48 protein-coding genes and 4 tRNA genes (1 of these 52 running past the window's edge) are annotated in these 57,551 nt (G+C 66.6%); 24 read left to right on the forward strand and 28 right to left on the reverse strand.

Features of this window, described 5'->3' with window-relative positions; genetic code table 11:
• Positions 1–57 precede the first annotated feature (57 nt).
• Positions 58–1,638, forward strand: a complete 1,581-nt coding sequence (guaA, locus tag UU7_RS12625; RefSeq protein WP_007808878.1) for a glutamine-hydrolyzing GMP synthase — start codon at positions 58–60, stop codon at positions 1,636–1,638.
• Positions 1,639–1,716: 78 nt separating this feature from the next.
• On the forward strand, positions 1,717–2,205 hold the full coding sequence (gene tadA / locus UU7_RS12630) for a tRNA adenosine(34) deaminase TadA (RefSeq protein ID WP_040673423.1): 489 nt from the start codon (positions 1,717–1,719) through the stop codon (positions 2,203–2,205).
• Between the two features lie 2 nt (positions 2,206–2,207).
• Here tadA and UU7_RS12635 read toward each other — a convergent pair whose 3' ends face one another.
• Positions 2,208–2,738 carry a VOC family protein gene (locus UU7_RS12635; RefSeq protein ID WP_007808881.1) on the reverse strand — a complete coding sequence of 177 codons (531 nt, stop codon included), beginning with the start codon at positions 2,736–2,738 and terminating at the stop codon, positions 2,208–2,210.
• A gap of 136 nt (positions 2,739–2,874) precedes the next feature.
• On the opposite strand from UU7_RS12635, the gene UU7_RS18455 reads away from it, so the two are divergent.
• On the forward strand, positions 2,875–3,168 hold the full coding sequence (locus UU7_RS18455) for a hypothetical protein (RefSeq protein ID WP_157582242.1): 294 nt from the start codon (positions 2,875–2,877) through the stop codon (positions 3,166–3,168).
• A 420-nt stretch (positions 3,169–3,588) separates the two neighbouring features.
• On the opposite strand, the gene UU7_RS12645 is transcribed toward UU7_RS18455, so the two are convergent.
• Entirely contained in the window at positions 3,589–4,887 is a 1,299-nt protein-coding gene (locus UU7_RS12645; protein ID WP_007808885.1) for an MFS transporter, read from the reverse strand.
• Between the two features lie 58 nt (positions 4,888–4,945).
• A complete protein-coding gene (locus UU7_RS12650; RefSeq protein WP_007808886.1) occupies positions 4,946–5,959 on the reverse strand; it encodes a LacI family DNA-binding transcriptional regulator in 1,014 nt (337 codons plus the stop codon).
• A 365-nt stretch (positions 5,960–6,324) separates the two neighbouring features.
• Between UU7_RS12650 and UU7_RS12655 the strand changes: the two genes are divergently transcribed.
• The 5 genes from UU7_RS12655 to msrA all read left to right on the forward strand — a co-directional run bounded on the left by UU7_RS12655 (position 6,325) and on the right by msrA (position 13,735).
• Positions 6,325–9,585 carry a TonB-dependent receptor gene (locus UU7_RS12655; RefSeq protein WP_007808888.1) on the forward strand — a complete coding sequence of 1,087 codons (3,261 nt, stop codon included), beginning with the start codon at positions 6,325–6,327 and terminating at the stop codon, positions 9,583–9,585.
• A gap of 192 nt (positions 9,586–9,777) precedes the next feature.
• Entirely contained in the window at positions 9,778–10,197 is a 420-nt protein-coding gene (locus UU7_RS12660; protein ID WP_007808890.1) for a hypothetical protein, read from the forward strand.
• A 40-nt stretch (positions 10,198–10,237) separates the two neighbouring features.
• Positions 10,238–12,502, forward strand: coding sequence for a beta-glucosidase (locus UU7_RS12665; protein ID WP_007808892.1), 2,265 nt, complete (start codon positions 10,238–10,240; stop codon positions 12,500–12,502).
• A 277-nt stretch (positions 12,503–12,779) separates the two neighbouring features.
• Entirely contained in the window at positions 12,780–13,229 is a 450-nt protein-coding gene (gene msrB, locus UU7_RS12670; protein WP_007808894.1) for a peptide-methionine (R)-S-oxide reductase MsrB, read from the forward strand.
• Complete coding sequence (gene msrA, locus UU7_RS12675; RefSeq protein WP_007808896.1) at positions 13,226–13,735, forward strand: peptide-methionine (S)-S-oxide reductase MsrA; 510 nt, start codon at positions 13,226–13,228, stop codon at positions 13,733–13,735. Before msrB ends, msrA begins: the two co-directional genes overlap by 4 nt.
• Before the next feature lie 6 nt (positions 13,736–13,741).
• On the opposite strand, the gene zipA is transcribed toward msrA, so the two are convergent.
• The 4 genes from zipA to UU7_RS12695 form a co-directional block, all read right to left on the reverse strand.
• On the reverse strand, positions 13,742–14,731 hold the full coding sequence (zipA, locus tag UU7_RS12680; protein ID WP_007808898.1) for a cell division protein ZipA: 990 nt from the start codon (positions 14,729–14,731) through the stop codon (positions 13,742–13,744).
• 159 nt (positions 14,732–14,890) lie between these two features.
• Entirely contained in the window at positions 14,891–18,400 is a 3,510-nt protein-coding gene (smc, locus tag UU7_RS12685; RefSeq protein WP_007808899.1) for a chromosome segregation protein SMC, read from the reverse strand.
• Positions 18,401–18,535: 135 nt separating this feature from the next.
• Positions 18,536–18,781 carry a BolA family protein gene (locus UU7_RS12690; RefSeq protein ID WP_193385076.1) on the reverse strand — a complete coding sequence of 82 codons (246 nt, stop codon included), beginning with the start codon at positions 18,779–18,781 and terminating at the stop codon, positions 18,536–18,538.
• 8 nt (positions 18,782–18,789) lie between these two features.
• On the reverse strand, positions 18,790–19,092 hold the full coding sequence (locus UU7_RS12695; RefSeq protein ID WP_007808903.1) for a YciI family protein: 303 nt from the start codon (positions 19,090–19,092) through the stop codon (positions 18,790–18,792).
• Between the two features lie 221 nt (positions 19,093–19,313).
• On the opposite strand from UU7_RS12695, the gene UU7_RS12700 reads away from it, so the two are divergent.
• Positions 19,314–20,447 carry an acyltransferase family protein gene (locus tag UU7_RS12700; protein WP_007808905.1) on the forward strand — a complete coding sequence of 378 codons (1,134 nt, stop codon included), beginning with the start codon at positions 19,314–19,316 and terminating at the stop codon, positions 20,445–20,447.
• A 62-nt stretch (positions 20,448–20,509) separates the two neighbouring features.
• Here the strand turns inward: UU7_RS12700 and lysS are convergent, their stop codons facing one another.
• The 3 genes from lysS to prfB form a co-directional block, all read right to left on the reverse strand.
• Positions 20,510–22,036 carry a lysine--tRNA ligase gene (lysS, locus tag UU7_RS12705; protein WP_007808906.1) on the reverse strand — a complete coding sequence of 509 codons (1,527 nt, stop codon included), beginning with the start codon at positions 22,034–22,036 and terminating at the stop codon, positions 20,510–20,512.
• A 105-nt stretch (positions 22,037–22,141) separates the two neighbouring features.
• Positions 22,142–22,468, reverse strand: a complete 327-nt coding sequence (locus UU7_RS12710) for a hypothetical protein (RefSeq protein WP_007808908.1) — start codon at positions 22,466–22,468, stop codon at positions 22,142–22,144.
• Positions 22,469–22,504: 36 nt separating this feature from the next.
• Positions 22,505–23,630 (reverse strand): peptide chain release factor 2 gene (prfB, locus tag UU7_RS12715; RefSeq protein ID WP_157582245.1). Its coding sequence is split into 2 segments (ribosomal slippage): positions 22,505–23,554 and positions 23,556–23,630, totalling 1,125 coding nucleotides; the frame shifts between segments, so codons are not numbered across the junction.
• A gap of 106 nt (positions 23,631–23,736) precedes the next feature.
• On the opposite strand from prfB, the gene UU7_RS12720 reads away from it, so the two are divergent.
• Positions 23,737–25,029 (forward strand): aspartyl protease family protein, encoded by a 1,293-nt coding sequence (locus tag UU7_RS12720; RefSeq protein ID WP_007808912.1) that lies wholly within the window; start codon positions 23,737–23,739, stop codon positions 25,027–25,029.
• A gap of 4 nt (positions 25,030–25,033) precedes the next feature.
• Here the strand turns inward: UU7_RS12720 and asnB are convergent, their stop codons facing one another.
• Positions 25,034–26,704, reverse strand: coding sequence for an asparagine synthase B (asnB, locus tag UU7_RS12725; RefSeq protein WP_007808915.1), 1,671 nt, complete (start codon positions 26,702–26,704; stop codon positions 25,034–25,036).
• A gap of 451 nt (positions 26,705–27,155) precedes the next feature.
• Here asnB and UU7_RS12730 point away from each other — a divergent pair, with 451 nt between their 5' ends.
• From UU7_RS12730 to UU7_RS12740, 3 genes are read left to right on the forward strand one after another with little or no spacing between them, the layout of a single operon-like run.
• Entirely contained in the window at positions 27,156–28,241 is a 1,086-nt protein-coding gene (locus UU7_RS12730; RefSeq protein ID WP_007808916.1) for a 1-acyl-sn-glycerol-3-phosphate acyltransferase, read from the forward strand.
• Between the two features lie 2 nt (positions 28,242–28,243).
• A complete protein-coding gene (locus UU7_RS12735; protein ID WP_007808919.1) occupies positions 28,244–29,101 on the forward strand; it encodes a phosphatase PAP2 family protein in 858 nt (285 codons plus the stop codon).
• Positions 29,098–31,602 (forward strand): PEP/pyruvate-binding domain-containing protein, encoded by a 2,505-nt coding sequence (locus tag UU7_RS12740; protein ID WP_007808921.1) that lies wholly within the window; start codon positions 29,098–29,100, stop codon positions 31,600–31,602. The genes UU7_RS12735 and UU7_RS12740 overlap by 4 nt, the downstream gene beginning before the upstream one ends.
• Here UU7_RS12740 and UU7_RS12745 read toward each other — a convergent pair.
• The 4 genes from UU7_RS12745 to UU7_RS12760 form a co-directional block, all read right to left on the reverse strand.
• Positions 31,589–31,954, reverse strand: a complete 366-nt coding sequence (locus UU7_RS12745; RefSeq protein ID WP_007808923.1) for a SpoIIAA family protein — start codon at positions 31,952–31,954, stop codon at positions 31,589–31,591. The genes UU7_RS12740 and UU7_RS12745 overlap by 14 nt on opposite strands.
• A 68-nt stretch (positions 31,955–32,022) precedes the next feature.
• A complete protein-coding gene (recJ, locus tag UU7_RS12750) occupies positions 32,023–33,771 on the reverse strand; it encodes a single-stranded-DNA-specific exonuclease RecJ (protein ID WP_007808925.1) in 1,749 nt (582 codons plus the stop codon).
• Positions 33,732–34,652 (reverse strand): hypothetical protein, encoded by a 921-nt coding sequence (locus tag UU7_RS12755; protein WP_007808927.1) that lies wholly within the window; start codon positions 34,650–34,652, stop codon positions 33,732–33,734. The genes recJ and UU7_RS12755 overlap by 40 nt, the downstream gene beginning before the upstream one ends.
• A gap of 3 nt (positions 34,653–34,655) precedes the next feature.
• On the reverse strand, positions 34,656–36,590 hold the full coding sequence (locus tag UU7_RS12760; protein WP_007808929.1) for an ABC-F family ATP-binding cassette domain-containing protein: 1,935 nt from the start codon (positions 36,588–36,590) through the stop codon (positions 34,656–34,658).
• Positions 36,591–36,784: 194 nt separating this feature from the next.
• Between UU7_RS12760 and UU7_RS12765 the strand changes: the two genes are divergently transcribed.
• The 5 genes from UU7_RS12765 to UU7_RS12785 all read left to right on the forward strand — a co-directional run bounded on the left by UU7_RS12765 (position 36,785) and on the right by UU7_RS12785 (position 40,858).
• Positions 36,785–37,144 (forward strand): hypothetical protein, encoded by a 360-nt coding sequence (locus UU7_RS12765; RefSeq protein ID WP_007808930.1) that lies wholly within the window; start codon positions 36,785–36,787, stop codon positions 37,142–37,144.
• Positions 37,145–37,271: 127 nt separating this feature from the next.
• On the forward strand, positions 37,272–38,306 hold the full coding sequence (locus UU7_RS12770) for an agmatine deiminase family protein (RefSeq protein ID WP_007808932.1): 1,035 nt from the start codon (positions 37,272–37,274) through the stop codon (positions 38,304–38,306).
• 59 nt (positions 38,307–38,365) lie between these two features.
• Complete coding sequence (locus UU7_RS12775; RefSeq protein WP_007808934.1) at positions 38,366–39,256, forward strand: carbon-nitrogen hydrolase; 891 nt, start codon at positions 38,366–38,368, stop codon at positions 39,254–39,256.
• Between the two features lie 85 nt (positions 39,257–39,341).
• Complete coding sequence (locus UU7_RS12780) at positions 39,342–40,577, forward strand: TraB/GumN family protein (RefSeq protein ID WP_007808936.1); 1,236 nt, start codon at positions 39,342–39,344, stop codon at positions 40,575–40,577.
• 194 nt (positions 40,578–40,771) lie between these two features.
• A tRNA-Leu gene (locus UU7_RS12785) sits at positions 40,772–40,858 on the forward strand.
• A gap of 108 nt (positions 40,859–40,966) precedes the next feature.
• Here the strand turns inward: UU7_RS12785 and UU7_RS12790 are convergent.
• Positions 40,967–41,353, reverse strand: a complete 387-nt coding sequence (locus UU7_RS12790) for an HU family DNA-binding protein (RefSeq protein ID WP_007808937.1) — start codon at positions 41,351–41,353, stop codon at positions 40,967–40,969.
• A 180-nt stretch (positions 41,354–41,533) separates the two neighbouring features.
• Here UU7_RS12790 and UU7_RS12795 point away from each other — a divergent pair, with 180 nt between their 5' ends.
• Positions 41,534–43,708: a putative bifunctional diguanylate cyclase/phosphodiesterase gene (locus UU7_RS12795; RefSeq protein WP_238530950.1), complete on the forward strand. Its 2,175-nt coding sequence runs from the start codon at positions 41,534–41,536 to the stop codon at positions 43,706–43,708.
• A gap of 96 nt (positions 43,709–43,804) precedes the next feature.
• On the opposite strand, the gene UU7_RS12800 is transcribed toward UU7_RS12795, so the two are convergent.
• From UU7_RS12800 to UU7_RS12845, 10 genes are all read right to left on the reverse strand, one after another.
• A tRNA-Cys gene (locus UU7_RS12800) sits at positions 43,805–43,878 on the reverse strand.
• An 83-nt stretch (positions 43,879–43,961) separates the two neighbouring features.
• Positions 43,962–44,037: transfer RNA gene (locus UU7_RS12805), tRNA-Gly, on the reverse strand.
• Positions 44,038–44,163: 126 nt separating this feature from the next.
• Positions 44,164–44,239, reverse strand: a tRNA-Gly gene (locus UU7_RS12810).
• Positions 44,240–44,311: 72 nt separating this feature from the next.
• Positions 44,312–44,923 carry a CDP-diacylglycerol--glycerol-3-phosphate 3-phosphatidyltransferase gene (pgsA, locus tag UU7_RS12815; RefSeq protein ID WP_007808940.1) on the reverse strand — a complete coding sequence of 204 codons (612 nt, stop codon included), beginning with the start codon at positions 44,921–44,923 and terminating at the stop codon, positions 44,312–44,314.
• A gap of 72 nt (positions 44,924–44,995) precedes the next feature.
• The gene (uvrC, locus tag UU7_RS12820; protein WP_007808942.1) at positions 44,996–46,837 is read right to left on the reverse strand and encodes an excinuclease ABC subunit UvrC; all 1,842 of its coding nucleotides are present in this window, start codon (positions 46,835–46,837) and stop codon (positions 44,996–44,998) included.
• A 37-nt stretch (positions 46,838–46,874) separates the two neighbouring features.
• Positions 46,875–47,654 carry a 3-deoxy-manno-octulosonate cytidylyltransferase gene (kdsB, locus tag UU7_RS12825; RefSeq protein WP_007808943.1) on the reverse strand — a complete coding sequence of 260 codons (780 nt, stop codon included), beginning with the start codon at positions 47,652–47,654 and terminating at the stop codon, positions 46,875–46,877.
• 57 nt (positions 47,655–47,711) lie between these two features.
• The gene (gene aroA, locus UU7_RS12830) at positions 47,712–49,022 is read right to left on the reverse strand and encodes a 3-phosphoshikimate 1-carboxyvinyltransferase (protein ID WP_040673426.1); all 1,311 of its coding nucleotides are present in this window, start codon (positions 49,020–49,022) and stop codon (positions 47,712–47,714) included.
• Complete coding sequence (pheA, locus tag UU7_RS12835; RefSeq protein ID WP_007808947.1) at positions 49,019–50,107, reverse strand: prephenate dehydratase; 1,089 nt, start codon at positions 50,105–50,107, stop codon at positions 49,019–49,021. Before pheA ends, aroA begins: the two co-directional genes overlap by 4 nt.
• 93 nt (positions 50,108–50,200) lie before the next feature.
• The gene (gene serC / locus UU7_RS12840) at positions 50,201–51,289 is read right to left on the reverse strand and encodes a 3-phosphoserine/phosphohydroxythreonine transaminase (RefSeq protein WP_007808950.1); all 1,089 of its coding nucleotides are present in this window, start codon (positions 51,287–51,289) and stop codon (positions 50,201–50,203) included.
• 84 nt (positions 51,290–51,373) lie between these two features.
• Positions 51,374–52,141, reverse strand: a complete 768-nt coding sequence (locus UU7_RS12845) for an FHA domain-containing protein (RefSeq protein WP_007808952.1) — start codon at positions 52,139–52,141, stop codon at positions 51,374–51,376.
• A 90-nt stretch (positions 52,142–52,231) separates the two neighbouring features.
• Here UU7_RS12845 and UU7_RS12850 point away from each other — a divergent pair, with 90 nt between their 5' ends.
• Positions 52,232–52,507, forward strand: a complete 276-nt coding sequence (locus UU7_RS12850) for a polyhydroxyalkanoic acid system family protein (RefSeq protein WP_007808954.1) — start codon at positions 52,232–52,234, stop codon at positions 52,505–52,507.
• A gap of 108 nt (positions 52,508–52,615) precedes the next feature.
• Positions 52,616–52,834, forward strand: a complete 219-nt coding sequence (infA, locus tag UU7_RS12855; protein WP_007508585.1) for a translation initiation factor IF-1 — start codon at positions 52,616–52,618, stop codon at positions 52,832–52,834.
• Between the two features lie 113 nt (positions 52,835–52,947).
• Here the strand turns inward: infA and clpA are convergent, their stop codons facing one another.
• On the reverse strand, positions 52,948–55,218 hold the full coding sequence (gene clpA, locus UU7_RS12860) for an ATP-dependent Clp protease ATP-binding subunit ClpA (RefSeq protein ID WP_007808957.1): 2,271 nt from the start codon (positions 55,216–55,218) through the stop codon (positions 52,948–52,950).
• A gap of 66 nt (positions 55,219–55,284) precedes the next feature.
• Positions 55,285–55,611: an ATP-dependent Clp protease adapter ClpS gene (gene clpS / locus UU7_RS12865; protein ID WP_007808959.1), complete on the reverse strand. Its 327-nt coding sequence runs from the start codon at positions 55,609–55,611 to the stop codon at positions 55,285–55,287.
• 122 nt (positions 55,612–55,733) lie between these two features.
• Here clpS and UU7_RS12870 point away from each other — a divergent pair, with 122 nt between their 5' ends.
• The 3 genes in view from UU7_RS12870 to hflD are tightly spaced (at most 10 nt apart) and all read left to right on the forward strand, a layout consistent with a single transcriptional unit that may run on beyond the window.
• Positions 55,734–56,219, forward strand: coding sequence for an NUDIX hydrolase (locus UU7_RS12870; protein WP_007808960.1), 486 nt, complete (start codon positions 55,734–55,736; stop codon positions 56,217–56,219).
• Positions 56,216–57,358, forward strand: coding sequence for a tRNA 2-thiouridine(34) synthase MnmA (gene mnmA / locus UU7_RS12875; protein WP_007808963.1), 1,143 nt, complete (start codon positions 56,216–56,218; stop codon positions 57,356–57,358). Before UU7_RS12870 ends, mnmA begins: the two co-directional genes overlap by 4 nt.
• 10 nt (positions 57,359–57,368) lie before the next feature.
• On the forward strand, positions 57,369–57,551 hold the beginning of the coding sequence (gene hflD, locus UU7_RS12880) for a high frequency lysogenization protein HflD (RefSeq protein ID WP_007808964.1). 441 nt of this gene lie beyond the right edge of the window; 183 of the gene's 624 nt are visible here — the first part of the coding sequence; the start codon lies at positions 57,369–57,371; the stop codon falls past the right edge of the window.

The following is a 57,551-nucleotide window of genomic DNA, read 5'->3' on the forward strand; positions in this document are numbered from 1 at the left end:
TCCCGCATTCGCGGGAATGACGCCGGCTAATTACGGACGTTTTCAAGGCCCGGGCCGATGCACAACATCCACTCCGACAAGATCCTCATCCTCGACTTCGGCGCGCAATACACGCAGCTGATCGCGCGGCGTGTGCGCGAGCTTGGCGTGTACTGCGAGATCTGGGCCTGGGATCATGATCCGGCCGAAATCGCCGGCTTCGGGGCCAGAGGCATCATCCTTTCCGGCGGGCCGGAATCCACCACGCTCGAAGGCGCGCCCAAGGCGCCGCAACAGGTGTTCGATTCGGGCCTGCCGATCCTCGGCATCTGCTACGGCATGCAGACCCTGGCCGCCCAGCTTGGCGGTGCGACCGAGGCGGCCGATGCCCGCGAATTCGGCCATGCCACGGTGGACGTCACCGACGCCAGCCGTCTGTTCAATGGCCTCAGCGATCATGCGGACAGTCACAAGCTCGACGTATGGATGAGCCACGGCGACCACGTGTCGAAGGCACCGCCGGGTTTCGTCATCACCGGCAGCACCGAGCGCATCCCGGTCGCCGTGATGGAAAACGAGGACAAGCGCTGGTACGGCGTGCAGTTCCACCCCGAGGTGACCCACACGAAGCAGGGCGGGGCGCTGCTGAAGCGCTTCATCACCGAGATCTGCGGCTGCGCCACCTTGTGGACCGCCGCCAACATCATCGACGACCAGATCGCCCGCGTGCGCGAACAGGTCGGCAACGACCACGTGCTGCTGGGCCTGTCCGGCGGCGTCGATTCCTCCGTGGTGGCCGCGCTGTTGCACAAGGCGATCGGTGAACAGCTGACCTGCGTGTTCGTCGACACCGGGCTGTTGCGCTGGCAGGAAGGCGACCAGGTGATGGCCACCATGGCCGAGAACATGGGCGTCAAGGTCATTCGGGTCAACGCCGCCGATCGCTATTTCAAGGCGCTCGAAGGCGTGGCCGATCCGGAAGCCAAGCGCAAGATCATCGGCGGCCTGTTCGTGGAAATCTTCGACGAGGAGTCCACCAGGCTCACCGCCGGCGGCAGCGGCGAGGTGAAGTGGCTGGCCCAGGGCACCATCTATCCCGACGTGATCGAGTCGGCCGGCAGCAAGACCGGCAAGGCCCACGTCATCAAGAGCCACCACAACGTCGGCGGCCTGCCGGCACACATGAAGCTGAAGCTGGTCGAGCCGCTGCGCGAGCTGTTCAAGGACGAGGTGCGCCGGATCGGCGTGGAACTCGGCTTGCCCCGCGCGATGGTCTATCGCCATCCGTTCCCGGGACCGGGCCTGGGCGTGCGCATCCTCGGTGAAGTGAAACGCGAATACGCCGAGCTGCTGGCCCAGGCCGACGCGATCTTCATCGACGAACTGCGCAAGGCCGATCTCTACGACAAAACGAGTCAGGCGTTCGCGGTCTTCCTGCCGGTCAAGTCGGTGGGCGTGGTCGGCGACGCACGCGCCTACGAGTGGGTGATCGCGCTGCGCGCGGTGGAAACCATCGACTTCATGACCGCCCATTGGGCGCACCTGCCGTACGAATTTCTTGGCAAGGTATCAAACAGAATTATCAATGAGTTGCGAGGAGTTTCTCGCGTAGTCTATGACATAAGTGGCAAACCGCCCGCTACGATCGAGTGGGAATAGTAAAATCAGCCACTTGGATGCGAGGAGAACAGCCGGCAACTTGCCGGCTTTCTCATGTAAATCATGCAATAACTTGAAATGACTGACGAAATTTCTCCAAGCTCCAGTGAATTCTCAGCTGCCGACGTGCAGCACATGCGGCGAGCACTGCAGCTGGCAGCGCACGCCCGTGATGCCGAGAATGAGGTGCCCGTCGGAGCCGTGCTGGTGCAGGGAGGGGAGATCGCCGGCCTGGGCTGGAATCGCAACATCACCCTGCACGATCCGACTGCCCATGCCGAAATCATGGCCATGCGGGCGGCAGGCGAGAAACTGGCCAATCACCGTCTTTCCGGTGCCACGCTCTACGTTACGCTGGAACCGTGCTCGATGTGCGCCATGGCCATGATCCACGCGAGGCTGGGAAGGGTGGTCTACGCCGCCGCCGATCCCAAGACCGGCGCGGCGGGCAGTGTGTTCGACACCCTGGTCGACGCGCGGCACAACCATCGGATCGAGGTGGCCGGCGGCCTGCTGGCTGAGGAATCGGCCGGGATGCTGCGGGAGTTCTTCCGCGCCCGCCGCTGAAGTCAGCCGCCGTCGTACTGGATATTGGCCGCAGCCAGGCCGGTGCTGCCGGGATCGGGGACATCCCTGCCTACCAGTTGCATGTGCAACCCCCACGGCGCCGCGAAATCCAGCACCATGTGCCCGGCCAGAGGCCCCGAGACCACGCGATGCGGCGCGCTGCTGATGGCCACGCCCCGGTTCCGCAGCCATTCGTTGGCGCGCGCCACGTCGTCCGTGGCCAGTTGCAGGGTCGCCGACGGCTTGTCCAGTGCCGGGGAAGGGGAGTTGCCCCGATCGACGAAGAGCTCGACCACCGAGCCTTCGTCGCAGGAAAGCAGGAGGGAATCCGCTGCGGGTTCACCGGACGCCGCTTCGGCCCCGATCAGCTGGCAATCGAGCACGTCGCGGAAGAACGTCGCCGCCTGCGCTACATCAGGCACGTCGACCCTGACGTACCCCACGTCATACGACGTGGCGGCACGAGCTCCCGACGGCGCGACCGCGCCGAGCATCAGCAGGACGTACAGCAATGCGAATATTTTCTTGCCCATGATCCGGTGGCCGAAGGTCTGTTCGGCCAGCTATGTGGGTTCGCATGACCGGCGGCAAAACCACGGTTTGCCGACCGCTGTGTTTCCGTTCGCGAACGCCACCGCAACTCCGGCATCGTTTCCGGAGGAGGACGGAATGATCACCCTAACCGGCTTGATGCATGGCGCGGCAAAACCAATCCTGTGTCTCGAACATCCCGGTCGACACGAATCGGCCCGGTCATTGCCGTTTCCAGGAGTCATTCGAATGAAGCGTTATCTCACTCATCTGCTGCAGGGCTCGCGCAGCCGCCTTGAAGATCTCCAGCCCGCACGCAAGCGCGCCGCGCCAAGAACGATTGCAGGCAGCGCCATCCTGCGGGCGGAAGACGGCTATGACTGGCTGCGGCAAATCAAGTCGACACAGAAGGGCTGCGCGAACCTGCTTTAGGACAAGGCAGTTGCAGCGCTACCGGGTCGGCGTCATGCATTCTTGATTTTACATAATATACATTATGCGAAATCAAGGAGGCGCCCGATGAGGCCGCGGCGACCGCTGCCGCCCGTCCTCTGGGCCAGTCTGTGGGCCGTCCACGCCTGTTGCACGCACTGATCTATACCCAACTAGCGCGCTAACACTCCGCATTTGCCGCGGACAACTGGCCCCACGTTGCAATGCCCGCACTCAATGGTCCGCAGGGTCAACGATATTCACCCGCCCATACGCAGTATCTGGCTTCCGACGAGTCACGCTGGACGGTGCGGCGAACTCGATCGCGTGAACGCCGTAGAAGGCAATTCTCTCGGCATCGTGTCGCAGCCACAGCGCTCAGGCTGGTCATTGTGCGAGGCCACAGGTTGATCGCCCACTTCAGCGCGCGCCACGCACCGGCAAGATGGCCCAGGCTCCAAGTGCGACGAGACACGCTGCCAGGGCGAACAACGCTGTATAACTCCCGCCGCTTGCCAGGAGGATGCCCGGCGCAATGGCTGGCATCAGCGACTGCGGCATGACGCTGGCGATGTTGAAGATGCCAAAGTTCCTCGCTGCATGTGTTTCCCGTTCTGGCAATACATCGGTCACCAGCGCCAGATCCGCGGCCAGGTATCCCCCCTGCGCCAGGCCGGTGATCGCCATCGCCATGAGGAAAAGGGTGTACGAAGTGGCAAAAGCGATGATCAACAAGGCTAACGCATAGATCAGTGCCGTGCTGCAGACGAAAGCCTTGCGCCGCCCGGGGGCATCCGACAACCCACCCCCCACGACACTGGAGACCGCTACCGCAGCGGATTGCACCAGGGTCGACAGGAATATCCACCGCGGCGCGGCAGCTGGGGGGCAGCCCAACTGATGGATCAGATAGAACTCCTGGTAGGTCATCAGCAGCGCGACACCGGCATAGAGCAGGAAACGGCTGCCCCACGCCCAGGCGAAATCCGGGTAGTGCAGCGGGTTGATCCAGAAGCTGCCCAGAAATCCGCGCCACCCGTAACGCAGCCGCTGCATGGCAACCAGACGACGGTCGGGCAATACCCAGGCCAGGAGGCATGCACCGATCAGGGCAATCACCGCCGGCACCAGAAAGATGGCCAGCGTGGAATGGGCAAGGAGCTCCACCAGATAGGTGCCTCCCACCATGCCCACCGGCACGCTGACACCCACGATGCCGGATACCATGCCGCGCTGTGATGCTGGAATCTGATCGGCAAGGATCGCAGTCAGTGCGGCCAATTGGGCATTGTAGGCAAGCTGCGTGATGCACCAACCCAGCAACAACTGCGGAACGGACACGGCCGTCGCAATGATTGCCAAGCCGACCGCTCCCCCCGTGGCGCCGGCAATCAGCCAGGGCCGTCGCATGCCGAAGCGCGAGGTCGTGCGATCCGAAAGACTGCCGAAGAACGGGTTGCCGAACAGCGCAATAAGCGCCCCCACACCTACCACCAGGGACAGGCTGCCCGTCGCGTGCGCCGGGGCGATCTCGCTCACGCGCATTGCCAGGCCGACCAGGATGGGCGGCAGCAACGCCATCCACAGGCCCATGTACGCCATGCCGTAGATCGCGATGAACGGCCAGCCGACGCGACACGCCGGTGGCGCCGCATCCGCGCATGCGCCGAAGGGCATGGGCAGCCCGCGCACCGCCACTCCGGCCTCGTCGTCGATCACCGCTCCTCCGCTCCGTCGATCCGTGCGCCAAGTCCCCTGCGCCGGTCCTGGACGAATATTACGGTTTCCGGGGCGCAGCGGTGGATGCTCGCAAGTGCACCTCGTAGGGCACCCGCGCCTGTCGGGGGGCGGAGGCGTCGCGGATCGACTGCAGCACGCTTTGCACGGCAAGGCATCCGAGCTCGCGGCATGGCTGATGCACCGTGGTCAGGCCGGGCGAGATCAGCTGCGACACCGGCGTACCGTCGAAGCCGCATACCGACAGGTCGCCGGGAATCGACAGTCCGCGTTCGTAGGCTTCGCGCATCACGCCGCAAGCCATGTCGTCGTTCGCCGCGAAGATCGCCGTCGGCGGGTGCCGCAGGTCGAGCAGCATCCGCGCACTGGCCACGCCCGAGGCGAAGGTGAAATCCCCGTCCGCCACCAGCGACTCGTCGTGGGCGATGCCGGCCCGGCGCAAGGCGTCGCGATAGCCGCCGAGCCGCCAGGTTCGCGCACCGTGTCCCTGCAGCCCGGCGATGTGGCCGATGCGGCGATGCCCGAGCGAGACCAGGTGCTCGACAATCTCGGCCGCCGCCCTGCGCTCGTCGAAGCCGACGTCGATGCGCGACTGGTGCAGTCTGGAGGAGATCGTCGAATAGGGAATGTCCAGCTCGTCGAGGCGCTGCAGCAGCTTCACGTTGTTCGCATGCGGCGGCACCAGCACCAGCGCGTCCGGCCGGTGCGTCGCCACGAAGCCATCGATCCGCGCAGCGAGGTCGTCCGCTGCGTCGAAGGGGTGCAGCACCGCGTTGTACGGCGTGCCCTTGCACGCCTGCAGCACGCCCACGATCAGTTCCATGGTGTAGCTGGAGCCGGCCATCGGGTTGTCGTACAGCAGCGCGACCAGGTACGAGCGATTCCCCGCCAGGCCACGTGCCGACGCGTTGGGCACGTAGTTGAGCGCGTGGATTGAGGCTTCGATCCGCGCGCGCAGCTTGGCGCGCACGGTCGTATGGCCGTTGAGCACGCGGGACACCGTCTTGGTGGATACGCCGGCATGCGCAGCGACGTCTTCGATTCTCGCAGGCATGTGCAGATCCCGCCCGTGTATGGCTTGCAGCGCTCCATCCTACCGCAAGCGGAAGGCCCGCAACCAGACGGAATGCGCTCGTTTCACGCGAAAGTACCAGCGCTGGTATTTTCTATTGACAGCGCTGGTACATTTGATTAGCTTGCGGCGAATGCGGGATCCGCTTGCAGGGGGACGCAACGCGGGAGAGAGGAGGCAACGGCCTACGCCACGGCACTCTCTTCCCGCCGACCGCAAAGGCAGGTTTGCACCTGGCCGATGAAGGCGGGCGATGGTCTGGGGTCTGGACGGCTGGCGGAAGAAACCGAGGTCGAGGGCGGAACCGCGTGGGCCGAGCGTTCACTGAAAACCGGGGAGATATCGAAGTGACGAAGCAATCCGTGCACCCGCTTGCAGGAGGCGCCAGTCAACTGCGCCTGTTGCCCCTCGCGATCGCGATGACGCTGTTCGTGGCCAGCCCGTTGCCTGCGCAACCTGCCCCGCAGGATGCGGACCAGGCCGCGCAGGCTGCACCGGCCGCGAAGAGGGATTCGAAGGTCGCCGAAAGAAAGAAGAACGCTGCCACGACGGCGAACGAGAAGGAGGCGAAGCAGCTCACCGGCATGACCGTCAACGGCTACTCGTCCAGCCTGAACCGTGGACAGAACATCAAGCGCTACGCCGACACCGTGGTCGACGCGATCTCGGCGCAGGACGCCGGCTCCCTGCCCGACCTGTCGGTGACCGAGGCCCTGCAACGCGTGCCGGGCGTGGCTGTCAGCGCCTTCGGCGTCGCCGCCGACCCGGACCACTTCTCGATCCAGGGGTCGGACATCAGCCTGCAGGGCCTGCCCTACACCAGCACGCTGTTCAACGGCCGCGAGGTGTTCTCCGCCGGCGGTGGCCAGGGGCTCAACTTCTCGACGGTGTCGCCCGAGCTGATCGGATCGGTCGTGGTGAGCAAGAACCAGACGGCGGACATGATCGAAGGCGGCATCGCTGGCTCGATCAACCTCAACACGCGCATGCCCTTCGACAGCAACAAGGACACACAGACCTCCGTCACCCTTGGCAGCTACTGGGGCGACCTGGCCAAGAAGGGCACGCCGCAGATCGCCGGCCTTTTCAGCCACAACTGGAATACCGGCATCGGCCGCTTCGGTTTCCTCGCCAACGTGGCCTACGACCGCATCTACCAGACCGACAATGCGATTTCCGTGGTCGATTACCAGCGGCGCTGCAATGGCTGCGACCTGCCGGGCGGCAGAACCGACGCCCTCCCCGGCCTTGCGCCGGGCGAATACCGCTACGTGCCGGTCGGCGGCGACCTTCGCCACCAGGACGAGACAAGCACGCGCTTCGGCCACGCGCTGGCCCTGCAATGGGAGAGCCCGGACAAGGCGTGGCAGGCCGCACTGACGTGGAATCGGACATCGGACTCCGAATCCACCTTCGAGCACACCCTGCAGGCATCCACGGATGGCTGCAGCGGCCAGACGCTGGCCGGTTGTGCCGTGCCACTGGCAGGCACCACGCCTGTGTACGACGCCAACGGCGTATTCCAGTCCGGCACCATCTCGGGCGATCCGGCGGCATCGACCTTCCTGCCATTCACCTATGGCGGCGTGCCGACGCAGCTCGATACCGCCGGCTTCAAGCGGCGATATGTGACCAACGACTACGCCTTCAACCTGAAGTGGAACGTCAATGACCGGCTGCACCTCAGCCTGGACGCGCAGGACACCCATTCCGACTACTCGGATTCCTACTACTACATTCGCCAGATGACGCAGGCGAACTGGTACATCGCCACGCACGGCGACAACGTGCCCACGATCAACCTGCTGTCGCCCGATCCCAACGAAACGACGGCCCAGTACTTCTCCAACCCCAGCAACACCTATTGGTCCGCGGCACAGGATCACCAGGAGAAGTCCTGGGGCAACCAGCGCGCCTTCCGCCTGGACGGCAGCTTCGACGTTGACAAGGGGCCGCTGGACGATATCCAGTTCGGCTTCCGGCACAGCGACCAGGAAGAAACGCTGTATTCCTCGCCGTACAGCTACTTCTGGGACATCAGCACGCCTTACGCCGGCGGGCCAGGGCTGGCAGTCACTGCCGCCGACACACCGAACGACGTTGCCCCGTACCACGTCAACCTGCCCGCCTTCGGCAACGGTGATTTCGGCGTGGTCGCGCCCTTCTTCAACCTCAACCCGCAGTCGCAATTCTGGCAGTCCGTCGCCGCGATGAAGCAGATCAACCAGCAGTCCCTGGCCATCAATCCGGGCTGGGACTGGTGGAGTCCCTATTACACCAACTACGAACGCGACCAGTACGGCTATGCCTTCGTGCCGGGCACGCACTACTTGCCGCAGGAAATCTCCTCCAACGGCGAAAAAACCAATGCCACCTATCTCCGCCTGGACTTCAGCAACGGCAACATGGATTTCCTGAGCGGCCTGCAGATCAGCGGCAACCTCGGCGTGCGCTACGTGCATACCCAGGACGATGCTTCGGGCTATCTGCTGCTGCCGGACATGAAGCAGGCTCTCGGCAATGCCACCGTTGCGGAGTATTGCCAGGGCGTAACGAAGAATGGCACCCAACCGGCGTCACCAGGCACGTTCTGCGCGCTCACCTCGCCACAACAGCAGCAATACGTGACGTTCGCCAACGGCGGTTATAGCCCGATCAAGGCCAGCAACGGCTACGGCAACTGGCTGCCCAGCTTCAATCTGTCGATTGGCTGGACCGACGACCTCATCACCCGTTTCGCATTCTCCGAGTCGATCTTCCGCCCGGCCCTCAACCAACTGGAGGCGGGCCAATCGATCAGCGGGCTGCTGCCTTACGGCACCAATGGCAGCACCGAGCCGACGGTGGGCAACGGCTACAACGGTACGAACCCCTACCTCAAGCCCATCACGGCGCACAACTTCGACCTGACCCAGGAGTGGTATTTCGGCAACGCCGGTTCGTTGACCGGCATGCTGTTCTGGAAGCAGTTGAACCACACCATCCAGTACATCACCAACGTGGTGAACACCACGGTGACGAACAACGGCGTGACCTATCCGGAGCAGTACACGGCAGGCCTGGCCAACCTCGACCAGAAGGGCAGCGTAGGCGGGGCAGAACTGGCTTACCAGCAGAAATTCGATTTCCTGCCTGGCTGGCTGTCCGGCTTTGGCGTGCAGACCAACTACACCTACATCAAGCCGCACGGACTGGCCTTCGGCATGGTCGACTACTGCCCCGCCACGTATCTGGCGGCTACACAGTGCGTCAACCAGCTCAAGCTGCCGCCAGGCGAATTGTCCCGCGATACCTTCAACTTCACCACGTATTACGAAAGAGGCCCGCTGTCGGCACGGCTGGCGTGGAACTGGCGCTCGCAGTTCCTGATCACGGGCCAGGAGGCGGATTATCCGTTCCTGCCAGTCATGGCCGCATCCCAGGGCCGGCTGGACGGTTCGCTGATCTACTCGCTCAACGACCACGTCAAGGTGGCCCTGCAGGTGGCCAACCTGTTGAACTCGACGTTCAAGAGCCGCGAGATCATCGACACCAACGGCACCACCGTGCCCAAGGGTTTCTTCCGCAACGACACCCGCTACAACCTCAGCCTGCGCGCGGACTTCTGACCGCTTCCGTGCAACACGCTCCCGCCATGGCGCATGCCGCACCACGTGCCATGGCGAGATGGCAGCACGATATGGCGAGCTCCCCGGTTGCCGTCATTCCCCTGAAGGCGGGAGTGGCGGCCCTGTTCGCCTGCCTGCTGCTCGCCGCATCCACGGCGCGGCCATTTCTGGACGGGCACCGCAGGCGACGGCGTGACGTCGCTGCGCTCGCCATCCGCCCTCGATGTGCAGCTCTGGGCGCAACTCCTGCCGGATGCGCCGAAGGCATGGCGGCGCGCGCTGGGCTGGATCGAACGCGGGCATGCGGTCAAGGGCGGCTACGCGTTCACCGATGCCCGCGACGGCATGTGGACGGAAGGTACTGCGCAGGCCGCGCTCGCCTGGCGATGGGTCGGCGACGAGGCCAGGGCGGACACGCTGCTCGCGAGGGTCGCGACGCAGGCCTCGCCGGGCGGCTTGCTCTACGGCACGCCCGAGCCACGCATCGTGGCGCCATATGCCTGGGACTACCACCGGCCATCCCTTGCCGCGACGGCATGGGCCGTGATCGCCGCATCGAATCGCAATCCGTACCTGCCGAGTCAAGGGCTTGCCACCCGGCACCCGCGATGAGCATGCATCCAATCTGTTCCGGAAAAACGAAGGGGACGTCATGGCATTCCACAAGACCCGCATTGCTTCCTTGATCGGCATCGCCCTATGGGCCTTCGGCGGTGCATGCATCACCGCGAACGCGAGCAGCGACGCGCACCCGTGGATGAACCTCAGGCTGACGCCCGACCAGCGCGCCGACCTCGTGCTGAAGGCGATGACGCAGGACGAGAAGTTCCGCCTGATTCGCGTCGACTTCGGCGACACCGAGAACGGCCACGTGATGGCACCGGGCGCGCTGGGCTCGGCCGGTTACGGCCCGGCGATCGCGCGACTGGGTCTGCCGGCCATCCAGGAAAGCGATGCCGGTCTCGGCGTAGCCAAGCCGCACAAGCTCGGCGCCACCGCCCTGCCCTCGGGCCTTGCCACCGCGGCCAGTTTCGATCCTGCGATCGCCCGCGAAGGCGGCGCGATGATTGGTAGCGAGGCGCACCGCCGCGGCTTCAACGTGATGCTGGCCGGCGGCGTGGATCTGCTGCGCGACCCGCGCAACGGACGCAATTTCGAATACGCGGGCGAAGACCCGCTGTTGGCCGGCGTGATCGCCGGCAACGCCATCGCCGGCATCCAGAGCCAGCACCTCGTCTCCACCATCAAGCACTACGCGCTCAACGACCTGGAAACCGACCGCACCACGCTGAGCGCGAATATCGATCGCGGCGCCGCGCGCGAGTCCGACCTGCTCGCCTTCGAGATCGCCATCGCGACTGGCGACCCGGGCTCGGTGATGTGTTCCTACAACCGCGTCAACGCCGTCTATGCCTGCGAGGACGACTGGCTGCTCAACGACGTGCTGAAGCACGACTGGCACTACCCCGGCTTCGTGATGTCGGACTGGGGCGCGGTGCACAGCGCCGCGAAATCCGCGCTGGCCGGACTGGATCAGGAATCGGCCGGCGAAACCTTCGACAAGGAGGTGTACTTCGACCAGCCGCTGCGCGCCGCGGTCGCTTCCGGCCAGGTGCCGCAGTCGCGTATCGACGACATGGCGCGGCGCATCCTGCGCAGTCTGTTCGCGGCCGGCGTGATGGATCATCCAGCACGACAGGCGCCCATCGATTTCGCCGCGGACCGCAAGGTGGCGCAGCGCGCCGAGGAAGCCGGCGCGGTGCTGCTGCGCAACCAGGGCGCGCTGCTGCCGCTGTCCGCTGGGCAGTCCGTGGCGGTGATCGGCGGCCATGCCGACAAGGGTGTGCTGACCGGCGGCGGCTCCTCCGCGGTGCAGTCGCCGCAAGGCAACGCGGTGCCGGGCCTGGCGCCCGCCGAGTGGCCGGGGCCGCGCATCTATCAGCCATCCGCACCACTCGCGGCGATCAGGCAACGCGCGCATGGCACGGTGAGCTACGCCAGCGGCGAGGACATCGCCGCCGCCGCGAAGCTGGCCGCGCAATCCAGGGTGGCCGTGGTGTTCGTCGAGCAGTGGGCGGCGGAAAGTTTCGACGCGTCGCACCTCACCTTGCCGGACAACCAGGATGCACTGGTCGAAGCCGTGGCCAAGGCCAACCCGCACATCATCGTGGTGCTGGAAAACAACGGTCCGGTGGCGATGCCGTGGCTGGACCAGGTCGGCGCCGTGCTGGAAGCCTGGTATCCCGGCGCGGCCGGCGGCGAGGCGATCGCGCGGCTGCTGTACGGCGAGGTCGATCCCTCCGGTCGCCTTCCGGTCACTTGGCCGCGCGACGAATCGCAGCTGCCGCGCCCGACTATCCCCGGCGCAGGCCTCGCCGCCATCGGCCTGCCACCGCAGGGCCAGCCCGCGCAGGACATCGACTACAACCTCGAAGGCGCTGACTTAGGCTACCGCTGGTACCAGCGCCAGCACCTCGAACCGCTGTTCCCGTTCGGCTACGGCCTGAGCTACACGCACTTTGAGTACAGCGACTTCAAGCCGCGGGTGGAAGGCGGCAAGCTCATCGCCTCGTTCACTGTCACCAATCGCGGTGCACGCGCGGGCGCCGATGTGCCACAGCTCTACGTGACTCCGCCCGGTTCGAACCATGCACGGCGACTGGCCGGCTGGTGCCGCGTCAGCCTGAAGCCCGGCCAGTCCGCGTTCCTCACGGTCGCCGCCGACCCGCGCCTGCTGGTGAGTTTCGACAGTCATGGCCAGCGCTGGCTGCGCCCGGCCGGCGCCTATCAATTGCAGCTTGGCCACTCGGCCATGTCGTTTCAGGGCGAAGGCAAGGTGACACTCACGGCAGTTTCCTGGGGTGCCGACGCATCGCCCCCAGGTGCAATTCGACCCTGCGTGACGGGCAAGCACTGAGCCGGCATGCCCTGGCGGGATGTCAAGCGGAAACTTCGTATGTCGTCCACAGACGATCAACCGGCTCGGCCTGCACGCTCCGGCGGGCCGGCCCCGTCGGGAATGCGACACGCGCAAAGGTGGCTGGCCTGCGAACAGGCACGGCGGTACCGCGAGGCGTTCGAGCGCAAGAGCCTCCGAAGCACCCTCCTTCCCGGACATTTTTGCCGCCCGTCCTTGATATGTGCGCTGGAACTGCCATTTCTGTCTGCATCGCGACCACGACAGGAGGCACCGCATGTCCCGTTACACCCGAACTCCCGAAGCCTTGTCGCAACTGAGCCCCGAGCAGTACCGGGTCACCCAGGAAAGTGGCACCGAGCGCCCCGGCACCGGCGAATACCTGCACAACAAGGAGCCCGGCATCTACGTGGATGTCGTTTCGGGCGAGCCATTGTTTGCCTCGTCGGACAAGTTCGAGTCGGGTTGCGGCTGGCCGAGCTTCACCAGGCCGATCGAGCCGGCCCATGTGAACGAGCTGCGTGACAGCAGCCACGGGATGATCCGCACCGAGGTACGCTCGACCCATGGCGACAGCCATCTCGGCCACGTCTTTCCGGACGGACCGAAGGATCGTGGCGGCCTGCGCTATTGCATCAATTCCGCTTCGCTGCGTTTTGTCCCTCGTGGAGAGATGGAAGCGCAGGGTTACGGCGCGTACCTGGATCAGGTGGAGGATGTGCGATGACGACCGAGCGCGCGGTGCTTGCCGGAGGCTGCTTCTGGGGCATGCAGGAGCTGATTCGCCAGCAGGATGGCGTGATCTCCACCCGGGTCGGCTACAGCGGCGGCGATGTGCCCAATGCGACCTACCGCAATCACGGCAGCCACGCCGAGGCCATCGAGATCGTGTTCGATCCGTCGCGAATCAGCTATCGCAGCCTGCTGGAATTCTTCTTCCAGATTCACGACCCGTCAACGCCCAACCGCCAGGGCAATGACCGTGGCACGTCCTATCGTTCGGCGATCTTCTACACCTCGGACGCGCAGAAGGAGGTCGCCGAAGACACCATTGCGGACGTCGATGCCTCCGGCCTGTGGCCGGGCAAGGTGGTGACCGAAGTGGCGCCGGCGGGTGACTTCTGGGAGGCCGAACCGGAGCACCAGGATTACCTGGAACGTTACCCGCAGGGCTATACCTGCCACTTCATCCGCCCCGACTGGAGACTGCCGAGGCGTGACGCGCAGGCCTGAAACGCCTCAGCGGCCGAAGATGATTTCCTTGCCTTCGTGGTCGCGGTCCCAGCCGCGCAGCTGGTCGCGGATGTGCGCGATGCCCTGACGCCCGAGCGCGTTGCGCTCCTCGTCGAGCACGTGGCCGTCCAGCAACTCGGCCAGCCGCTGCGCGGTGGGCAGCATGGCGTCCCATGCGTCCAGCGCCGGCAGCGGCGCCGGCAGGGTCATGAAAAAGCTGACGCCCGGTGTGCGCAGGTCTTCCAGCCGGGCGAGGTCGAAGTTGCCCGGCTTGAGCATGTTGGCGACGCTGAACAGCGGTCCCAGCTCGCGTTTGCCGTCGACCAGGCGGTGATAGATGCCCATGTCGCCAAATTCCAGGCCGGCCTTTTCGGCGGCCACCACGAGATCCGGGCCGTGGAAACGCTCGCCTTCGCGGGCCACCACGAACAGCGTGATGATGCGTTCCACCGGCAACTGCGGCGGCCGCCGCCCCAGATCGGAACGCTGGGGAGCCGCCTGGACCGGCGGGGGTGTCGACGGAGTTTCCACGACCGGCGCTTCCGCCGGCAGGCCGGTGTTCTGTACCACCGGATCGCTGGAGCTGGGGGCACGCAAGGCATCGATGATCGAGGCCACGTGATCCGCCAGTTTCGGTGGCTGCCTGGTCCTGGCGGTCTTCGGCGCAGCTGCCGTGCCGGGTTCCCTGCTCCGGTCGCCCGACAGGGTGGCGCCCAGGCGCTCCAGTTCCTCGCGCAAGCCCACCTCCAGCTCGCCTTGCTGCGGCCTGGCATCGCCGCGGAAGACATCGTCAGCGACCGGCTCGATATCCGATTCGCCGAAGGTCGGTTCGCGTCGTTCGCCGGCATGGGGGCCGGGCACGACGCGGCGTTTGCCCTGTTCCTTCCTGGGCTGGCCGAACAGCCACAGCAGTGCCAGCACGATGAGGCCGACGATCAGCATCGGAATGCCGACGGCGGGATTCCAGGCAAGGGCAAGCACGGGTTGCAACGTCATCATGGGTTCCTCAGGGTCTGTGAAGAAAACCACTTCCTGTGGTTTTCTTCTATCGCGAATCCAGTACACGCCCGGACTCGCTCACATGAAACAGTCACTAGCGTGACTGCTTCATGCCCGGCCATCCTGGCCGGCCTGAGAGGTTGAAAACTCAACCTCTCAGGCAGCGCCTGCCAGTTTAGCCGCTTCGGCCAGATCCACCTGCACCAGTCGCGAAACACCGGGCTCGCGCATGGTCACGCCGCACAGTTGGGTGGCCGCTTCCATGGTCGCCTTGTTGTGGCTGATGAAGATGAACTGCACCTGCTCGCTCATCTCGCGTACCAGGCTGGAGAAGCGGCCCACGTTGGCCTCGTCCAGCGGTGCGTCGACCTCGTCGAGCAGGCAGAACGGTGCCGGGTTGAGACCGAAGATCGCGAACACCAGCGACACCGCGGTCAGCGCCTTTTCGCCGCCGGACAGCAGCGAGATGTTGGATGGGCGCTTGCCCGGCGGGCGCGCCATGATCGTCACGCCGGTGTTGAGCAGATCATCGCCGGTGAGCTCCAGGTAGGCATGGCCGCCACCGAACAGTCGCGGGAACAGCTCCTGCACGCCGGCGTTGACCTTGTCGAAGGTTTCCTTGAAACGCTGACGCGTTTCGCGATCGATCTTCTTGATCGCGCCTTCCAGCGTTTCCATCGCATCGGCCAGGTCGGTGAGCTGGTTGTCCAGGTAGGTCTTGCGCTCGCTCTGCTCGGCGTGTTCCTGGATGGCGGCGAGGTTCACCGGTTCAAGCCGGGCGATCTTCTGGCCGAGGTCACTCAGCTGCGAACGCCACTGATCCGCATCGATGTCGGGCGCGAGTTCGGCCAGCAGCGTCTCCAGTTGCAGACCTGACGCGGCAATCGCCTCGGCCAGCTGGTCGGCGCGCAGCTGCAAGGCCTGCGCCGCAAGCCGCTTCTGCGACAGCCCTTCGCGCAGCGTGGCCAGGCCCTGCTCCGCCAGGTGGCGCTGCTGCTCCAGCTTGCGGAACTCGATGTCGCAGTCCTCCAGCGCGCGGCGCGCCTCGACCAGCTGCTTGTCGACCAGCAGGCGCTGATCCAGATATGCCTGCCGCTCCGATTCGAGTTCGGCGATCGGATCGGAACCCGCGGCGAGCTGTTCGGTGATTTCGTCGCGGCGCATCTCGATCTGGCGCAGTTGCGTGTCCATGCGGGCCAGCGTCTGTTCCAGCGAGCTCAGCGAGGAGCGCTTCGACTCCAGCGCGAGTGCCAGCGAGTGCGACTGCTCGGCGGCCTCGCGCGCGTTCATGCGCGCTTCCTCACGCGCTTCGAGCAGGCCGCGTCGCTCGTTCTCCAGCTCGCGGCGCTGGTCCTCGAGGTCGCCCATCAGACCGATCGACTCGTCCAGTCGGGCGCGTGCCTCGCGGGTCTGGCCCTGCAATTCGTCGATCTGCCGATTCAGGTCCGCCAGTTCGCCCTTGACCTTCTCGGCGCGGGCGCGGGCGGTTTCCAGCTTGCCGCGGTGGCTCTGCAACTGGCCGGCCAGTTCGGACTGCCGGCGATGCGCGTTGTACAGCTCGCGCTGGGCATCGTCACGCGCGCGTTCGGTCTCGAATTTGCTGGTGCGCAGCGTATCGAGCCGCTCGCTGGCTTCTTCCAGCTGCGCTTCCAGCGTGGCGATCTGCTCGGCCAGCGTGCGCAGCTCGCGCTCGCGCGCCAGCACGCCGACCTGGCTGCCCTGCGCCCGGCGCACGCGCGCCCAGCCCGGCCCCAGCCATTCGCCCGCCGGCGTGATCACCGACTGGTACGGCGCCAGCGAGGACAGCGAGACGACCCGTTGATGCGCTTCGTCCAGCGATGCCGCGGTGAGCACGTGACCAAGGATCGCCATCGCCGCCGCCGGTCCCCGCACGTGCGCCGCGAGGGTGCCGGCGGTGTTGACGCCACCTTCGCTGGCGTCGAGCAAGGCCATGTCGGCGTTCTCGATCGAGGAAAATTCGCTGGCCAGCGTGTGAGCCTGGTCAACCAGCACGCTGTCCAGAAAGCCGCTCAACGCCGTTTCCACCGCGGTTTCCCAACCGGCTTCCACCTGCAGCGATTCGCCCAGGCGACGCGAGTGGTCCAGGCCCAGCTTCGCCAGCCATCCACTGGCCGCGCCTTCGTCCTGTCCCAGCGCGGCGTGCTGCAAGGCCTCCAGCGACGCGTGCCGGCCGCGGGCGGCCTGCAACTGCTGGCGCGCTTCGTTGAGGGTCGACTGCACCAGGCGTTCGTCCTCCAGCACCTTTTCGTGGCCGGACTTGTGCTGGTCGAGCAGGCTGCCGAGCGTCTCCACGCGTTCGCGCTGGGTCTCGTGCTCATGGGTCAACTGCTCGCCGGCGGCGTCCAGCGCCTCCACGTCGGTGGCCTTCTGCTCGGTCTCCAGCACTTCGCGACGGCGCGCCAGGTCGACCGCTTGGCGATCCAGGTAGCTGAGCCTGGTTCGTTCCACTTCCGCTGCGCGGTTCGACTCACCCGCGTTGCGCGTGTGGCTGTCCCAGCGCTGTTGCCAGTCGGCCAGCCTGGCTTCGGTGTTGCGCTGGGCCTCGCCGGTGTCGTCCTGCAGCTGCTGCAGCGCTTCGAGCTTGGGTTCGCCTTCGGCCAGCGCCAGCCGCAGCGCCTCGACCTGTTCGCGATCGGTGGCGATGTGTGCGGCCAGTTCGGCATGTTCGCGCTCGGCGTCGCCATGGGCGCGCTGCAGGCGTTCGGCGGTTTCCTTGTTGTAGCGCACCTGCTGTTCGACCCGGGCAATCTCGGCGCCGACCTTGTAGACGTCGGCCTGCACCGCATTCAGATGCTCGCTGGCGTCGGTGTGGCGTTCGCGCACGCTTTCCAGCTGGGCCTCGATCTGGCGCTGGCCGGCGAGCTGCTTTTCGATCTCGATCTCGGCGGCGGACAGCCCCTGCCCTTCGCCGTCGTGCTGGCTTTTCAGCGCGCGATATTCCAGTGCGCGCAGCTCGGCTTCCTTGCGCGTCTGCTCTTCCTTCAGCGCCTTCCAGCGCTCGGCGGCACGGGCCTGGCGGTTGAGGTGCTCGAGCTGCTTGTCCACCTCGTCGCGCACGTCGCGCACGCGGTCGAGGTTCTCGCGGGTGGCCTTGATCCGGCTTTCGGTTTCCTTGCGGCGCTCCTTGTACTTGGAGATGCCGGCGGCCTCTTCCAGGTGCGTGCGCAGTTCTTCCGGATGCGCCTCGATGATCTGGCTGATCATGCCCTGCTCGATGATCGAGTAGCTGCGCGGGCCCAGGCCGGTGCCAAGGAACAGGTCGGTGATGTCGCGGCGGCGGCAACGCGCGCCGTTGAGGTAGTACGAGGACTGGCCGTCGCGGGTGACCTGGCGCTTCACCGAGATCTCGGCGTACTGGCCGTACTCGCCCTGCACTGAGCCGTCGGCGTTGTCGAAGATCAGCTCGACCGTGGCCTGCCCCACCGGCTTGCGCGTGTTGGAGCCGGAGAAGATCACGTCGGTCAGCGAGTCGCCGCGCAGGCGGCTGGCCGCGCTCTCGCCCATCACCCAGCGGATCGCGTCGATGATGTTCGATTTGCCGCAACCGTTGGGGCCAACCACGCCGATCATGTTGCTGGGCAGGTGCAGGGTGGTCGGGTCCACGAAGGACTTGAAACCGGCGAGTTTGATGGTGCTCAGGCGCATGCGGTCTTCAACGGGTCAGCGGTAAGGCCCGTGCAGCCGGGCGACAGGACACTGTGCCAAACGCAGGGCGACGCTGCAATGCGTTCCTGCATGAAGCATCAGTTGAACAATTCACTGTAACTGACTGTTCCTGAATTATTTGTTCTTTGCATCAATCGACAGGGCATGGATGCCGTTGTCCATCAGGCCGTCCAGCGCCGCATAAACCATGCGATGCCGCCGAATCGGCAGCAGCCCGGCGAAGGCGGGACTGACGATGCGCACATGGAAGTGACCCTTGCCCTCGCCCGCGTGGCCGGCATGAAGGTGGCCTTCGTCGACGACTTCCAGCTCGGTCGGCGCCAGCGCCACGGTCAGGCGCTGGCGGATCTGCTCGAGCATCGCTTCGCTCACGCCGGCAACGCCTTGCGGAACGGCTTGATCTGCACGTCGGCGTAGACGCCGGCCGCCACGTACGGATCGGCATCGGCCCAGGCGCGGGCCTCGGCCATCGAGGGGAACTGGGCCAGGATCATGCTGCCGGTGAAGCCGGCCGGGCCCGGATCTTCGGACTCGATCGCCGGGAACGCACCGGCCACGAACAGGCGACCGGCTTCCTGCAGTTCGAGCAGGCGCGCCATGTGTGCCGGTCGCGCAAGCTGACGCCTGGCCAGGGTATCGGGGTGGTCTTTGGCGATGATGGCGTACCACATGGGAGGGCTCGTGGAATCAGAAGAATTGCCCTATTTTAATCGAAACCAGCGCCTTCACCGAACCGACATCTGCATCGTCTGGGTGACGGCCATCAGCGGGAGAATCGAACGATGACACAGACAAGGAAAATTCCCGCGTCGAGCCATCCGTATCGAAAATGCGGACATGATGGGATTCCGGGGCCGTTCGCCGGTTCGACGGCCTTTACCGGGACATCGGCTTGAACGCGACCGGCCAGCCTGGCGAACGGCTGGACGAATGCGAGTCGTTGCGTGGCATCGCCATTGTGCTGGTGTTCTTCTACCACTTCCTCGGCTCCTTGCGCGGCTACATGCCGAACCCCCAGGCCAGCTATGCCTCGGCACTGTTTTTCGGGGGAAGCATCGGGGTGGATCTGTTTTTTGTCTTGAGTGGCTTCCTGCTGTCGCTGCCCTACATTCGTGGCAGCCCGATGGTGCTCAGGCAGTTCTTCGGCAATCGTGCGTTGCGCATTCTCCCCATGTATTACCTCATGGTGCTGGCAGGCGCCGCCTGGAAGGGAGATTGGCGCGCCGCGATGCACGCAGCCCTGTTCCAGAACATCAGCCTGGATACCCTGCTGCCGTTCGGACTGGTCTGGTGGAGTCTTGCGATCGAAGTCCAGTTCTATCTCGCGCTGCCGCTCGCGATCTGGCTGGCTCGACGGAAACAGGGGAGGTACCTGCTCGCAACCGTGTTGCTCGGCCTTTGCTTCTGCTACTGGAAACTCGCGACGCCTGCAGCGTCAGAATTCTGGGCTGCCCTGCGCAGCACCCTGCTGGGCCGTTGGCCGCAATTTGCCATCGGCATCGCGGCCGCCTGGACACATCACCACTACGGTCCCGTCTTGCGAAGCCTGAGCGTGCGGCAGCGTCGATGGCTGGGCACGTCTGTCGCGCTTGCCGCCATCGCCATGATCGATGTTCTGGCGACTCACAGCCTGCGCCAGTTCGGCATGTTGCAGTTCGGGTACTGGTATGCGAACTACCTGTACGTGTCGATTCTGTGGGCCGTGTTCATGGTGGCCCTGACCGATCTGCTTCCCCTATTCCGCAAGGTCGTGGTCAACCCCGTGCTGCACCGGATCGGCCTGTGGTCGTACTCCATCTACCTCGTGCACGCCGTATGCATCGTCTTCGCAGTCGTAAGGCTGGACATCCGGCCGTCCGACGAGCTGCTGACCCACCACTTTTCCAACCTGATGCTGTTCATCTACATGGCCGGCGCTACGTTGCTCGTCTCCGCGACGACCTATCAACTGATCGAAAGGCCATTTTTGCGGCTGAAGCACAGCCGCTTCCTGTTGATCGGAAAGGTTCGCGAAGACGTCATGTAATCCGACGCACGCACAGCCACGAAACCATCCGACACCACCGCGCCGACGGTGCCAGTTCGGCCTCAGCCTGCTTGAACTTCGGGACGCATGTAGGGGAACAGCAGCACGTCGCGGATCGAGGACGAACCGGTCAGCAGCATCACCAGCCGGTCGATGCCGATGCCGAGGCCGCCGGTGGGCGGCAGGCCCACTTCGAGCGCGCGTATGTAGTCGGCGTCGAAGTGCATCGCCTCATCGTCGCCAGCGTCCTTGGCGTCGACCTGGGCCTGGAAGCGCGCGGCCTGGTCTTCCGGGTCGTTCAACTCGGAAAAGCCATTCGCGATTTCCTTGCCGTTGATGAACAGCTCGAAGCGGTCGGTGATGCCCTTGTCGGTGTCGCTTTCGCGCGCCAGCGGCGACACCTCGACCGGGTGGTCGGTGATGAAAGTGGGCTGGATCAGGGTGTGTTCGACGGTGTGCTCGAAGATCTCCAGCAGCAGCTTGCCCCAGCCGTAACCGGGCTTGACCTGTGCACCCAGGCGCTTCGCATGCGTCGCCATCGCCTCGCGATCGCGCAGCTCTTCGCGCCTGATCTCCGGGTTGTGTTCCAGCACCGCGTCTTCCATGCGCCAGCGGCGGAACGCCGGGCCGACATCGATTTCAGCGCCATCCCAGGTCAGCTGCGTGGTGCCCAGCACGGCCTGGGCGGTGTCGCGGATCACGCTCTCGGTGAGATCCATGATCTCGTGATAGGTGGCGTAGGCCTGGTACAGCTCCAGCATGGTGAATTCGGGGTTATGCCGGGTCGACACGCCCTCGTTGCGGAAGTTGCGGTTGATCTCGTAGACGCGGTCGAAGCCGCCGACGACCAGACGCTTCAGGTACAGCTCGGGCGCCACGCGCAGGTACAGCTCCAGATCCAGCGCGTTGTGATGCGTGGTGAACGGCTTGGCCGTGGCGCCGCCGGGGATCATGTGCATCATCGGCGTCTCCACTTCCATGAAGCGGCGCGTGGGCGCCTCCAGCCACTGGCGCATGTAGCCGATGATCCGCGAGCGCAGCATGAAGGTGCGCCGGGCCTCCTCGGTGACGATCAGGTCGACGTAGCGCTGGCGGTAGCGCTGTTCCACGTCGGCCATGCCGTGGTGCTTGTCCGGCAGCGGGCGCAGGCTCTTGGTCAACAGGCGCAGCTGGTCCACCCGCACCGAAAGCTCGCCGGTCCTGGTGCGCATCAGCACGCCTTCGGCGCCCACGATGTCACCCATGTCCCAGCTCTTGAACGCCTCGTAGGTGTCGCCCAGAGTGCCCTGGTGGATGAACAGCTGGATGCGCCCGCTGAAATCCTGCAACTGCACGAAACTGACCTTGCCCTGCACGCGCTTGAGCACGATGCGCCCGGCCATCTTCACCCGGCGTGCGGCGGCCTCGACCGCTTCGGCCGTGTGCACGTCCCTGTCGGCGAACTCGGCCTGCAGGTCGCCGGCGAAGCTGTCGACCTTGAAGTCGTTCGGAAACGCGATGCCCTGCTCGCGCAGCGCGTGCAACTTCTCGCGGCGCTCGGCAATCAGCCGGTTCTCGTCGATGATCGGGGTGTCGGTCGTTTCGCTCATGGGGAACTCTGTTGCTCCAGGTGTCCGCAACGAGGGGCGCACACCAGATGGTCTGGGGTTGGGTGCAAGATGGCGCGTCGAGGTTTCCCTCGGGAGCCTGGCTCGTCAATCGTTTTTGCCGAATACTTCCTTGGCCGCATGCCTGGTTGCATCCCAGCCTTCGCGCGCGCCGTGGCCGATGGCGATTCCCGCCTTCTTCGCACCATGGCCGATGCCGACACCGGCGTCCTTCGCACCATGCCCGATCTTCTTGGCGACGTGTTTGGTCGCATGACCGACATCGCGGGCGCCATCGGCGACGCCGTGGCCGACGGCTTTGGCGTCCTGCTTGATGCCCTGGCCGGCGCCGCCCTGCTGCGATTGCGCGGCCGCGCCGAACGCAGCCAGTGCGGCACAGGCGATCACGATGCTGCAGATCCTCTTGCTGTTCATGCGGCTATCTCGTCAGTAAGCGGAAGGCGTCAGGTCTCACGCATCGATGCGCTTGGAGCCGGCTTCGAGACCGGACTTCAGGCTGGCCTCGATGAACTCGTCGAGGTCGCCGTCCAGCACCTTCTGCGTATCGGTGCGCTCGATGCCGGTGCGCAGGTCCTTGATGCGGCTCTGGTCAAGTACGTAGTTGCGGATCTGGCTGCCCCAGCCGATGTCGGACTTGGTCGCCTCCAGCGCGTCCTTCTCGGCATTGCGCTTCTGGATCTCCAGCTCATAGAGCTTTGCGGCCAGCATCTTCATCGCGGTGTCGCGGTTCTGGTGCTGGCTGCGGCCGGTCTGGCAGGCCACCACGGTATTGGTCGGAATGTGGGTGATGCGCACCGCCGACTCGGTCTTGTTGACGTGCTGGCCACCGGCACCCGACGAACGGTACACGTCGGTCTTGAGGTCGGCCGGGTTGATGTCGATCTCGATGTCGTCGTCCACTTCCGGCGACACGAATACCGAGGTGAAACTGGTGTGCCGACGATTGTCGGAGTCGAACGGGCTCTTGCGCACGAGCCGGTGTACGCCGATCTCGGTCTTCAGCCAGCCGTAGGCGTAGTCACCTTCCACCCGGAACGTGGCGGACTTGATCCCGGCCACGTCGCCGCCGCTGACTTCCATCAGCTCGGTCTTCCAGCCGCGGTTCTCGCACCAGCGCAGGTACATGCGCAGCAGCATCTCGGCCCAGTCCTGCGCCTCGGTGCCGCCGGCGCCTGCCTGGATGTCGACGAAGGCATTGGTCGAGTCCATCTTGCCCGAGAACATGCGCTGGAATTCCAGCTTGTTGACCTCGGCGTCGACCTTGGCCAGGTCGTCGATCACCGACTGCGCGGTGTCGTCGTCGCTGTCGGCGATGGCCATCTCCAGCAGCTCGCCGGCATCGGTGAGGCTGGCCGTCATGCGGTCGATGCCGTTGACGATGGTATCCAGCCGGGCGCGCTCGCGGCCCAGTTCCTGCGCACGCGCCGGGTCGTCCCAGACGGTGGGACTTTCCAGTTCGCGGGTTACTTCTTCCAGGCGTTCGCTCTTGGTGGCGTAGTCAAAGATACCCCCGAAGCGACTCGACACGGTCGCGAAGGTCGGCAATCTGGGCCTGGATGGGATTGGTCTCGATCATGGTCGGAAATCGCAGGAAAACAGCCCCCGATATTAGCAGAGCGTGCGCCGTTGCACGCGGTTGCTGGCTACACTTGAAGGCTCCCCGACATGAAGGAAGATGGGCAATGAAGAAATGGACTTTTCTATCCGCGGTCGCCTGCGGCCTGGCCGGCCTCGGCTGCCTGCCGGCCACGCACGCATCGGGCCCGGGAACGCCCTCTTCCCCATCGGGTTCGGATGCTGCCACGCTGGCCATCGTGGAAAAGGCGCTGAACCAGGCCGACGTGCCGGCCCTGGCCCGCATGTACCAGGCCTCGAACGATCCCGTCAGTCGCGTCCTTGCCGCCATGACCCTGGAACGCATCCACTTCAATCTGGAAAAGTCTAGCGAGGATGCACGTGTCTGCGAACGCAGCCTGATCGACAGCAATCCCGAGGTCGCCTTCTTCTGCGCGAAATTTGCCAACGGCAACCTGCGGCTGTCCCAGGGCTCAGCCAAGGCCGATGCGGCCGAGCTGGACATCATCCGCCGGTTCCAGGACAAGGTGGCTCCGGCCAGGATCGAGCAGATGCGGAGCTACCTGGCCAGCCAGGCCGGCACGCCACAACTTGAGCTGGTCATGCCGTCGCACAGCTTCAGCATTCCGCTTCATCGCAGCCTGGCGCAAGCCAACCTGCCGGCCGTGGAAGTGGAAAGCGGCGGCAAGAAGATATGGCTGCTGGTCGACACGGGCAGTTCGGCGCTGACACTGGACGAAGACAGCGCACGCAAGCTCGGCGTCGCCATGGTTGATCGCACCGGCAAGGTCGGCGGGTTTCTGTCGCACGACATCCCCGTCCGCTACGGCACCCTGGCCAGGCTCCGCATCGGCGAGCTCACCCTGCTGAACGTTCCGGTGACCGTAGTGCCGGCGGATCATCGGCTGCTCGGCATGGGCATCCTGCGGCGACTGGGCGCGTTTCGCCTCACCGAGAGCTCGCTGGTGGTTGGCGACAGCAGCGATGGCGACGGCGCCTGCAGGGAGCCGATGCTGGTATCCAGCGATGTCTGGGGCAACCAGTTGCGCGTGGTCACCGCCCTGTCGATCGACGGTCAATTGCGCACGGCACTGATCGACAGCGGCACCAGCCACTACCTCGCCGCCGACCAGCATGCCCTCGACGAGCTGCACAGCAGCCCGGGGCGGCGGCTCAGGGTCCGCGACATGGGCGCGCACCAACACGCCGCGCGCATCAGCCGGGCCACCGCCGATATCGACATCTCCGGGCAGCCATTCACCGTCACCTTCAATGTATTCAAGCAGGCCAGCCTGCCATGGCATTACCTCCTCGGCGGCGGCGCCCTGCGCTACATGGACTTCCTTTTCGACTTCAACAACCGGCATACCTGCCTGCTGATCCATCCCGACCGGCATTGACCGTTCAGCTCGCCAGCGCCTGCTGATGCACTCCCCTGACCGCCCGGCCCGACGGATCGGCTGTGCTGGCGAAGGCCGGGTCCCAGGCCAGCGCCGCGGGTGACGAACAGGCGATCGACTTGCCGCCGGGCACGGTCGCCGCGCAAGCTTCGCCGGGAAAATGCTGCTCGAAGATGCGGCGGTAGAAGTACGCCTCCTTGGTCGCCGGCGTGTTGAACGGATAGCGCGCCGCGGCGGCGGCGAATTCGCGGTCGCTGACCGCCTGCTCGGCGTGCGCCTTCAGCCCGTCGATCCAGCCGTAACCCACGCCGTCGCTGAACTGTTCCTTCTGCCGCCACAGGATCGAATCCGGCAGCGCGCCATCGAACGCTTCACGCAGCACCGCTTTCTCGATGCGCCCCTGCCCGGCCATCTTGTGCGCGGCATCGAGCCCCATCGCCAAGTCGATGAACTCCAGGTCGAGGAACGGCACGCGCGCCTCCACGCCCCAGGCCATCATCGCCTTGTTCGCGCGCAGGCAGTCGTAGCTGTGCAACGCGTCGAGCTTGCGCACGGTCTCCTCGTGGAAGGCCTCGGCCGAGGGCGCCTTGTGGAAGTACAGGTAGCCGCCGAAAATCTCGTCCGAGCCCTCGCCCGACAGCACCATCTTCACCCCCATCGCCTTGATCCGCCGCGCCAGCAGGTACATCGGCGTGGCGGCGCGGATGGTGGTGACGTCGTAGGTTTCGATGTGGCGGATCACTTCCGGCAGGGCATCCAGTCCTTCCCAGAACGTGTAGACGAAGCCGTGATGGACGGTGCCCAGCGCGTCGGCGGCGACCTGCGCCGCGGCCAGGTCGGGCGATCCGTCCAGCCCGATCGCGAACGAATGCAGGCGCGGCCACCAGGCTTCGCTGCGGTCGTCGTCCTCGACGCGTTCGCGGGCGAACCGGGCGGCGCAGGCGGCCACCAGCGAGGAATCCAGCCCGCCGGAAAGCAGCACGCCGTACGGCACGTCGGTCATCAGCTGGCGATGCACGGCCTGCTCGAACGCCTTGCGCAAGACCGGTGCCGCCACGTCATGGCCGCGCGTGGCGGCGTAGTCGCGCCATGGCCTGGCGTAGTAGCTGCGCAGTTCGCCGCTGGCGCTGTCATAGACATGACCCGGCGGGAACGGCGCCACGTCGGCGCACACGCCGACCAGTGCCTTCATCTCCGAGGCCACGCACAGGCGGCCCTGCGCATCGTGGCCCCAGTACAGCGGACAGACGCCGATCGGGTCGCGCGCGATCAGGTAACGCTGCGCCGTGCCGTCCCACAGGGCGAACGCGAAGATGCCGTTGAGCCTGCCCACGAAGTCGCCGCCCTGCTCGCGGTACAGCGCGTTGATCACCTCGCAGTCCGAGCCGGTAGTGAAGTCGTAACCGCTGGCCGCACGCAGTTCGCGGTGGTTGTAGATCTCGCCATTCACCGCCAGAGCCAGCGCGCCGTCGCGCGAACGCAACGGCTGCGCGCCCGAGGCCGGGTCGACGATGGCCAACCGCTCGTGCACCAGGATCACCCCGGCGTCGACGAACACCCCGCTCCAGTCCGGCCCGCGATGGCGCTGCCGCTGCGACAGCTCCAGCGCCTGCCGGCGCAACGAAGCGAGGTCGTCGCCCGGCTGCAGGTCGAACATTCCGAAAATCGAGCACATGGTGGAAGTTTCCTCGTTGCTGTCTGTGGATACCGCTCTTCTGAAAAATCGGCCATGGATGGCCGGGTTTGCTCTGCGCGGAAGGAGCCGCGCAAAAAGTGACCGCACGGCCATGGATGGCCGGGTTTGCCCTGCGCGAATGGACCCGCGCAAAAATCAAGCACACAAAACGAAAGAGGCCCGCACTGGGCGGGCCTCTTTCGCGTATTCGATGAAACTTGCAGCTACGCGCGGGCCCGCCAACGGTTGGCGTTATTCGCGCGATTATTGTTGTTGCCGGCCAGCACGAAGCCGCACGCGGAAAGCGCGGTGGAGTTCAGGCTGCTGATGGCGAAGGAAGGCATGGCTCAACTTGAACAGATCATCCGGCGCTTGGCAAGTGCTGGCACAACAGTGTCGTCAGCCGCCGCTTGCCGCTACATTGCCGCCAATGAGCCCTGACGCAACACGGATGTCTGCCCGCTCCCGCACCGACCCGGCACCGATGCCCGCGGGAGGGCGGCCACTGCGCTGGTGGATTCCGCTGCTGGCCTGGTTCCTGCGCGGCTTCTATTTCGGCCGCATCCGCATCGTCGGTGCCTATCGGCATCCCGTGCCGCGACGCGGCGGTCGCCTGATCGTCAGCAGCCACCGCAACGGAGCGATCGACGGCTACACCGTGCTGCGGGTGTTTCCCGGTGCGCAGGGGCTGGTCTCCATCCAGCTGCTCCGGCACCCGCTGCTGCGCTGGATGTTCGACGGCATCGCGGTGGTACGCGACAAGGATCGCGAGCGTTACGGCACCCGGCGTGCCGCGTTCGCCCATCCCGTCGACGCCGGCTGCGCCCAGTTGCGTGCGGGCGGCGACCTGGTGATCTTTCCCGAAGGCAGCAGCGATTGGGGCTGGCAACCATTGCCCTACCAGCGCGGCGCGGCGCGCATCGCACGTACCCTGCTGGACGAGGGCGTGTCGCTGGAGGTGGTTCCGCTGGGACTGCACTACCAGGCTCCAGACCGTTTCCGTTCGCGCGTCGAGGCGCTGGTCGGCATGCCGGTGGCCTTGCCTGCACGCGACACCTGCGAGTCCGATCGCGATTGGGAGCGGCGCATCCATCAGGCGATCGCCACTGCGCTCGACGCGGTTTCGGTGAACTGTCCGGATGCGGAGACCTTTGCGGCCGCGGAAGCGCGGGCGACGGTGCAGGCCGCGACAGGCGAGTCCTATGCGCTGGCGTTCATCGATGCCCAGCAGCACCCGCAGCTGCCGCCGCCACAACCAAGCACTCGCTCCTGGCCGTGGGACTGGCTGGCGGTGGCGGCCTTCATGCTGCTGGCGGCGCCGGTGCTGCTGGCCGGCCGGTTCGCCGGTGGCAAGGCGGATGCGCGCAATACGGTGAGCTTCTTCCGCATCGTGGGTGGGCTGCTGGTGGCGATCGTCTGGCTGCCCTGTCTGCTGTTGATGACAGGGTTCTGGCCATGGCCGCTGCTGGTGCTGTGGCCATTGGCTGCACTCGGCTGGTGGCGCTGGCCGCGGGTGATGCATCGGGGAAAGCCGTGAACATGCCACGCAACGCGCGCTGGATCGGCCATGCCTTCGCCGCCGAGCTGTTGCTGATCCTGGTGCTCGGCAGCGTCGGCGCCTGGCGGCTGGATGACGGCGACCTGCACGCCGCCAGCGTGCTTGGCGGCATCGCCTGGCTGCTGTTGCTGGCCGCCACGCTGGCCGCGCCCGGCAGTGGCTGGGCGAACTGGAAAGGCACGCTGCAGTTCGTCGCCTGCTGGCTGATCTTTCCGCTGTTCAAGGCGATCCGCGAGGTGTTCATCCAGCACACCGCCGACGCGACGCTGCTCGCCCTGGATCGTGATCTGTGGGGTGGCCGCAGCCTGCCGGAACACCTGCTGGGCTGGGAGCGGCCGTGGCTGTCGGAGCTGCTCAGCAGCGGCTACTTCCTGTTCTATTTCGTGGTGTTGCTGCCGGCGATCATGTTCAGCGTGCGGCGCCGCAGCCCCGAGGCGAAGGCGTTCTTCCTCGGCCTGACCCTGATGTATCTGGTCGGCTTTGCCGGCTACCTGCTGGTGCCGGCCGGCGGACCGTACATGGCCTTTCCCGAAGTGTTTCCCTATCCGGTGCGCGGCGGCGCGATGACCGCCCTGCTGGCCGGCGTGGTCAAGGCCGGCATCACCGGCATGGACGTATTTCCCAGCCTGCATAGCGGCATCGGCGTGTACGTGCTGGGCTTCTTCGCGCTCGGTGGCTATCGGCGCATCGCGCTCCTGCTGGCGCCGATCATCCTGGCGCTGGTGGTGGCCACGCTGTACCTGCGCTATCACTACGGCATCGACGTGCTGTGCGGGATCGCCCTCGCCGCCGCGGTGCTCGCCTTCATCCAGCGCTACCGCAAGGAAACCCACGCATGACCCAACTCTTCGCGTTCACCGATCCGCAGGCTGCCGAGCATGCCGTCAGCGGCGGCAAGGGCGCCAACCTGGCGCGCGCCGCGCAACACCTGCCGGTGCCGCCCGGCATCGTGGTCGGCAGCGAGGTCTATCGCGAGTTCGTGGCGCCGTTGCACGAGGCGATCCGCCACGTGCTGGACGATGCCGCGCTCGACCACGCCGCGCGCAGCGAGCGCATTCAGGCCCTGCTGCTGGCGCAGTCGCTGCCATCGTCGCTGCGCGGCGAGCTGGCCGCGAAACTCGAAGCACTCGATCTGGCCGATGCGCCGGTGGCGGTGCGTTCCTCCGGCACGCTGGAAGACCTGCCCGGCGCCGCGTTCGCCGGCCAGCACGACACCTTGCTGGGCATCCGCGGCGTCGATGTCGTGCTCGACGCGATCCGCCGCTGCTACGCCTCGCTGTGGAATGCCCACGTGCTGCCGTATCGCGAACGGATGGGGCTGAACCACCTGGATGCGGCGATGGCCGTGGTGGTGCAGAAGATGGTGCAGGTGGGTGAACACGAGGCCGCCGGCGTGGCGTTCTCGATCGACCCGGTGCGCGGGGCGCTGGACCAGGTGCTGATCAACGCCGCGTTCGGCCTCGGCGAAACCGTGGTCGGCGGCGAGGAACCGGTCGACGAATACAGACTCAAGCGCAGCGACATGAGCGAGGTCGAGGCGGTGATCGCCGAGAAGCCGCGGGCGCTGGTCACCGATGCCGCGGGCGGTACCCGCCACACGCCGTTGTCGGCCGAACAGGCGCACGCCCCTGCCCTCGCCGAGGCACAACGCCGCGCCGTGGCGCAGCTGGCGCTGGCCGCCGAGCAGCACTTCGGCTTCCCGCAGGACATCGAATGGGCGTGGCAGGACGGCACGCTGTACCTGCTGCAATCACGCGCGGTGACGCGCATCCCGCCGCGCTGGACCCGCGACGAATCGGCCGAGCGCTTTCCCAACCCGGTCACCCCGCTGACCTGGGACCTGTGCGAAGTCGGCTTCCATGCCTCGCTCAACCACAGTTTCAGGCTGATGGGCCTGCCGCCGTTCGGCGACAAGTGGTTCGCGATGCGCGACTACTACATCTACGGCAACCAGAACGCGGTCGAGCTCTACAGCGGCCGCACGCCGGCGAAGATGCTCAAGGACGTGGAGAGCATCCGCGCCGCTTTGCCGCAGATCGCGGCGCAGTACGCCTGGGTGCAGGAGCTGCCGGTGCGCTGGATGCGCGACCTGGACACCTACCTGCTCGGCATCGGCGCCCTGATGCGCGAGTCGCTGGACGGTCGTCCGCTGAATGAGTTATGGGACTACGTGCTGCGCATCAATGCGCTGGGCGCCAGCTACTTCCTGCCCAACATCGCGATCTCGCTGACCCAGCGCACGCTGTACGTGGCCCTGCAGCAGATGCTGCGACTGGCGCTGCCGGCCGACCAGGCGCAGCAGGTGTTCGACCAGTTGCTGGCGGTCACCGACACCAAGACCGGCCAGGTCAACGCCGAACTGTGGTCGCTGTCGCGACTGGTGCGGATTGACGCCGCCCTGCACGCGCGGCTGCGCGGCGAACCCAGCATCGAACTGCTGGAAGCACTGCCGCAGCACCCTGTGTTCCACGCCGAGTTCCAGCGCCTCCTGGCCCGTCACGGCCATCGCGAACTGGATTTCGATGCATACCACCCGACCTGGGTCGAGGCGCCGCAGATCGTGCTGGACCAGCTGAAGATGCTGGTCGACCGCCCCGACGAGGACCGCGCCGCCGCCGAGCTGGCGCAGAAAGCCGCCCAGGCGGCGATGGAGCACAACGTGCTCAGCCATGCGCCGGAAGAACTGCGCTACCTGGTGCACGAGGTGATCCGGCTGGCCCGCACGTATACCGCACTGGACGACCTGGAGCATTACCAGACCACCCGCCTGCACCTGCCGTTCCGCCGCGGCCTGAAAGCGATCGGCGCACAGCTGGTGGAACGCGGCGTGCTGGCCGATCCGATGGACGTCTATTTCGTGCCGCTGGCCGTGCTCGACGGCGCGCTGCACAGCGGCGAGCTGGCCCCGATCACGGAAGCCGCCGCCCGCCACAAGACCGGTTACCTGGCGGCCTGCGCACGCATGCCGGACTGGATCTTCGGCGAAGCGGAACCGGTCGAGGTCGACGGCAGCCACGTGCTCAAGGGCCTGGGCGGCAGCCCCGGCATCGTCGAGGGCCGGGTATTCGTGGTGCGCAGCCCGGAGGATTTCCCGCACTTCCCCAAGGACGCGATCCTGGTGGCGCGCACCACCAACCCGGCGTGGACGCCGCTGTTCTACCAGGCCAGCGGGGTGATCACCGAAAGCGGCGGCCCGCTGTCGCACGGCGCGGTGACCGCCCGTGAGCTGGGCCTGCCGGCGGTGATGAGCGTGCGCCACGTGATGCGCCTGCTGGGCAATGGCCAGCGCGTGCGCATCGACGGCCGCCACGGCACCGTCGAGCTGCTCAGTCCGCCGTGATCCAGCGCGTGGCTTCCTCGATCTCGGCACCGTGGAACAGACGGAACTGGGCCGGGATCGCGAAGCTGAAAGCCGTGGCGGTACCGCGCAGCCACGCCACATCGGTGACCAGCGCCACGCGATCCCAGCCGCTGAAATGACGTGCGCCCAGCTTCGCGTCGTTCCACATCGCGCCAGGATCGAAGCCGGTGAAGTCGTCGGCGGTGACGTACAGCAGGCGCAGCTTGCGGTTCAGCGCAAACGCCGCCTCGACATCCGGCACGATGATGTTCTCGTAGTCTTCCGCGGTGACTTGGGCGTGGGCGCGAAAGCCCAGCGTGCCGGCGGGCAATCCTTCGATCTGTGCGATCACGGGCGTTCTCCATGCAGGGTGTCGTGTCCAGCATGACCTGAACCACGTGAAAAACATGCAAGAAAATTTCAGACCGCTTCGATATGCCGCAGCAACAGGCGCGGGCTTTCGCGCCCCTGCCAGTCGTTGATGACCAGCTCGTAGGCGGCGCGCAGACGCGGCGGCGGTGGCTGGCCGTGGTAGGCGTTGAACATCACCGCGTCGTGCACGGCGCCATCGCGCGGGTCGCGCAACTGCAGGCGCAGATGGCATTCGCCCATCACCTTCCAGCCGGCGCAATCGAACAGGTTGTCGAACAGCGGCTCGGGGAATGCCTGGCCCCACGGTCCCGCCCGGCGCAACTGCCGCGCCAGCTCCAGCGTGGCGGCGCCGGGCGGCAGCTCGCCATCGGTGTGCAGCACCGCCTGCAGGCGTTCGGGTTCGATCAGTTCGCGCGCGACGGCGTCGAAGGCGGCGGCGAAGCGCGGATAGTCCGCCGCCTTCAGGCTGAGCCCGGCGGCCATCGCATGGCCACCGAAGCGCTCGATCAGGCCGGGCTGGCGCGCATCGATGATGGCCAGCGCGTCGCGGACATGGAAGCCGGGGATTGAGCGCGCGGAGCCCCGCAAGTGCTCGACGTCGTCCTCGCTGGCCGGGGCGAAGGCGATCACCGGGCGGTGCAGCCGCTCCTTCAGCTTCGAGGCGACCAGCCCCACCACGCCCGCGTGCCAGGACGGCTCGAACAGGGCCACGCCGATCGCGTCGATGTCGGAAAGACCTGCCACCATCTGCTCCGCCTCGGCCACCATCGACGCCTGCAGGTCGCGGCGTTCGCGATTGATCGCATCGAGTTGCGCGGCGCAGTGGCGCGCGCGCACTACGTCATCGGTGAGCAGGCATTCCACGCCCAGCCGCATGTCTTCCAGCCGCCCCGCGGCGTTCAGGCGCGGCCCCACGGCGAAGCCCAGATCGCTGGCGCACAGCGTCGCCAGGCTGCGCTTGCCGACCTCGACCAGGGCGCCGATGCCGGCGCAGGCGCGACCGCTGCGCATCCGCTGCAGGCCGGCTTCGACCAGCACGCGGTTGTTGAAATCCAGCGGCACCAGATCGGCCACCGTGCCCAGCGCGACCAGGTCGAGCAGGCTGGACAGATCCGGCTCGGCACTCGTGAAGGCGCCCTGCTCCCGCAGCACGGCGCGCAGGCTCAGCAGCAGGTAGAACACCACGCCGACGCCGGCCAGCATCTTGCTGGGGAACGGGTCGCCGGCAAGATTCGGATTGACCATCGCATCGCAGTCCGGCAACTGCTCGCCGGGCAGGTGATGGTCGGTGACGATGACGCGGATGCCGCGCGCCTTCGCCGCGGCCACGCCGGCCACGCTGGCGACGCCGTTGTCGACGGTGACGATCAGCTGCGGCGTCGGCTGCAGCGAGGCCACGAAGGCGGCGCTCAAGCCATAGCCATGGGTGAAGCGATTCGGAATCGCGTAGTCGACCCGCTGCGCGCCGAGCAGGCGCAAACCGCGCACGGCCACGGCGGTGCCGGTGGCGCCGTCGCAGTCGTAGTCGCCAGCGACCAGGATCGACCAGTCGTCGCGGATCGCCTCGGCCAGCAAGGCCACCGCCTGATCCATCCCGCCCAGCAACTGTGGCGCCAGCATGCGCGCCAGCCGGTGCTCGACCTGGGCCGGCTGCAGCACGCCGCGCGCGGCGTAGACCTGCTGCAACACCGGATGCACCGACTCCGGCCAGCCGGCGGGAACGCCGCGACTTTCGCGGCGACGCAGCTGCAGGACGCTCAACGTCCGCCCCGGCGCCACACGCGCAGGCGATGCCATGGCTTGCGTTGCCAGCGCTCACCGCTGGCGAACTGCAACAGCACCGGCTGCCGGGCCAGCAAGGGCTGCACGGCCGGCCACCAGCGTGTGGCGATCTCGTGGGCCGGCAGGTCCTGCAGGTCGACCAGCCAGCCCGCGCGGGCGGTGGCGATGGCGTCGACGCTGCGTGCCTGCTGCGCGATGCCGGCGTGCGCGGCCAGCGCGCGCAGCAACACGTCGTCGCTGACCACACCGGCAAGCTCACTGCCAATCCCGACCGGCAGGCGGCCACCGCCCCACAGCCACAGGCTGTTCACCGGCGACAGCCCGCGCGCCTGCCGTTGCGCATTCAGCGGATGCTGGTGCAACTGCACCTGGATGTCGTTGAGCAGGATGCGCCAGCGACGCCCTGCCGGCCCTTGCGGCAGATGCTGGGCGAGGTCTTCGCCCAGCGCCTGGGCGGGCGCGGCGAACTCGGGCAGCGCCATGTCCGCGGGCAGGCGCAGATGCCAGTGGTCCGGCGAGGAAACTTCCAGTTGCATGCCGGCCTCGTCGAACAACGGCCGCAGGCTTTCGGCCAGCGTCCGGGCTGCGTCGATATCCAGCTGCAGCCGACCGCAGGCCAGCAGGCGCACGCCGTTCATGTCCGGCTGCACCCAGGCCGGATCGGCCGACAGCCACAGGTCGTCGCCCGCATCGCCGGCCAGGAACTGCCGGGTGATCGCCGCGGCGGGAAGGTTCGCGCCGATGCTCGTGAAGTGGTCGGCCAACCCGCCCAGATAACCATCGCCGCCGGCGGCAAGACGGTCGGCCCGGGCCAGCCATTCGCGCAGCGGGTGGCCCGGTGCGAAGTGCGCCAGCGCGGGCAGCCACCATTGCAGCGAAGGGATGGCGGTCGACATCGGCTACGCCTCCAGTTGTTCCATCAGCGTCAGCCACTCGCCTTCCAGCGCTTCCTTCTCGCTGCGCAACTCGGCCTGGCGCTGGCCCAGTCGCATCATCTCCCGGGTCGGGCCGTTGTAGGTGGCCGGATCGGCGAGCTGCGCCTCCAGTGCGGCCAGCTCGGTATCGATGGCGGAGGTGCGCGTCTCGATCTTCTTCACCCGCTGGCGCGCGGCCTTTTCGTCGTCGCGCTGGGCAGCGGCCTGGCGACGGCGTTCCTCCGGCGAAACCTCGACCACCTCGACCACCACCGGCTTGGCCGCGCCGGCCTTCGCCGCCTTCTTGCTGGCCGAGCCACGATTCTTCAGCCAGCGGGCGTAATCGTCGAGGTCGCCGTCGAACGGTTCCACCACGCTGTCGGCCACGCGCCAGAAGCTGTCGCAGACCAGGCCCAGCAGGTGGCGGTCGTGCGAGACCAGCACCAGGGCGCCGTCGAAATCGGCCAGCGCGTCCGCCAGCGCCTCGCGCATGTCCAGGTCGAGATGGTTGGTCGGTTCGTCCAGCAGCAGCAGGTTCGGCTTGTCCCAGGCGATCAGCGCCAGCGCCAGCCGCGCCCGTTCGCCACCGGAGAAACCGTCGACGGATTCGAACGCGCGATCGCCGGCAAAATTCCAGTTGCCGAGGAAGTCGCGCATCACCTGCGTCGCCACGCCCGGCGCCTTGTCCATCAGGTGATCGAGCGCGCTGGCGCCTTCGCGCAGGCTTTCCACCGTGTGCTGGGCGAAGTAGCCGATGTTGAGGTCCTTGTGCACCTTGCGCTCGCCGCCGAACGGTTCCAGCTCGCCCACCAGGGTTTTCACCAGGGTGGATTTGCCGGCGCCGTTGGGACCGAGCAGGCCGATCCGCTCACCCGCTTCGATAGAAAAACGCACGTCGGCAAGCACGATATTGGCCACTTCATCGTTGCCTTCGCGGCTGGACGGATCGGCTGCGTAGCCCGCGCTGACATCTTCCAGTTGCAGCATCGAGTCCGGCAGGCGGCCGGGCACCGGGAAGCTGAAGCTGAAGGGGCGCTCGGCGCGCACCGCCTCGGTGCCGGCCAGCTTCTCCAGCCGCTTCATCCGCGACTGCGCCTGCTTGGCCTTGCTGGCCTTGGCCTTGAAGCGGTCGACGAAGGACTGCAGGTGCGCCCGCTCGGCCTGCTCGCGTTCGTGCGAGATCTGCTGCTGGCGCAACTGCTCGGCGCGCAGGCGCTCGAACGCGCTGTAGTTGCCGGTGTACAGCTTGGCCTTGCCGTCATTGAGGTGCAGCGTGTGGGTGATCACGCCGTCGAGGAACTCGCGGTCATGCGAGATGATCAGCAAGGTGCCCTGGTAGCGGCGCAGCCATTCCTCCAGCCACAGCACGGCGTCGAGGTCGAGATGGTTGGTCGGCTCGTCCAGCAGCAACAGGTCGGACGGGCACATCAGCGCCCGCGCCAGGTTCAGACGCCCACGCCAGCCACCGGAGAATTCCTGCACTGCGCGCTCGTGGGTTTCCGGTGGAAAGCCCAGCCCGTGCAGCAGTCGTCCGGCGCGAGCGCGGCCGTCGTAGCCGTTCAGCTCCTCGATGCGGTGGTGCGCCTTGGCCATCGCGTCCATGTCGCCACGTTCGCCGGCCTCCGCCTCGGCATTGATCGCCGCGGCCAGTTCCTCGTCGCCGCCCAGCACGTAGTCGATCGCCGCATCCGGCAGCGCCGGGGTTTCCTGTGCCACCGAGGCCAGCCGCAGCTTGCCCGACATCTCCAGCTCGCCGGCGTCGCCTTCCAGCTTGCCCTGCAGGGCCGCGAACAGGCTGGACTTGCCGCAACCGTTGCGGCCGATCACGCCCAGGCGCCAGCCGCTCTGGATCACCAGGTCGATGTCGGAAAGCAGCAGGCGGCTGCCGCGGCGCAAGGCGAAATGTCGAAAGGAAATCATGAAAAACCCGGGCTGAAACGGACGGGTCGTCGCCCGCAGCCGCCCATGATAGCGGCGATCAGGCTATTCTCGACCACTCGCCGGGCCTGGCCGAATGCCGAACCCATCGCAATCGCCCGTGTCCGGCATGGCGTAGCATGGGCGCTTCTGCTACAACGACGCCGCATACAGCCTTGCAGGGAGAGGGGGAGCCAATGATCAAGTTCACCAGTATTTTGCCGATCGTCGTCTTGGCGGCGGGCGCCGCCTTCGCCGCACCGCAGACGGCGGCTGCCGCGCAGCACAAGCATGGCGACAGCCTGCTGGTTCATCGCGTGCAGCAGGAAAAGGGCATGAACCTGCCCCGTCGCGGCCTCAGCATGAGCCAGGTCGAGAAGACCTGGGGCGCACCGCAGCGCAAGCTGTCCCCGCGCGGCGGCGACACCGCCAAGCACCCGCAGATCAATCGCTGGGAATACGCGAATTTCATCGTGTACTTCGAACACAGCCACGTGATCCATTCGGTGCTGAACACGCCGGCGGGCAACAACACCAATCCCTCCGCGGTCAACTGATCCGGTTTCACGAAGGCGCGGCCCGCAGCGATGCGGGCCGCGTTTTTGTGTGCGCGTGCCCGCCGCGTCGTACACTTCGCGGTCGCGCGCCAGACCGGCGCAACCAGCCTGCAAAGAGATCGCCCGCATGACCGACCACAGCCTGCGCCTGCCCGCGGAATGGGAACCACAATCCGCCGTCCTGATCGCCTGGCCGCACGCGGACACCGACTGGGCCGAACGACTGGCCTCGGTGGAAACCACCTACGTGGCGCTGGCTGCCGCGGTGACGCGCTTCCAGTCGCTGATCATCGTGGTCGCCGATGAGGTCTTGCGCGTCCACGTGGAAGGCCTGCTCGCCGGCGCCGGCGTGGACCTGTCGAAGTTGCGCTGCATCACCCTGCCCTACGACGACACCTGGCTGCGCGACTCCGGCCCGATCACGCTGAAGGGCGGTGCCCGGGGCTTCCAGCTCACCGATTTCCGCTTCACCGGCTGGGGCGGCAAGTTCGGCGCCGAACAGGACGATGCCCTGGTCGCCGGCCTGGTCGAGGCGGGCGTGTTCGGCCACGCCGCGCACAAGCGCATCGACTGGGCGCTGGAAGGCGGCGGCATCGAGAGCGACGGCAGCGGCAGCATCCTCACCACTTGGCGCTGCCTGGTGCAGCGCCACCCGGAACAGTCGCGCGAGGAAATGAGCGCCATCCTCCGCGACGGCCTGCACGCCGATCGCGTGCTGTGGCTGGACTACGGCTACCTCGAAGGCGACGACACCGACGCCCACATCGACACCCTGGCCCGCTTCGCGCCGGACGACCGCATCGTGTTCCAGGCCTGCGACGACGCCGGCGATCCGCACCACGAGGAGCTGCAGCGCATGGCCGGCGAATTGGCCGCGCTGCGCACCGTCGATGGCCGTCCATATCGACTGCACCCGCTGCCGTGGCCGCGGCCGATCATCGATGAGGGACGCCGCCTCGCCGCGTCCTATGCGAACTACCTGATCGTCAACGGCGCCGTGCTGGTGCCGGCCTACGACGACCCGGCCGACGCCGAGGCCGCCCGCATCATCGGCGCGGCGCATCCGGGCCGCGAGATCGTGCAGGTGCCGTGCCGGCCGCTGATCTGGCAGAACGGCAGCCTGCACTGCATCACCATGCAGTTGCCGGCCGGCCTGGCCTGAGCCGCATCGGCTAAACTGCAGGGTCTGTTTCGCCTGGCGCCACGCCGAGGATAGCCCCGATGACCCGCAAGACCCTGAAGGTCGCCCTGCTGCAGGAAACCGACCGCGGCAGCCGCGACGCCAATCTCGATGCGATCGAAGCCGGCCTGCGCGAAGCCGCGGCCGCCGGCGCCGAACTGGTGCTGCTGCAGGAACTGCACAACGGGCCGTACTTCTGCCAGCACGAGTCGGTCGAGGTGTTCGACCAGGCCGAGACGATTCCCGGCCCCGGCACCGAGCGCATCGGCAAGCTGGCCGCAGAACTGCAACTGGTGGTGGTCGCCTCGCTGTTCGAGAAACGGGCGACCGGGCTGTACCACAACACCGCCGTCGTCTTCGATCGCTCGGCGGCGATCGCCGGCAAGTATCGCAAGATGCACATCCCCGACGACCCCGCCTTTTACGAGAAGTTCTACTTCACTCCGGGCGACCTCGGCTTCGAGCCGATCGACACCTCGGTCGGCCGGCTCGGCGTGCTGGTGTGCTGGGACCAGTGGTATCCGGAAGCGGCGCGCCTGATGGCGCTGGCCGGTGCCGAACTGCTGCTCTACCCCACCGCGATCGGCTGGGACCCGAACGACGAACAGGCCGAGAAGGATCGCCAGCGCGACGCCTGGATCACCGTGCAGCGCGGTCACGCGGTGGCCAACGGCTTGCCCCTGCTGTCATGCAACCGCACCGGCTACGAAGCGGACCCGACGGCAAACGGCGCGGGCATCCGGTTCTGGGGATCGAGCTTTGTCGCCGGTCCGCAGGGCGAATACCTGGCGCAGGCCGGCACGGAAGGTCGTGAACTGCTGCTGGCCGAGGTGGATCTGGCGCGCAGCGAACACGTGCGGCGGATCTGGCCGTTCCTGCGCGATCGCCGCATCGATGCCTACGCCGACCTGCTCAGGCGCTACCGCGACTGAAACCGGGCGGACACACTGCCTGCTTGTTCCGCATGGCGTTCGTCCCCATGCTTGGACTTTCCCTTCAGACCGGCCCGCTGATCGCATGAGTGTCCCCGAAACCGAAGTCACCACGTTGCCCGCCGCGCTCGACGGCCAGCCGATCGAACGGGTGCAACGCGATGGCGTGGAGTACGTGGTGCTCGGCACCGCCCATGTGTCGCGCAGCAGCATGGAGGCGGTCGAGGCCCTGCTCGATCACGAGCACTTCGATGCGGTGGCAGTGGAACTCTGCGACAGCCGCGCGCAAAGCATGCGCGATCCCGAAGCGTTCAAGCAGATGGACCTGTTCAAGGTGATCCGCCAGGGCAAGGCAGGCATGGTCGCCGCCAGCCTGGTGCTGTCGACATTCCAGAAGCGCCTCGCCGACCAGTCCGGCATCCAGCCCGGCGCCGAAATGAAGGCGGCGATGGACGGCGCCGAACGACGCAACCTGCCGCTGTGGACGATCGACCGCGAGGTCGGCACCACGCTGAAGCGGGCCTGGCGCAGCGTGGGTTTCTGGCAGCGCTTCGGCCTGCTCGGCGGCCTGCTGGCCAGCGTGTTCGATCGCGAGGAAATCGCCCAGGGCGACATCGAGAAACTGAAGCAGGAAGACCTGCTCGAAAGTGCGTTCAGCGAGTTCGCCAGCGGCTCCAGGCCGCTCTACGACAGCCTGATCGGCGAGCGCGATGCCTTCATGGCCGCCCGCCTGCGCCAGCAAGCGGCACGCTCGTCCGGCACCGAGAACCGTCGCGTGCTGGTGGTGATCGGCGCAGGGCACCTGAAGGGCATGTGCACGCTGTTGCGCGAACAGCAGGACGATCCCGCGACCAGGGTTGCCGAGCTGGCCACCTTGCCCCCCAAGGCGCGCTGGCCGAAATGGCTTGCGGTGGGCCTGGTGCTGCTGGTGTTCGCCGCCATCGCCTGGGCCTTCCATCAGAACGCGGCACTGGGCGCCCAGGCACTGCGTGACTGGGTGCTGTTCACCGGCGGCTTCGCCGCGCTGGGCGCGGTGGCAGCCGGCGGTCATCCGGTCAGCATCGTGGCCGCCTTCATCGCCGCACCGATCAAGCCGTTCCGCCCCGGCATCCCGGCCGGCGGCATCAGTGCGACAGCGGAAGCCTGGGTGCGGCGACCGCGGGTGATCGACTTCGACACCTTGCGCGACGACATCGTGCACTGGAGCGGCTGGTGGAAGAACCGCGTGGCACGCACACTGCTGAACTTCTTCCTGGTCAGCGTGGGCACGATCATTGGCGAGTACAGCGCCGGCATCCACATCTTCAAGAGCCTGTTCTGAGAGGTGGATAGTTTCCACCCTCCCAGGCCGGCCACGGCGAGGGCATGGTTGCCCGAGTTGAGGCAACGCAGAAGAAAACCACGGGATGTGGTTTTCTGCACAGGCTCTGACGCGCCGCGCGTGACAGGCCTGCGCCAGGCGCATGCTACGATGCGCGCCGCCTGCAGCCTCGCTGCAGCACGCTGCGACATCCCGCCCGGATGGCGAAACTGGTAGACGCAAGGGACTTAAAATCCCTCACCCTCACGGGTATCCCGGTTCGATCCCGGGTCCGGGCACCACACACTCCCTCCACGCCCGATCTTTTCCGCGGCTGCCACGCGCACAAAAAAAGTGCGGCGGGCAAAGCCGCCGCACTTTCATGACAGACGCTGGGTAACCCGGGGCTATCAGGCCGCGGCATCCTTCAGCTTCTTGAGCGGACGGATCTTGACCTTGACCGATGCCGGCTTGGCCGCGAACCACTGCTCTTCCTTGGTGAACGGGTTGATGCCCTTGCGCTTCGGCTTGGCCGGCACGCTCACCGCGGTGATCTTCAGCAGGCCCGGCAGCTGGAACGAGCCGGCGCCCTTCTTGTGCACGGAACCGGCAACCGCGCCTTCCAGCGCTGCGAGCACGGCACGGACGTCCTTGGCGACCACGCCACTGGCTTCCACGATGTGCGCCACCAGGCTGGACTTGTTCAGCGCTTCCTTGATCGGCTTCGGAGCGGCCGGTGCGGCTTTCGCCTTCGGTGCCGGCTTGCTCTTGGCTGCTGCTTTCTGTGCCTTTGCCATGGATTTCCCCTCGTCTTGGATGTGATGGATGAATGCCTTGCCTCACGGCACGCTGAATGTAGGGGAATTTAAGGGTTCCGCCAACGGGTCTCGCACGAAAATCATCGATTCCTGCAGGAAAAATGCATGCATTCGGCCGCGCAGGTCTTTTTCCGTCCGTCATGGCGTACGCTACGCGCCATGAATCCGCCGACCGAGGCGGATCGGGGGAATCGGATGGCGGTGGTGGATCACCCCGGCTTTGGCTATTTCACTGCCGCACTACTGGCCATGGCCGCTTTGGCTTACGGCGCTGCCGTGCAGTTTCTGGTGATCGGTGCGCGCCAGCGACACGACCTCACCCACCTGGCGTTCGCCGTGCTGGCGACCTGCCTTGCCACCCTGGCACTGGGCAACGCGCTGATGAACGCGGCCGACTCGCTGGCGCCGGCCATTCGGGGCCTGCGCATGGTGACTGGCGCAGCGATCCTCGCGATGCCGGCGCTGATGGTCTTCGTCGGCTGCTACACCGGCAGGCCGGCGAGGCGCCCTGTCTTGGCCGCCGTCTGTTTCGCTGCGCTGGGCATGTTCGTGATCAACCTGATCCAGCCGTACACGGCGTTCGACACGACGCTGCGCGAAGGCACGCCGCTGGTGCTGCCATGGGGAGAGTCGCTGTTCACCCTGGACGGCACGCGTTCGTTCGGCGGCGATGCCTTTCGCTGGATCAGCTACGTCATCTTCCTGTGGGCGATGTACCGTGCATGGCGACAGTACCGGGAAGGCCAGCGCCTGCGCGGTGCCTTGCTGGGCCTGTGCCTGCTGATCCAGTTTGTCGCGCTGTTGTGGGGCGCGATCGTGGTCAGCACGCTGGGCAAGCCCTACCCTTCGCTGGACGCGTTCGCCTTTCTTTCCTTCGTGCTGCTGATGGGCGTTTCCCTGGCCGGCCAGATGCACGCGCATACCCTGCAGCTTGAGCGCACGGCCAGTGAGTTGCGTGCCGAGGCGGACATCCGTCGCGAAACCGAACTCGACCTGCGCCACGCCGCCTACCACGACGCGTTGACCGGGCTGCCCAACCGGCTGCGCGCGTTGTACACCCTGGCTGACCTGATCGCCGATGCCATGCAGTCGCACCAGCACGGCGCCGTGCTGATGATCGATCTGGACAACTTCAAGACCATCAACGACTCGCTGGGGCATCACGTCGGTGATCGCGTGCTGGAGAGCATTGCCGACAGCCTGCTCTCCGTGGCGCCTGCCGCTTCCACCGTGGCCCGCCTTGGTGGCGACGAGTTCGTGGTGCTGCTGGGGCCCGCCAGCACCAGCGCCGACGATGCCGCAACCCGGGCGATGGATGTCGCCGCAGGGATGCTGCAGCGCCTCGCCGCGCCGCTGGCAATCGACAATCGCGTGCTCGGCGTGGGCGCCAGCATCGGCGTGGCGTTGTTCCCCGAGCACGGCCAGCGCGCAGCTGATGTGGTTCGCTGCGCGGACATTGCCCTGTATCGCGCCAAGTCCACCGGACGCAACGCTGCGCGTCTGTTCCTGCCGCACATGCAACGCGATGCCGATGCACGACTGGAGCTGGAACGCGGCCTGCGCACGGCACTGGAACAGCAGGACTTCTCGCTGTACTTCCAGCCCCAGGTGGACATGCATGGCATGCTGGTCGGCGCCGAGGCATTGCTGCGCTGGAACCACGCCCGACTGGGCCAGGTTTCGCCAGCCGTCTTCATTCCGATCGCCGAGGAAACCGGCCTGATCCACGCCATTGGTGCGTGGGTGATCGAATGCGCCTGCCGGCACATTCGCCAGTGGCGCGAGCAGGACATCGATTTCGGTGGGCGCATCTCGATCAACATCAGCCCATGGCAGATTGCCCATCCGCAATTCGCATCGAACCTCGCCGAGCAGGTGGCCGCGGCGGGCATCGAGCCTTCCACGCTTACCCTGGAGCTGACCGAGAGCGCCCTGCTCGGTGACTTCGACGCGGCCTTGCGCACCCTGCAGCAGCTTTCCGCGATCGGCTTCCGCCTGGCGCTCGACGATTTCGGCACCGGCTATTCCTCGCTCGCCTATCTGCAGCAGCTGCCCCTGGACGAGTTGAAGATCGACCGCACCTTCATCGGCGCGCTGCAGGCGACCATCGCCGATCCGCTGGCCAGCTTCGTCATCGACGTGGGCCGTCGCCTCGGCATGGCCACGATTGCCGAAGGCGTGGAAACGGCCGAACAGGAAGCCGTGTTGCGTGAACTGGGCTGCGACCTGATGCAGGGCTACTTCATCTGCAGGCCACTGGCCGCGGACGACTTCCGGCAGTGGGTCGGCCAACGCGCGTCCGCCCTTGCTGTCGACGCCGCCGTCGGCGCCTGACTCCGGCTGCAACGCGAGCGCGCAGGACCAGCGGCGTGGCCAACAAAAAACCCGCCGGCGGCGGGTTTCAGGGCTGCATGGCAGCCAATCGGGCAATGGAGGCCTAGGTCGGAATCGAACCGGCGTACGCGGATTTGCAGTCCGCTGCATGACCACTCTGCCACCAGGCCATTGCTTCGATAAACGCGACCGGAATGATCGCAGTTGTCCTGAAAAAACAAAACCCCGGAAAGCCGAGGTTCTGCGTTGAAACTGGAGCGGGAAACGAGACTCGAACTCGCGACCCCGACCTTGGCAAGGTCGTGCTCTACCAACTGAGCTATTCCCGCATCGGAGCCGTGAATCATACCAGAATGAACTCGCTTGTGAATAGCCTTGAGGGCAAATTCGGCAAGGGATTTCATCCGGCCCGAAAACGACGAGGCCCCGAACACGTCGGGGCCTCGTCTTCGAACTGGAGCGGGAAACGAGACTCGAACTCGCGACCCCGACCTTGGCAAGGTCGTGCTCTACCAACTGAGCTATTCCCGCATTGGAGCCGCGCATTCTAATACGTGATGGCGGATCGTCAAGCCCGGATTTGCAACAACGCGAACCGCCTGCTCAGGACCCGGCCTTGTCGACCGGCGACGGCTCCTGCATGTCGCTGCTGAGCAGCGGCCACGCGGCGCGCAGATAGGTCAGTCCGGACCAGATCGTCAGCACGCCGGCAATCACCAGCAGCGCTTCGCCGATGTGATAGAGCCGCAACGCCTCGGCGGCCTTCTCGTGCTGCACGATCAGCACCACCAGCGCGACCATCTGCATCACCGTTTTCAACTTGCCGATGAAGGCGACCTTCACCGTGGCGCGCATGCCGATGCCGGCCATCCATTCGCGCAGCGCCGAAACGCTGATTTCGCGCCCCACGATCACCGCTGCCGTCACCGCCATCACGATGCCCGGCCAGCCGCCGCGGTGTGCTTCCACCAGCAGGAACAGGGTCACCGCCACCATCAGCTTGTCGGCCACCGGGTCGAGGAACGCGCCGAAGGCCGAGGTGAGCTTCATGCGCCTGGCCAGGTAGCCGTCCAGCCAGTCGGTGATCGCGGCCAGCACGAACACGATCGCCGCGGTGATGTTGTGCCCGGGGAACGGCAGGTAGAACACCGCCACCATCACCGGCAGCAAGGCAACACGGAACAGGGTCAGCCAGGTCGGCAGGTTGATGCGCATGATTCTTTCCGGTGATTTGCGCCAGTTTCGCACGCCGGTGCGCTACTGCCGAGTGAAAAGGTTCGCCGACGTTCAGCCATGCAGGCTGGCGTAGATCCGCTCGGCCAGGCCGCGGTCGATGCCCTTCACCTGCATCAGCTCCTCGACGCCCGCACCCTCGACCCCCTGCATGCCGCCGAACGCCTTCAGCAGCGCCGAGCGGCGGCGTGCGCCCACGCCCGGCACGTCTTCGAGCACGCTGCGCTCGCGGGCCTTCTCGCGGCGCTTGCGGTGGCCGCTGATGGCGAAGCGGTGAGCTTCGTCGCGCACCGCGGCGACCAGGTGCAGCGCGGGCGACGAGGAGCCCGGGTGCAGCTCGCGTCCCGGACTTCCCGCCTCGATCCGTGCCAGCACCAGGGTTTCCTCGCCGGCGCGCCGGCCCGGCCCCTTGGCCACGCCGACCACCTCGATGCCGGTGACGCCGAGCTCCTTCAGCACGTCCAGCGCCTGCGCCACCTGCCCGCCTCCGCCGTCGATCAGCAACACGTCGGGGCTTGCGCCCTCGCCGTCGGCCACCTTGCGGAAGCGCCGGGTCAATGCCTGATGCATCGCCGCGTAGTCGTCGCCGGGCGTGATGCCGGCGATGTTGAAACGGCGGTAATGTGATTTCTCCGGACCTTCGGGGCCGAACACCACGCACGAGGCGACGGTGAGTTCGCCCATCGTGTGGCTGATGTCGAAACATTCGATGCGGCGTGGCGGCGCCGCCAGCCCGAGCAGCTTCTGCAGGTCGTCGAAGCGCGTGCCCAGGGTCTGCCGGCTGGCCAGGCGCGCGGTCAGCGAAGCCTGCGCATTGCGCTCGGCCATCTGCAGGAACTGCGCGCGGTCGCCCCGCACGCTGGACTTCAGTTCCACCGCACGACCGGCGTGCTGGCTCAGCAATTCGGCCAGGATCGCGCGATCCGCCAGCGCCTCGCCGAGGATCAGTTCCCGCGGCACCGGGCGGTCGAGGTAGTACTGCGCGATGAACTGCGTCAGCACGTCGGCCGGCTCGGCATCCAGCGGCAGTCGCGGGAAGAATTCGCGCGTGCCCAGACTGATGCCGTTGCGGAAGAACAGCACGCTGACGCAGGCCATGCCCGCCTCGATGCGGCAGGCAATCACGTCCATGTCGGCACTGGCGCCCTGCACATGGTGCTGCGCCTGCAACTGGCGCAGCGCGGCCACCTGGTCGCGCAGCTTCGCCGCGCGCTCGAACTGCAGGGCCTTGCTGGCCTGCTCCATCGCTTCGGCCAGTTCGTCGATCACCGCGTTGCTGCGCCCCTCCAGGAACATCTCGGCGTGGCGCACGTCGTTGCGGTAGTCCTCCACGCTGATCAGCCCCACGCAGGGCGCGCTGCAGCGGCCGATCTGGTACTGCAGGCAGGGGCGCGTGCGGTTGCGGAAATAGCTGTCCTCGCACTGGCGCACCTTGAACAGCTTCTGCATCAGGCTGAGGCTCTCGCGCACCGCGTAAGTGCTGGGATACGGCCCGAAGTAGCGTCCCGGCAGGTTTTTCGCACCACGATGGAAGGCCAGCCGCGGGTAGTCCTCGCCGCTGGACAGGTAGATGTACGGATAGCTCTTGTCGTCGCGCAGCAGGATGTTGTAACGCGGCTTCAGCGACTTGATCAGCTGCGATTCCAGCAGCAGCGCCTCGCCTTCGGTGCGCGTCACGGTGATCTCGACGCGGGCGATCTGCGCCACCATCGCCGCGATGCGCGGCTCCATCCGTGGTTTCAGGAAGTAGCTGCTGACGCGTTTCCTGAGGTTGCCGGCCTTGCCCACGTAAAGCAGCTCGCCCGCTGCATCGAAGTGGCGATAGACGCCGGGGGCGGAAGTGAGCGTACGGACGAAGGCCTTGCCGTCGAAGGGGGGCGGTTGCGCGGGCTGCATGGGACGATTCTAACGGGCGGCCCGATCGATATGGGGCTCAGTGCTGCGTGCGCAACCACTGCTCGGCGCGCTCCAGGTCGGCCTGGGTATCGATGCCGGGCGGGAATGGTTCGGGGGTCAGCCGCACCGCGATCGCGTGGCCGTGTTCCAGCACGCGCAATTGTTCCAGCGATTCGGCCTGTTCCAGCGGCGTACGCGACAGGCGCGTGTAGCGGTCCAGGAAACCGGCGCGATAGGCGTAGATGCCGATGTGCCGCAGAAACGGCAGGCCCGACGGCAAGCTGTGTCGATCACCGGCGAACGCATCGCGGGCCCACGGCATCGGCGCACGACTGAAGTACAGCGCGTGTCCGTTCGCCGCACGAACCAGCTTCACCACGTTCGGATCGAACAGTTCCTCGGCATCGATGATCGGCGTGGCCAGCGTGGCCATCGGCGCGTCGTCGCCGGCCAGCGCCTGCGCCACCGCGCGAATGCCGGCAGCCGGCGCGAACGGCTCGTCACCCTGCAGGTTCACCACGATGCTGTCCGCGCTCCAGCCGTAATGCAGCGCGCATTCGGCCAGCCGGTCACTGCCCGAGGCGTGGTCCGCGCGGGTCATGCAGATATCGATGCCGGCCTGCCCGGCCAGCGCATCAGCGATCCGCACATCGTCCACCGCCACCACGACCTGGGCGGCGCCGGCCTGCAAGGCGCGTTGCGCCACCCGCACCACCATCGGAGTGCCGTCGATCTCGCGCAGCGGCTTGCCCGGCAGGCGGGTCGAGCCGTAACGGGCGGGGATCGCCACGATGAAGGGAGGGACGACGTTCGACATGGACAAAACCTTCAGCAACCCGGACCAGTGCCATCAAGATACAGCCTGCGCGACGGCTCAGTCCGCATCGCGCAGGTCGAAACCGCAACCGTTGGACAGCGTCACGAAGCCCGGGAACGAAGTGGCGACATGGCTGCAATCGTTGATCCGCACCGCTGCGTCGGCAACCAGCCCGGCCACCGCGAAGCTCATCGCGATGCGGTGGTCGAGATGGCTGTCCACCGCGCCACCGGCCAGCCGGCCGCCGTGGATGATCGCGCCATCGGGCGTTTCCTCGATGCGCGCGCCGAGCGCACGCAGGCCTGCGGCCATGGTCGCGATGCGATCGGATTCCTTCACCCGCAGCTCGGCGGCGCCCCGGATCACGGTACGACCGGAGGCCACCGCCGCCGCGATGAACAGGGCGGGGAACTCGTCGATCATGTCCGGCACGATCGACTCCGGCAGCTCGACCCCGTGCAGCGCGGCGTGGCGCACCACCAGGTCGCCGACGGGCTCGCCGCCAGCTTCGCGCTCGTGTTCGACGGTGATGTCCGCCCCCATCAGCCGCAACGCCTGCAGCAGGCCGGTGCGACGCGGGTTGAGCCCCACGCCGGGCAGGCGCAACGCCGACCCGGGCACGATGCTGGCAGCGACCAGGAAGAACGCGGCCGAGGAAAAGTCCGCCGGCACGTCGACATCCCGGGCGCGCAGCAGGTGTCCGCCTTCGAGTTTCGCGTGGCCCGGCGCAAACACGATCGGCCAGCCGAACGCGGCCAGCATGCGTTCGGTGTAGTCGCGGGTCGGGTGCGGCTCGATGATCTCGGTTTCGCCCGTGGCGTACAGCCCGGCCAGCAGCAGGGCCGACTTCACCTGGGCGCTGGCCACCGGCAGCTCGTAGCGGATGCCGCGCAGCGGCTGCCCACCATGCACGTCCAGCGGCGGCAGGCCATCGCGGGAATCGATCCGCGCACCCATCCGGGCCAGTGGATCGGTCACCCGGCGCATCGGTCGCTTCGACAGGGACGCGTCGCCGATCAGCCTGCTGTCGAACGCCTGCCCCGCCAGCAGGCCGGCGAGCAGGCGCATGCCGGTGCCGGCGTTGCCGCAATCCAGCGGCAGCGTGGTGCCGCGCAGACCGTGCAGGCCCACGCCGTGCACCACGCGCTCGCCGGCCGACGGCGTCTCGATGCGCACGCCCAGTTGCGCCAGCACGGCGGCGGTGGCCCGGGTGTCCTCGCCTTCAAGGAAGCCACGGATATGCGAGGTGCCCTCGGCGATGACCGCCAGCATCAGCGCACGATGGGACACCGACTTGTCGCCGGGCACGGTGACGCTGCCTTGCAACGCGCCGCCCGGTCGGCTGCTCCAGTCGAGCCGGCCGCTCAAGGCAGCGCCACCGGATACGAGCCCAGCACGCGCACGGTGGCCGCCGAGGCGCCGATGTCCTGCACCGCGGCCTGCAGCGAGCCTTCGTCGATATGCCCTGAAACGTCGATGAAGAATGCGTACTGCCACTTGCCGGTATGCGCCGGCCGCGACTCGATCCGGTTCAGGCTGACGCCGTGTTTCGCGAACGGGCTGAGCACGTCGTACAGCGCGCCGGGCTTGTCGTTGACCGTGATCAGCAGCGAGGTGCGGTCATTGCCCGAGGGCGGGAACAGCGAGCGGCCGATCACCAGGAAGCGCGTGGTGTTGTCGGCGCGATCCTCGATGCCCTTCGCCACGGTCTTGAGCCCGTAGACCTTGCCCGCGGTCTCGCCCGCGATCGCCGCCGCATCGTCGGCATGGCGAGCCAGCCGCGCCGCCTCGGCATTGCTGCCCACCGCGATGCACTCCACCTCGGGCAGGTTGAGGCGCAGCCAGGTCTTGCACTGCTGCAGCGACTGGGCATGGGCGTAGACGCGCCGGACGTCCTCCGGCTTACCGGTAAGCGAATGCAGGCACTGGTGCACGCGCAGCTCGACCTCGCCGCAGATCGTGGCCTCGGAGGTGAGGAACATGTCCAGCGTCACCTGGATCATGCCCTGCCCCGAATTCTCCACCGGCACCACGCCGAAATCGGCATGCCCGGCGGCCACCTCCTGGAACACTTCCTCGATGCTGCCCAGCGGCAGGCCGTAGGCCGCGTGACCGAAATGCTTGCGCACCGCCTGCTCGCTGAAGGTGCCTTCCGGCCCCAGGAAGCCGATCTTCAGCGGGTCTTCCTGGGCCAGGCAGGACGACATGATCTCGCGGAACAGGCGCACCATCTCGGTATCGGAGAGCGGTCCGTCGTTGCGGTCCACCACCATGCGCAGGACATGCGCCTCGCGCTCGGGTCGGTAATAGTCGATCGCGGAAAGACCTTCGCCCTTCACCTTGGCCACCGTGCGCGCATGGTTGGCGCGTTCGGAGATCAGCTGCTGGATCTGCCGGTCGATGCTGTCGATGCGCTCGCGCATCTCGCCCAGCGGGGTTTTTGAATCGGTCATGATGCGATCACTGTCTGGATGAATGGACGTCCGGATGATGGACGTCCAAATGGAGAAGCTGCATCCTGCCTGAAAAACGCCGTCTGCGCCTGCTCAACCGTGCCGGCGGGCAAAATCGCCCATGAATTCGACCAGCGCCTCGACGGCTGCCAGCGGCACCGCGTTGTACAGCGAGGCGCGCATGCCGCCCAGCGCCTTGTGTCCCTTCAGCGCCAGCAGGCCGGCAGCCTCCGACTCCTGCAGGAACGCGGCATCCAGCGCCGTGTCATGCAGGTCGAAGCGGACGTTCATGCGCGAACGGGCGGCGGGATCGACCGGGTTGCGGTAATAGCCGTCCGAACCGTCGATCGCGCCGTACAGCAAACCGGCCTTGGCCCGATTTAGGTCGGCCATCGCGGCGACACCGCCCTGCTCCAGCAGCCACTGGAAGGTCAGTCCGGCCAGGTACCAGCCCCAGGTGTTCGGCGTGTTGAGCATGGAGTCGGCGGCGGCGTGCTCGGCGTAGCGGAAGATCCGCGCCATCGGCCGACCGGCACGCTGCAGCAGGTCACGGCGGATGATCATCACCACCAGGCCGGACGGCCCGATGTTCTTCTGCGCGCCGGCATAGATCAGCCCGAAGCGGCTGACGTCGAGCGGTCCGGACAGGATGTTCGAGGACAGGTCGGCCACCAGCGGCACCGCGTCGCCGACATCGGGAACGTCATGGAACTCGACGCCGTGGATCGTCTCGTTCGGCGTGTAATGCACGTAGGCGGCGCGCGGATCGAGCCGCCAGCTGTCGCGCGGCGGCAGCTTGAGATAGTCGTCCGCGGCGCTGCTGGCCGCCACATTCACCCGCACGTACGCACCGGCTTCGCTGGCGGCCTTGGCGCTCCAGTGTCCGCTGACGATGTAGTCGGCGCTGTCGTCCGGGCCGGCCAGGTTCATCGGAATCTGCGCGAAGTGCTGGGTCGCGCCGCCCTGCAGGAACAGCACGGCGTAATCGGCCGGGACCTCCATCAGCGCGCGCAGGTCGGCTTCCGCCTGGGCCGCCATGGCGATGAAGCGCTTGCCGCGGTGCGACTGCTCCATCACCGAGGCGCCGCTGCCGTTCCAGTCCAGCAGTTCGCGCTGTGCGCGTTCGAGTACCGCCGGCGGCAAGGCCGCCGGACCGGCGCTGAAGTTCCAGACTCTGCTCACGTGCGCCTGCATCCTGTCGGAGGGGTGTTCCGCATTATGCCGCGGCGCAGCATGGAGCGGTCAACTGCCACCACGCAGGCAGGTTCAGAACCGGATCAGCAGGACCAGGGCGATGCCGAGAGCCAGCACGGCGGCAGTGACGATCAGCCACCAGACCTCGCTGGTCGGACCCGCCGACTCCTCCGGCAGCGGCTGCGGCCATGGCCCGGCCATCACGATCTCCGGTTCCGGCTGCATGCCCGGCCCGTCGATCACGAAGCGGTGCATCGCCACGCCGATCTGATCGCCGGGCAGCAGGGCCAGTTTCTGCACGGCCGTGCCATTGACCCGCAGTGGATGGCGCTCGCAGGCACGCAGGGTTTCCAGCCACAACTGGCCGCGTTCCCAGAAAATCCGCAGCACCACCACGTCACCTTGCGGCAACTCCAGCGGGCAATGGCCTGGCGAGCCGAGCTCCAGCCCGTCTTCCAGCGACAACACCCGGCCCGACAGCGGCCCCGCGACGGCGCGCAGAGCCACCGTGCAGCGACCTTGCCCGGAAACCTGTGGCGAGGGTCGCCCGGTCGGGTCCTCGTCGGAACGCAGCAGCATGCGGCAATCGCCGACGCTGATCACGTCGCCGGCGCGCAACAGGGCCTGCTCGCGCACCGGACGCGCGTTGACATGGATGCGATCCGCCGACGGCAGTACCTGCAGCACCCAGCCGCGGCGATCCTGATGAATCCGCAGATGTTCGGGCGCTGCCTGGCCGGAGGCCAGCACGAGGTCGTTGTGGGCAGCGCTGCCGATCCGCAACAGCGCCTGCGTCCAGTGAAAGTCTTCACGGGCCGCATTGGGAAATTCGATACGCATGGATGAACCGGTCAAAGGACCGCGAAACTCTATCATGTGACCCCGTGCCTTAAGATGCGCCTGCCGACGCCACCCCATCCCGGAATCCCCATGCCCAAGATCGACATCCGCCGTCCCCACCAGCTCTCGATCGCCGAAGCCCGTTCCGTGGTCGAACAGGTGGCCGCGCGCATGCACGAGAAGTTCGGCATGGAAGGGCGCTGGCAGGACGACACCCTGCTGTTCTCGCGCTCCGGCGTCAGCGGCTCCATCGCGGTAGCCAGCGATGCGATCCAGGTCAAGGCGGAGCTGGGCCTGATGCTGGCTCCGCTCAAGGGCATGGTCGAGCAGGAAATCCGGCGCAAGCTGGACGAGCATTTCGGCTGAGCCGCCCCGGCGCCGCTTCCTGCTTGATGATTCTTTAACCAGGCGCCCTTTCGTGGCATAATCGTCGGCTTACGCGGCCATGACGGCTGCGCGTGAACCCCGGAACACATGGCCAAAGACGACGTCATCGAAATGGAAGGCACGGTCCAGGAGACCCTGCCCAACACCATGTTTCGCGTACAACTCGAGAATGGGCACGTCATCATCGCCCACATCTCCGGTCGCATGCGCAAGCACTACATCCGCATTCTCACGGGCGACAAGGTCAAGATCGAGATGACCCCGTACGACCTGAGCAAGGGACGCATCACCTACCGCATGAAGTAAGGCGATGGTGCCGCCGCCTCGCTGCAGCGGACACGTGATGAGGTGCCATGCATGACAAAGGCGGCGCAATGCGCCGCCTTTGCTTTGCCTTGCATCCGGGCTTGCAGCCCGGTTTACTCGACCACCACCGGCACCTGCTCGGCCGCCTGGCAATCGACCTTCAGCTCGCCGTCGGCCACGCTCAGCCGCACCACGCCGCCTTCGGCCAGCTTGCCGAACAGCAGCTCGTCGGCCAGCGCACGCTTCACCTTCTCCTGGATCACCCGCGCCATCGGGCGTGCGCCCATCTGCGGATCGAAACCGTGCTCGGCCAGCCAGCGGCGGGCGTCGGCGTCCACGTCCAGGCTCACCCGCTTCTCGGTCAGCTGGGTTTCCAGTTCGATCAGGAACTTGTCCACCACGCGCAGGATGTGCTCGAAATCCAGCGCGCCGAACTGGATGATCGCGTCCAGCCGGTTGCGGAACTCCGGGGTGAAGATGCGGCGGATCACTTCCATCGCGTCCGATTCGTGCTTCTGCTCGACGAAGCCCATGCTGCGCCGTGCCGCGATCGCCGCGCCGGCGTTGGTGGTCATCACCACCACCACGTTCTTGAAGTTCGCCTCGCGTCCGTTGGTGTCGGTCAGCACGCCGCGGTCCATCACCTGCAACAGGATGTTGAACACGTCCGGATGCGCCTTCTCGATCTCGTCCAGCAGCAGCACCGCGTGCGGATGCTTGGTCACCGCCTCGGTCAGCAGGCCGCCCTGGTCGAAACCGACGTAGCCCGGAGGCGCGCCCACCAAGCGCGACACCGAATGGCCTTCCATGTATTCGGACATGTCGAAGCGGATCATCTCGATGCCCAACTGCATCGCCAGTTGCCTGGTCACCTCGGTCTTGCCCACCCCGGTGGGACCGGCCAGCAGGAAGCAGCCGATCGGCTTGGACGGGTCGGCCAGCCCCGAACGAGCCATCTTGATCGATGCGGACAGTGCCTCGATCGCCTGGTCCTGGCCGAACACGACCATCTTCAGGTTGCGCTCGAGGTTGCGCAGCACGTCGCGGTCGGAGGCGGACACCTGCTTGGCCGGAATGCGCGCCATCTTGGCCACGATGTACTCGACCTCGCTGACGTCCACCGTGCCGGTGCGCTGTTCCTCCGGGAGCAGCCGCTGGCGCGCGCCGGCCTCGTCGATCACGTCGATCGCCTTGTCCGGCAGCAGCCGGTCGGGAATGTGCTTGACCGACAGGTCCACCGCGGCCTTCAGCGCCTCGTTGGTATAGGCCACGTGGTGATGTTCCTCGAAGCGCGAGCGCAGGCCCTTGAGGATCTCGATGCTGTCGGCCACGGTGGGCTCGACCACGTCGATCTTCTGGAAGCGGCGGGCCAGCGCGCGATCCTTCTCGAACACGCCGCGGTATTCCTGGAACGTGGTCGAACCGATGCAGCGCAGTTCGCCCGAAGCCAGCATTGGCTTGATCAGGTTCGACGCATCCATGGTGCCGCCCGACGCCGAACCGGCACCGATAATGGTGTGGATCTCGTCGATGAACAGGATCGCGCCCGGCTGCTTCTTCAGCTGCGCGATCACACCCTTCAGGCGTTTCTCGAAATCACCGCGGTACTTGGTGCCGGCCACCAGCGCGCCCAGGTCCAGCGACCAGATGGTGGCGTCTTCCAGCACCTCGGGCACTTCGCCGTCGACGATGCGCTTGGCCAGGCCCTCGGCCAGCGCGGTCTTGCCCACGCCGGCCTCGCCCACGTACAGCGGGTTGTTCTTGCGCCGGCGGCACAGCACCTGGATGGTGCGCTCGATCTCGTCGGTGCGGCCGATCAGCGGGTCGATCTTGCCTTCCAGCGCCAGCTCGTTGAGGTTGCTGGCGAATTCCTGCAGCGGGTTGCCCTTCGGCTCGCCGCCCTCCTCGCCCTCGCGCTCGCCGCCGGCCACGCCGGCAGCCGGCTCGTCGCCGATCTTGGCGATGCCGTGCGAGATGTAGTTGACCACGTCGAGCCGGGTGATCTCCTGCTGGTGCATGAAATACACCGCGTGCGAATCCTTTTCGCCGAAGATCGCCACCAGCACGTTCGCGCCGGTGACCTCCTTCCGCCCGGAGGATTGCACGTGATAGACCGCCCGTTGCAGCACGCGCTGGAAGCCCAGCGTGGGTTGCGTGTCGCGCTCGTCGCCCGCCGGCAGCACCGGCACCGTTTCGCCGATGATGCGCTCCAGGTCGGCCGACAGGCGCGGCAGGTCCACGCCGCAGGCGCGCAGGGCGCCGAGCGCGGACTGGTTTTCGGTGAGAGCGAGCAACAGGTGCTCGACTGTCATGAACTCGTGGCGTTGTTCGCGGGCCTGCTTGTAGCAATGGCCGATGGTGACTTCCAGATCCTTGCTGAACATTCGGATCGTCTCCGCTTTGCAGTGGGAGCGGCCTTCAACGCCGCAATGAGCACGAAATGGGGTCGCTCAGAGCTTTTCCATAGTGCACAACAACGGGTGCTGATGGGAGCGTGAATATTCGTTGACGTGGGTAACCTTGGTTTCCGCCACCTCGCGGGTGAAGACGCCGCAGACGCCACGCCCGCGGGTATGCACGTGCAGCATCACCTGCACCGCCTGTTCCTGGTCGAGGTTGAAAAAGCTGCGCAGCACCTCGACCACGAAATCCATCGGAGTGAAGTCGTCGTTCAGCAGCAGCACCTGGAACAGCGGAGGCCGCGCCACCTCGGGTTTCGCGGTTTCCAGCGCCAGGCCGCGGCCGCTGTCGTGCTCATGTTCGGGTTCGTGGGCCATGTTGGTCAGGGTCGTTTCTCTGGTTCGAAGTATACGCCGCGGCGGATGCGTCCCTGCCGCAACGGTGCGTCAGCAGAGGTGATGGCACAATGGGCACTTTTCCACCCCGGTATTGCCTGTCCATGGCCGATTCCTCCCCCAGCTCCGACATCTGGCGTCCGCACGTCACCGTGGCCTGTGTGGTGGCCAGGGGCGAACGCTATCTGATGGTGGAGGAAGAAGTGGCCGGGCGACTGGTCTACAACCAGCCGGCCGGCCACCTGGACGACCACGAAAGCCTCGCCGCGGCGGCCCTGCGCGAAACCCTGGAGGAAACCGGCTGGACGGTGGAACTGCAGCACCTGATCGGCGTGCATCAGTGGCGCAGCACCGAGCATGGCGACGCGGTGATCCGCTTCAGCTTCGCCGCGCGCGCGGTCAGCCATGATCCCGACCGCCCGCTGGACACCGACATCCGCCGCGCGCTGTGGCTGACCCGCGACGAGATCGCCGCGCTGGGCGAGCGCCTGCGCAGCCCGATGATCCTGCACAGCATCGACCTGTGGCTGGGCGGCCAGCGGTTGCCGCTGGAAGCCCTGAGCCACCTGCCCGAGGGCGAGCCGTCGTGAAGGTGATGCTGGGCATTTCCGGCGGCGTCGACTCGTCGGTGGCCGCCTTGCTGCTGCAGCAGGCCGGCTACGAGGTCGAGGGCCTGTTCATGCAGAACTGGGAAGAGGACGAGCGCTCCGGCCCCTGCACCACCGACGCCGACCGCAAGGACGCCGTGGCGGTGTGCGGGCGGCTGGGCATTCCGTTCCACGCGCGCAACTTCGCCGGCGAATACTGGGATGGCGTGTTCGAGCATTTCCTGGCCGAGTATCGCGCCGGGCGCACGCCGAACCCCGACGTGCTGTGCAATCGCGAGATCAAGTTCAAGACCTTTCTCGACGAAGCGCATGCGCTGGGCGCCGGGAAGATCGCCACCGGACACTACGCCCGGGTCGACTGCGTGGACGGTCGTTACCGCCTGCTGCGTGCGGTGGACGCGGCCAAGGACCAGAGCTATTTCCTGCATGCGCTGGGCCAGCAGCAACTGGCTGCCACGCTGTTCCCGCTGGGCGACCTGGAAAAGCCCCGCGTGCGTGAGCTGGCCCGCGAGGCCGGCCTGCCCACCCACGCCAAGAAGGACTCCACCGGCATCTGCTTCATCGGCGAGCGCGACTTCCGCGGGTTCCTGTCGCAATACATACCGGCCCGCCCCGGCGAGATACGCAGCCCGGACGGCGAGTTGATCGGCGAACACGACGGGGTGATGTATTACACCCTGGGTCAGCGCAACGGGCTGGGCATCGGCGGACGCCATGGCGCCGGCAGCGAGCCCTGGTACGTGGTCGGCAAGGACGTGGCGGCGAACGTGCTGTATGTCGCCCAGGGCGGCGAGAACCGCTGGCTGCATTCGCGGCGTTTGCGCTCGGAAGCCGCGACCTGGGTCGATGGGCATGCGCCTGCGCACGAGTTTCGTTGCACCGCACGCACCCGTTATCGACAGACCGACCAGGCCTGCACGGTCAGCGTGACCACGGGCGGCCTGGACATCAGCTTCGACGAAGCCCAGCGCGCCGTCACCCCCGGACAATCGGTCGTCCTCTACGATGGCGAGGTCTGCCTCGGCGGCGCGGTGATCGCCGCCACCGACGCAGCCTACGGCGGCCTGCTGCCGGCGTTCGCCTCCCCTCCCCCCGCAAGAGTGGCTCCAACCCGTGCTTGAAACTTTTTCCATGACCGAAGAGCGCGTGCTTGCCCTGGCCGGCTTGTTCCAGGCCTGCGCGCTGGCCCAGCAACTGGCCAATGACGGGCGTTGCGACGAGGGCGCGATGGAAGCCAGCGTGGCCAGCGTGTTCCGCATCGATGCGCCTTCCGTGGTCGCCGTTTACGGCGACGCCGCGAACGTGCGGCTCGGC

Origin of the sequence: Rhodanobacter spathiphylli B39 (genome assembly GCF_000264295.1) — a bacterium.
GTDB classification, from domain to species: domain Bacteria; phylum Pseudomonadota; class Gammaproteobacteria; order Xanthomonadales; family Rhodanobacteraceae; genus Rhodanobacter; species Rhodanobacter spathiphylli.

Excerpts from the sequence above, each read along its gene's own strand:
- guaA (WP_007808878.1), top strand. The coding sequence starts at position 58 with ATGCACAACATCCACTCCGACAAGATCCTCATCCTCGACTTCGGCGCG.
- tadA (WP_040673423.1), top strand. The coding sequence starts at position 1,717 with ATGACTGACGAAATTTCTCCAAGCTCCAGTGAATTCTCAGCTGCCGAC.
- UU7_RS12635 (WP_007808881.1), bottom strand. The coding sequence starts at position 2,738 with ATGGGCAAGAAAATATTCGCATTGCTGTACGTCCTGCTGATGCTCGGC.
- UU7_RS18455 (WP_157582242.1), top strand. The coding sequence starts at position 2,875 with ATGATCACCCTAACCGGCTTGATGCATGGCGCGGCAAAACCAATCCTG.
- UU7_RS12650 (WP_007808886.1), bottom strand. The coding sequence starts at position 5,959 with ATGCCTGCGAGAATCGAAGACGTCGCTGCGCATGCCGGCGTATCCACC.
- UU7_RS12665 (WP_007808892.1), top strand. The coding sequence starts at position 10,238 with ATGGCATTCCACAAGACCCGCATTGCTTCCTTGATCGGCATCGCCCTA.
- msrB (WP_007808894.1), top strand. The coding sequence starts at position 12,780 with ATGTCCCGTTACACCCGAACTCCCGAAGCCTTGTCGCAACTGAGCCCC.
- msrA (WP_007808896.1), top strand. The coding sequence starts at position 13,226 with ATGACGACCGAGCGCGCGGTGCTTGCCGGAGGCTGCTTCTGGGGCATG.
- zipA (WP_007808898.1), bottom strand. The coding sequence starts at position 14,731 with ATGACGTTGCAACCCGTGCTTGCCCTTGCCTGGAATCCCGCCGTCGGC.
- smc (WP_007808899.1), bottom strand. The coding sequence starts at position 18,400 with ATGCGCCTGAGCACCATCAAACTCGCCGGTTTCAAGTCCTTCGTGGAC.
- UU7_RS12690 (WP_193385076.1), bottom strand. The coding sequence starts at position 18,781 with ATGCTCGAGCAGATCCGCCAGCGCCTGACCGTGGCGCTGGCGCCGACC.
- UU7_RS12695 (WP_007808903.1), bottom strand. The coding sequence starts at position 19,092 with ATGTGGTACGCCATCATCGCCAAAGACCACCCCGATACCCTGGCCAGG.
- lysS (WP_007808906.1), bottom strand. The coding sequence starts at position 22,036 with ATGAGCGAAACGACCGACACCCCGATCATCGACGAGAACCGGCTGATT.
- UU7_RS12710 (WP_007808908.1), bottom strand. The coding sequence starts at position 22,468 with ATGAACAGCAAGAGGATCTGCAGCATCGTGATCGCCTGTGCCGCACTG.
- UU7_RS12720 (WP_007808912.1), top strand. The coding sequence starts at position 23,737 with ATGAAGAAATGGACTTTTCTATCCGCGGTCGCCTGCGGCCTGGCCGGC.
- asnB (WP_007808915.1), bottom strand. The coding sequence starts at position 26,704 with ATGTGCTCGATTTTCGGAATGTTCGACCTGCAGCCGGGCGACGACCTC.
- UU7_RS12730 (WP_007808916.1), top strand. The coding sequence starts at position 27,156 with ATGTCTGCCCGCTCCCGCACCGACCCGGCACCGATGCCCGCGGGAGGG.
- UU7_RS12735 (WP_007808919.1), top strand. The coding sequence starts at position 28,244 with ATGCCACGCAACGCGCGCTGGATCGGCCATGCCTTCGCCGCCGAGCTG.
- UU7_RS12740 (WP_007808921.1), top strand. The coding sequence starts at position 29,098 with ATGACCCAACTCTTCGCGTTCACCGATCCGCAGGCTGCCGAGCATGCC.
- recJ (WP_007808925.1), bottom strand. The coding sequence starts at position 33,771 with ATGGCATCGCCTGCGCGTGTGGCGCCGGGGCGGACGTTGAGCGTCCTG.
- UU7_RS12755 (WP_007808927.1), bottom strand. The coding sequence starts at position 34,652 with ATGTCGACCGCCATCCCTTCGCTGCAATGGTGGCTGCCCGCGCTGGCG.
- UU7_RS12760 (WP_007808929.1), bottom strand. The coding sequence starts at position 36,590 with ATGATTTCCTTTCGACATTTCGCCTTGCGCCGCGGCAGCCGCCTGCTG.
- UU7_RS12765 (WP_007808930.1), top strand. The coding sequence starts at position 36,785 with ATGATCAAGTTCACCAGTATTTTGCCGATCGTCGTCTTGGCGGCGGGC.
- UU7_RS12770 (WP_007808932.1), top strand. The coding sequence starts at position 37,272 with ATGACCGACCACAGCCTGCGCCTGCCCGCGGAATGGGAACCACAATCC.
- UU7_RS12775 (WP_007808934.1), top strand. The coding sequence starts at position 38,366 with ATGACCCGCAAGACCCTGAAGGTCGCCCTGCTGCAGGAAACCGACCGC.
- UU7_RS12780 (WP_007808936.1), top strand. The coding sequence starts at position 39,342 with ATGAGTGTCCCCGAAACCGAAGTCACCACGTTGCCCGCCGCGCTCGAC.
- UU7_RS12790 (WP_007808937.1), bottom strand. The coding sequence starts at position 41,353 with ATGGCAAAGGCACAGAAAGCAGCAGCCAAGAGCAAGCCGGCACCGAAG.
- UU7_RS12795 (WP_238530950.1), top strand. The coding sequence starts at position 41,534 with ATGAATCCGCCGACCGAGGCGGATCGGGGGAATCGGATGGCGGTGGTG.
- pgsA (WP_007808940.1), bottom strand. The coding sequence starts at position 44,923 with ATGCGCATCAACCTGCCGACCTGGCTGACCCTGTTCCGTGTTGCCTTG.
- uvrC (WP_007808942.1), bottom strand. The coding sequence starts at position 46,837 with ATGCAGCCCGCGCAACCGCCCCCCTTCGACGGCAAGGCCTTCGTCCGT.
- kdsB (WP_007808943.1), bottom strand. The coding sequence starts at position 47,654 with ATGTCGAACGTCGTCCCTCCCTTCATCGTGGCGATCCCCGCCCGTTAC.
- pheA (WP_007808947.1), bottom strand. The coding sequence starts at position 50,107 with ATGACCGATTCAAAAACCCCGCTGGGCGAGATGCGCGAGCGCATCGAC.
- UU7_RS12845 (WP_007808952.1), bottom strand. The coding sequence starts at position 52,141 with ATGCGTATCGAATTTCCCAATGCGGCCCGTGAAGACTTTCACTGGACG.
- UU7_RS12850 (WP_007808954.1), top strand. The coding sequence starts at position 52,232 with ATGCCCAAGATCGACATCCGCCGTCCCCACCAGCTCTCGATCGCCGAA.
- infA (WP_007508585.1), top strand. The coding sequence starts at position 52,616 with ATGGCCAAAGACGACGTCATCGAAATGGAAGGCACGGTCCAGGAGACC.
- clpA (WP_007808957.1), bottom strand. The coding sequence starts at position 55,218 with ATGTTCAGCAAGGATCTGGAAGTCACCATCGGCCATTGCTACAAGCAG.
- clpS (WP_007808959.1), bottom strand. The coding sequence starts at position 55,611 with ATGGCCCACGAACCCGAACATGAGCACGACAGCGGCCGCGGCCTGGCG.
- UU7_RS12870 (WP_007808960.1), top strand. The coding sequence starts at position 55,734 with ATGGCCGATTCCTCCCCCAGCTCCGACATCTGGCGTCCGCACGTCACC.